The sequence below is a fragment of the Enterobacter sp. PTB genome (assembly GCF_051130085.1).
GTDB lineage: Bacteria > Pseudomonadota > Gammaproteobacteria > Enterobacterales > Enterobacteriaceae > Enterobacter > Enterobacter ludwigii.
Map to the genome: position 1 here is coordinate 113,652 of NZ_JBDKEE010000012.1, position 54,153 is coordinate 167,804.

Sequence of the window (54,153 nt, forward strand, 5' to 3'; positions counted from 1 at the left end):
CACGATGCGCTGACGCGACATCACATTCGTCTGACTGACGAGGGCGAGCTGTTCCTGCGCCTGTACTGTGCGGTGTCGGTGCGTCGCATCAGCGAGGGCTATCCGCTGCCGGAATTTCACGCAGAAGATGTGGCCGAGAATGTCCGTGAGGCGGCGAAAGACATCGCTGTGACCATTCAACAGCTGGCGGATAAAGCGCTTTCGCCTTCAGAAGAGAGCTGGCTCTGCGTTCACATCGCGGCACGTCAGATCCAGGAGATTGCCCCCAGTGCCATCAATGCCGATGACGACGAAGCGCTGGTCAATTACATCCTGCGCTACATCAATACCCACTATAACTACAACCTGCTCAGCGACGAGCAACTGCATGCGGATCTGCTCACCCACATCAAAACCATGATCACCCGCGTGCGCTATCAAATCATGATCCCGAATCCGCTTCTGGATAACATCAAGCAGCACTACCCGATGGCGTGGGATATGACCCTCGCGGCAGTGTCGAGCTGGGGGAAATACACGCCGTATGTGATCAGCGAAAACGAGATCGGTTTCCTGGTGCTGCATATCGGCGTCGGGCTGGAGCGCCACTACAACATCGGCTACCAGCGCCAGCCGAGGGTGCTGTTAGTTTGCGATGCCGGGAATGCGATGGTCCGGATGATTGAAGCGGTGCTGCAGCGCAAATATCCGCAAATTGAGGTGACCCGCACGCTCACGCTGCGCGAGTATGAGCTGGCGGAACCGATCGGCGAAGACTTTGTTATCTCGACCGCCCGCGTGAGCGAAAAGTCTAAACCGGTGGTGATGATCGCCCCGTTCCCGACGGACTACCAGCTTGAGCAGATAGGTAAGCTGGTGCTGGTGGACCGAACCCGCCCGTGGATGCTGGATAAATACTTCGATGCCGCCCATTTTCGTATTATCGACAGGCCGATTGACCAGCAAACGCTGTTCCGGGAGCTGTGCGAGCAGCTCGAAGAAGAGGGGTTTGTTGGCGCGGAGTTTCTGGATTCGGTCGTTGAGCGAGAGGCCATCGTCAGCACCATGCTGGGCGACGGCATTGCGCTGCCGCACTCCCTCGGGCTACTGGCACAAAAAACGGTGGTTTACACCGTGCTGTCACCGCAGGGTATTGCCTGGGGGGATGAAACCGCCCACGTGATTTTCCTGCTCGCCATCAGCAAGCGCGAGTACGAAGAGGCGATGGCGATTTACGATATTTTCGTGACTTTCCTGCGTGAGCGCGCCATGTCACGGCTGTGCAGTTGCAATGATTTCGCCGGGTTTAAAGCGGTGGCGATGGAGAGTGTGAGCCGGTTTTGAGAGACGTTATCCAGAATTCGATGTAATGCAAATGTAATGCTAAAATGCATTACACATTCGATTTCACTGGAGGCATAATGGCCACGCTGAACGTCCGTCTGGATGACAAACTCAAAAACGAGGCTTATGCCGTGCTTGAAAAACTCAATATCACGCCAACGGAAGCCGTTCGGTTACTGTTTCAGTACGTTGCGGAGACGGGGCGTATGCCGGTGAAAACGGTCACTGTTAGCGACAGTGAAGATGAACTCATACAGACAGTCCGGGAGCGGTTGGCTAATCCGCAAAAAGGAATTAAGGTTAGGCTGGATGACTTATGAACTCGTATTTGATCCGAGGGCGTTCAAGGAGTGGACCAGGCTGGGTGATACCGTAAAAAATCAGTTTAAGAAGAAGCTTGCGAACGTGTTGGTGAACCCCAGGGTTGAATCGGCTCGCCTGCATGGCCTGCCTGATTGCGACAAGATAAAACTCAGATCCCAGGGTTATCGTTTGGTCTATCAGGTTCAGGACAACGTTGTGACGGTATGTGTTATTGCTATCGGTTAGAGAGAGAAATCAGCCGTTTATCATGACGTAAACAAACGGCTTTAGCGATCACCGCAAATGATGCACAACCTGGTTGCTGCTGCCGCGCCAGATCAGCGCAGGGTCTTTTAAATCCTGCTCAAACTTGCCGTCAACCAGTACGTTAATCAAATCCACCACTTCCCTCTGCTCAGCATTCAGTTCTTCGAGCTTATAACCCGTCCAGACCCAGATATCCTTGCCTGCACATTCGCGGCGAATGCGTTTTATCAGCTTCAGAATGTCCGGCACGTTTTGTGGGTGAAGCGGGTCGCCACCGGAGAGTGAAATCCCCTGGCGATGAATGCGCGTGTCGTTGAGATCGTGGATGATCCGCTCTTCCATTTCCGCGGTGAACGGCAGGCCTGAATTCAGGCGCCAGGTGCTTTTGTTGTAACAGCCGGGGCATTCATGGACGCAGCCTGAGACAAACAGAGTGCAGCGGGTGCCGGGGCCGTTGACGATGTCGACGGGATAGTATTGATGATATCGCATAAGAAGATGTCCAGAGTGTGTGTGCGCGGGTGCCCTCACCCCAGCCCTCTCCCACAGGGAGAGGGGGAAAACGTAGGTGCGCGTTCGGTTCCCTCTCCCGGAGGGAGAGGGGTAAGGTGAGGGGAAACCCCCGACGCCTTAACCGATCTGCCCATTCCCCAAATGTTTCACGCGTCGCTTAACCTCTTCCTGCTTACCGGCGTTAAACGGACGCGCATCGGGACTCCCGAGATAGCCACATACGCGGCGGGTCACCGAGACGCGAGCCGCATCGTGGTTACCGCATTTCGGGCAGGTGAAGCCTTTGCTGGTGCACTCAAACTCACCGGTAAAGCCACACTCGTAGCACTCGTCAATCGGGGTGTTGGTCCCGTAATACGGTACGTGCTGATAGCTGTAATCCCAGACATCTTCCAGCGCCTTCAGGTTGTGCTGAATGTTCGGATACTCGCCGTAGCAGATGAAGCCACCGTTCGCGACGGGCGGATACGCGGCTTCAAAGTCGATCTTGTCGTAAGGGTTCACCTTCTTCTCCACGTCGAGGTGGAAGCTGTTGGTGTAGTACCCTTTGTCGGTTACCCCTTCGACAATGCCAAATTCAGCGGTATCCAGGCGGCAGAAACGGTCACACAGGTTTTCACTCGGGGTGCTGTACAGGCTGAAGCCGTAGCCGGTTTCGTCTTTCCACTGGTCAACCGCATCGCGCAGGCGCTGAACAATGGCGACACCTTTTTCACGCAGGGCGTCGCTGTCATACATGTGCTGGTTGCCGAACAGCGCGTTGATCGTTTCGTGAATACCGATGTAGCCCAGAGAAATCGACGCGCGACCATTTTTGAAGATCTCCGACACGTCATCGTCCGCCTTCAGGCGCACGCCGCAGGCCCCTTCCATATACAGGATGGGCGCAACGCGGGCTTTCACCCCTTCCAGACGCGCGATACGGGTCATGAGGGCCTTTCGTGCGAGCTGCAGACGTTCGTCCAGCAGCGCCCAGAAGGCCGCTTCGTCGCCTTTGGCTTCGAGGGCGATACGCGGCAGGTTGAGGCTGATCACACCGAGGTTATTACGGCCGTCGTGAACCTGTTCGCCGTTTTCGTCTTCATACACGCCGAGGAAGCTGCGGCAGCCCATCGGCGTTTTAAACGAGCCGGTCACTTTGACCACCTGGTCGTAGTTCAGGATGTCCGGGTACATGCGCTTGCTCGCACACTCCAGCGCCAGCTGTTTGATGTCGTAGTTAGGATCGCCAAACTTGTGGTTCAGGCCGTCGCGGATAGCGAACACCAGTTTCGGGAACACCGCTGTCTTACGGTTTTTACCAAGCCCGGAGATACGGTTGCGCAGGATAGATTGCTGAATCAGGCGTGATTCCCAACTGGTACCCAGACCAAAACCGAAGGTCACAAACGGCGTCTGACCGTTGGCGGTATGCAGGGTGTTCACCTCGTATTCCAGCGACTGGAACGCGTCGTAGCACTCTTTTTCGGTACGGGAGTGCGCGTAGCCCTCGGCGTCCGGGATTTGCCACTCTTCAGCGGTTTGACGGTGTTTATTGAAGCTTGCCGTGACGAACGGTGCCAGTACTTCATCAATGCGGTTAATGGTGGTGCCGCCGTAAATATGGCTGGCGACCTGAGCGATAATCTGCGCCGTGACCGCAGTGGCCGTGGAGATGGATTTTGGCGGCTCAATCTCGGCATTACCCATTTTAAAACCGTGGGTCAGCATGCCTTTCAGGTCGATGAGCATGCAGTTGAACATCGGGAAGAAGGGCGAGTAATCGAGATCGTGATAGTGGATCTCACCGCGCTCATGCGCCGAGACCACGTCGCGCGGCAGCAGGTGCTGACGGGCATAGTGTTTGGCAACAATACCGGCCAGCAGGTCGCGCTGGGTGGGGATCACTTTGCTGTCTTTGTTGGCATTTTCATTCAGCAGGGCGGAGTTGGTCTGCTCCACCAGGCCACGAATCTCCTGATTAAGACGACCGCGTTTCTCACGCTGAACGTCCCGATCGTGGCGGTATTCGATATAGGCGCGGGCTAACTGCTTGTAGGGGCCCGCCATCAGCTGGTTTTCAACCGCGGTCTGGATCTCATTGATATCGACCTGGCTGCGTTCGTTCATCTGGCTGCTAACGACTTCTGCGACGGTGGCGCAGTAATCTGCGTCATCGACACCCGCTGCTTTAGCTGCACGCAGAATGGCTTCCTGGATGCGCTCTGATTTAAACGGCACTTTACAGCCATCACGTTTCATCACATGCGGTGTCATGATCACTCCATTTTTAAAAACAGGTTATCCACAGAGGTGGAGAAGTGTTCACCGGGCGTATTGTCAGCCAGGCCAGAGACTTCCCACGTTCCCAACGCGTGTTATCCACAATTCCGGAGAGCTGAGTCGCCGTCTTGTTGTTGGAATAGTAGACGATAAATACAATATGTTGGGTCGGCGTGCATTTTAAGTGCTACATATAGTGATTTGCATCAAACATGTTTGCGATTTATTTGATTCAGAACAAAGTAAAAAGACGAGAGTACAAACGACGGGCACTCCAGCGTTTGTAAAGACGAGAGGGAAAATTCTGATTAATTATTCAACAAAAACAAGCGCTCAGCAGCATGTGCCGAGCGCCAGTCGGTTAACTCACCCCGCATGCCCAGTTCAGTCCGGCCTGGAGAAAGGCTGCCGCCGCAATACTCCCCAGTATCAGCGGGATAACAAGTGAGCGCCCGGGTTCGGCGTCCGCGTTTTGTGGCGTTTCTCTGCGCAACGCGGACAGCGCTTCTTCGCCGGTGCGCGCCGCCAGAAGCGCGTTACGCACGCGCTCTTCCGCCAGCGAACTGGTCAGCGTCGTCAGCAGCTGCATATGCGTACTGCCGGCCTCGGCGTGCGGGATGGCGAGCAGAAAAACCATCCTGACCGCTTCATCGCCTTCCAGCCCCGGCCAGATAACCGGCTCATCAAAAAGCGCCAGACAAAACGCCGCCTGCTGCACCGCGTCTGATTTACCGTGCGGAACGGCCAGCGCTTCGCCCAGCGCGGTGGGACCTTCACTTTCGCGGTGTAAGACGCTCTGGATAAAGGCATCTTTATCGGTGATGACGTTTCGCCCGACAAGCGGTTCGGAGAGCCAGCGGATCAGCGCTTCAGGCGTGCGGCAGGGTGGGTTAATAAACACCAGTTCGGGGTGCGTGAGTTCAAGCAAGTTCATGTTAAGCCTCAATCAAAAAATCACAGGTCGCAGAAGGGGGGATCGTCGTCACCGATGGCACGTGTTCTTCCAGATAATTGAGCTGGGGACGCTCTGCCAGGCCAGCCGGAACAGGGACAGGCTGCGTCCCGGCGTTGAACACGCGGGCGATCGTGCCAGGCGATCGTTGCGCATGGGGCAGGGCAGAAAGAACGAGCGGTTCCGGTAAGGCGAATAACGAAAATTCTGCCGGCAGCGTGCGTTCGGGCAGGCGCAGCGAAAAACGCTCAAGCCGGTTATCGAGGGTATGGAGCGTTTGCCGTTGATAGGTGAAGGGGTGACCCGTCGCCTGATTCTCCAGCTGGCGCAGCGTCAGATGGTCTGCGTTATCGGCCAGCGCCACGGTGAAGGAAAAGTGCAGCGGTTTGAGCAGCTGCGCATCGGGCGTGTCGACCACCGTATTGTTAATGCCAGACGCCCGGCCAGGTCGCCAGTCAAGATCGCTGCGCCCCAGTACGCCGGTTGATTTGAATAAGGTCAGGGCAATGACTGCCGGATCGCGTCCAATAACCTGAAACTCTTTCATGCCGCGGCTATTCACGACCAGCGCTTTGCCCGCTTGCGCGATAGCGATGATGCCCTCGCTGGTTTCAATATCCACGGGCTTCTCGCGATAGCGCTCCTGCCAGTGAGTCTCGTCGTACCCCGTTTCGCGTTCGATTATCGAGAACGGCTGCGAGGCGAGGGAGTGACGGGTGCAAATATCGCTGTTGATCAGTAAACGCAGCCGGTGATCGCAGTGGCTGTTTACCAGCGAGCTATCAACATGCAGGTTCGGATCGTCGTGACGTAACTCGCACACTATGCGCATTGTTAATGGGGTGCGGGTATTTTCCCGGCGTCCAGCGAGATCCGGCGGCAGCGACATGACCGCCTCAAGCACCATCGTTTGGCAAAGAGGGGTTTTGCTGCAGTCGATCAGCGTGAAATGCGCGCAGCGCGTCGGTTCATCGCCCGCGAGCGGCGAGAAATCATAGCTGTCTCCGGCATCCGCGCAGTCTTCAAGACTGAATAACGACGTGATGCGCCTGGCGTTGCGCTTGTCTTCAAGCACCAGCGTACCGGCCTCCAGCGTCAGTCGATAAACCGTATTCTCTATCGCCTCTCCTTTCGCGGCGCAGGTCCTGGCAAACGGAGCCGGCGTGTCTTTTACGTTGACGGTGATATAGCCCACCGGCGGCAGGAGAGGCGTCTGCAGAACAACATGCCAGCGGAAATAAGGCGGAAGGTGTGTTTCGCGTTCACCCTCACAGGTGAGGGAGATGGCCGTTCCTCCGGGTAACGTCTCGCGTTCCAGAACGTTGAAGGGCAGCGGCTGGCCCTGATACGTCAGGGTGATATTGTCGGCCCGACTGTACAGGGTGGTGTGGATCACGCAGCGGGTCGGGGTGGCCAGCGGGTTGAAAATGAGCAGGTCACCCTCCTGACAGCATGCGGCGGCCAGTGACTTCACCACCAGATTCCACAGGCTGTGACAAAGCTGCTCTGTCTGCTCGAGTCGATGAAGAATGTCGCGGTTAGTGGCATCGCTGTTGCAGCCGCCCATGGAGTCGTGGGCATGGCTTCGCAGAAGCTTCTTCCAGAGGGTGTCCACAATCGGGAGCATGACCGGAATGCCCTGATGACGCGCCATGGCGATGGTGGGCTCCAGCTGTCGCAGGATAAACTGCTCAATATCGGCATTTTTCTTTTTGATATCGTAACGCACAGACCCGATCGTTTTGTGAATGCGGGTGTAGCGCGGCGATTTCAGCTCACCTTCCCATAACGCCAGCTGTTCCCGTTTTGTGCGCAGCAGTGCGACGTACTGCTCCAGCGAGCTGAGGACGTAACGGTCCTGCGTGGGAGAGTGCGCGCTGGCAACCTGCAGGATATGCGGCAGCGCCGGGTCGATGCTGACCTGATCGCCGCCGCAGGGCAGGAGCAGGTCGTCAATCTGCGACCGTGAACGCAGCAGATCCACCATCGGGTAGATCTTGTCGTGCAGATGGCTGGCCTCCGCGCGCATGTTCTTGGCCGCACCATACCCCAGCGCCATTGCACAGGCGATGATGGTTGCACCTGACGGCGCGCGCCAGAGAAACTGGCTGTTTTTGGCCTGAGTGTCGTGGTCGATACCGCGCCAGAAAACGATGTTATCGATATTGCAGCCCTGCAAAATCGTGGGCATCTGCGCGTTATGCCCAAAGGTATCCGGCAGATAACCGACCTGCATGGCATGCCCCAGCGCCCGAGCGGCGAAGATGCCGTATTTGAGATTGCGGATAATCGATTCGCCGTGAACGTTGTAGGTATCTGTCTGGGTGAACCACGGCCCGACAAACACGCTTTTCTCCCTGACCAGTTTTTCCAGCCGGGGCCGGTAATCGGGATTGATGGCGAGAAAGTCATCCACCACCGCCATCTGCCCGTCAAGGTGATAGCACTGCCAGGCCGGATCCTGCTCCAGCGTCTCGATGACCTCCGCAAAGTTGTATGACGCCAGCACCATGCTGTCCTGGCGGGTGAAATACCACTCCTGATCCCAGTGGGTATGGGCTATGACGTGGATCTGGCTCATTGCGCTCTCCTTATCTGGCGTTCTTTGGGCTGAGATAAAGCACGCCCAGGGCGCAAATCAGTGCGCCAATAAAGACGCTTGCCAGGTACCCGACCACATTGGTCGCCAGCGGCCAGCCCCAGATAGCCGGAAGGGGCAACGTCTGCTTCACGCCGAGGGCAATCGCCACCAGCGCACCTGCGACGGCTCCTGTCATAAACACGGGGATCAGGCGTGGGTTTTTCAGGATGAACGGGATAGCGCCTTCTGAAATACCGATAAAGCCCAGCAATAACGAAGTGCTGCCAACGGTTTTCTCTTCACGGCTGAACACGTCCGGCAGGCCAAAACGCCCATTGAGGAACGCGGCGAGGCCTACCCCAATAGAAGGAATCACGATGGAGAGCTCGCGGGCGGTTAAATCAAAAGTCTCGCTCATGCCGTTCAGGCCGAGCGCGACCGATCCTGCCGCCTTGTTGACCGGGCCGCCGAGATCGAATGCGGTACCCGCGGCGATCATGGCCGAATAGAAACCGCGTCCGGTATCACCCGCCGAGGTAAAAAAGACCACCATCAGCTGGTTAAGCGAACCAAAAATCGGGTTGATCAGATATTCCATTACCATCACCAGCGTAATACCGGTGATCAGCGGAACGACCAGCATGGTTTTAAGGGTGGTAAGCTGCTGTCGGACGTGAATGGCATCATTCAGCCAGCGCACCAGATAGCCGACAAAAAAGCCGATGCCAATTGCGCCGAAAAAGCCGGAGGGCATAAAGCCTTCAATATCAAAAAAGCGTTTGTAGACCTCATCTGACATGATGCCGCCGATCAGTCCGGGGATCAGCGCCGGTTTACCGGCAATGGAAAAGGCCAGATACATCGCAAAGACCGGGTACATGAACTTGATGGTCATAAAGCCCATTTTATCCAGCACGCTGAACGGCGAATGCTCAATGTTAATAAACTGCCCGGTAATTTTGGCCGTCGCCATCATCAGGCCGCCCATCACCACGACCGGTAACATATAGCTGATGGCCGCCATGATATGGCCGATAAAAATCTGGTAAGCCGAACGCTGAATGGCGTCTTCATCCGCCACAGTGGTGACGTTTTTCTGCATGGCCAGCGCCTGACGCAGGTAGCGGTCGGTATTTTTAATCAGCTCCTGCGTGCGGGTCTGAAGGTGAGGAACGTGTTCAAAACGTTCTGCGTCCTGAATGGGAACGTCGGTTGCAAGAATAATGGCCGTGGCGGAGGCAATATCCTGTTTCGTTAATCTGTTTTTTACGCCGTCGCTGCCCTGCGTTTCGACCTTGACCTCAATATTATGCTCTTTTGCCCATGCAATAATTTTACTTGCCGCCATAAACGTGTGCGCGATCCCTGTAGGACAAGCCGTTACAGCGATAATTTTTTGATTCATCATTGTAATAATTCCCTGGGTGTGAAAATAGCGAAAGTATAAAGAGAACTTAAAACAGTGTTTAAGGTTTGCTAATACTAATTACGTATCGTCATACGCTATGTTGCAATATGTGAAGCGCCTTCCAGAGACTATTTCGCTATTCTGCTAATATCCTGTTAGGTTTTAACAGGACGTAATAAATGAATTCATTTCAGGGAAGTGAACGGTTGATATTTGAATACATCCAGCACCACGCGCGCAATATTTCTGATATATCGGCAAAAGAGATTGCGCGTGATACGTTTACGACAACCACCTCGGTTAATCGTGTCTGTAAGAAAATGGGCTATAAGAGTTATACCGAGCTTCGCTATCGGTTTTTACGCGACCATTTTACGTCTGTCCCTGCCGAGCCTGCGATGGGGCCGCAGGCAGACGATATCGTGGTGGACGTGTCCCGGTTACTGACCCATTCCAGCCATATCTATTTATATGCACGCGGGGCATCTCTCACCAGCCTCAACTACCTGTCGCGTTTTTTGTCACTGGCGAGCCTGCCGCACCTGATTCTGAATGATATGCACCAGTTGACCCGGGTATCGAAGGGCACGCTGGTGTTGATCAGTAAATCCGGGGAGACGCAGTCGCTGATAGAAATGGCGCGTAACGCGCTGCGTAAGGGGCTAAAGATTATTGCGATTACCCGTCAGGGTTCGACGCTGGCCGGGCTTTCTACGCTGTGCTGGCCGTTGTCGATTGATATAAATGCCGTCTCGTTATACCAGCGAGAGGGACAGCTGGACCTGTTAAGCGCCGTCGATCGTATCGGCTGCAGGCTTCTGCAGCACGATACGGAGTAGGCAGGCCGTCAGAGCTGTTTCACGATACCCAGACGAATGGCGTAATCATTTTCATGATTGCCATCCTGAGTGAGGTAGGTTTTATCCAGCGACACCAGTTCGACGTAAGGCGTCCAGCCGTCGTCGAGCTTGTAGTTGAACGCTACGGTGTGCTCCCAGTAGGTATCATCCCCGGTTCCCTGATCGACATTATCCTGCCAGCGGAAGCGCGGGTTATAGGACATGCCGAATTTCCCGATGTTGTACGCGAACCACAGGTCGAACTGGTGTGACTCGCGGCGGGTGTAGCCGCTGCCGTCCAGGCGTTTGTCGCTGTGCGCGTCGTTAACGGTGTTATAGCGGTAGCGGGCAGACAGGTTCAGGCCGTTATCGAATGCTTTCCAGCCCTGGATGAAGGGGCGGTAATGCGTATTGCTGGCGGTAAAGACGGTCACCATCCCTGGCGCGATGGCGAACCCATTTCCCAGATCAAAACGCCAGCGCGTTTCGATTTCCTGTGCTGCCTCCGTTAACCCTTTTTCGTCCGGATTATATCGGTCGGTATCACCAAAGAACGTATCGTTATGGTTTTGCGCCGCTTCGACGGAAAAGTAAAAACCGTTATCAGCCTGATGCATCACTTTAATACGTGAATCATTTACGTCTGAGCGCGTATTATGACCAAAGCGAAGATCGACGGAGGTATTTCCGCACCATCCCTGGGTACTTAATAATAATGCGCTAATACATGTTGCTTTAATAATTGTCTTTTTCATAATGTCCTGCCGAGGTTATTTAAATGGCAGGGCTATTCTTATTTTGGCACACCGTGAAGTAAAAGTTATCGTCGTACATTTAGCGTATCGCTAAACATAAAAAAAGAGATACAGCTGGCTGTATCTCTTGAGGGTTATTCCTGTATCCACCAGATGGCTTCAAACGGGCGCAACAGCAGGTTGTCGGGCTGAGGGGGAGCATCCGCATAGTTGCTCAGTGCGACCCGCCATGCTCCCTGTACTGACGCGGGAACCCATTGCTGGCGCTCACGGCTCAGGTTTGCCACCACCATCAGCGTCTGGCCCTGCGACCGCCGGCGATAGCACCACAGGGAAGGGTGGTCGGGCAGCAGATCTTCATAATCTCCCCATGTCAGCACCGGCAGGGTTTTGCGCAGGCGAATCAGCGTCTGGTAGGTGTAAAACACCGAATCAGTATCGTCCAGCGCCGCACGGGCATTGACCGTCTCGTAGTTGTCGCAAACGCCAATCCACGGCTCACCCTCGGTAAAGCCCGCACTGTGTGTGGCATCCCACTGCATTGGCGTGCGGCCATTATCGCGGGATTTACTCGCCAGAATAGCCAGCAATTCTTCGGGGGCGCGACCGTTGGCCCGCAGTTCAGCGAACATATTAAGGCTTTCAACGTCGCGGTAATCGGTTATACGGCTGAAGTGCGGGTTGGTCATACCCAGCTCTTCGCCCTGGTAAATATACGGGGTGCCCTGCATTCCGTGCAGCACCATGCCGAGCATTTTCGCGGCGTGGGGACGGTACTCCCCTTCATCGCCAAAGCGCGACACAATGCGCGGCTGATCGTGGTTACACCAGAACAGCGCGTTCCAGGCCTTGTTGTGCATGCCCTGCTGCCAGTGGCGGAAGAGGGTTTTCAGCGCCACGAAGTCCGGCCTGGCCAGGGTCCACTTTTCGCCGCCGGGGTAATCCACTTTCAGGTGGTGGAAGTTGAAGGTCATCGACAGCTCGCGCCCGTCGAGAGAGGCGTATTGCTGACAGTTTTCCAGCGAGGTCGACGACATCTCGCCTACCGTCATCAGGTTTCGCGGGGTAAAGACGTCGCGGCTCATCTCCTGAAGATACTCATGAATGCGTGGTCCGTCGGTATAGAAGCGACGGCCATCGCCCACGGCGTCATCCGGGAAATCCTGGTCTTTGGAAATCAGGTTAATCACATCGAGGCGTAAACCGTCCACGCCACGGTCGGCCCAGAACTCGCACACCTTTTTCAGTTCGGCGCGCACCTGCGGGTTTTCCCAGTTGAGGTCCGCCTGCTCGGGGGCGAACAGGTGCAGATAGTACTGCTCGCTCTCGGCGTGCCAGCGCCAGGCGTTGCCGCCAAATTTGGAGCGCCAGTTATTGGGCAGTTGTTCCGGTGTGCCGTCGCGCCAGATGTAGAACTGGCGATACGGACTCTCTTTATTCAGCGATTCCCGGAACCAGGCGTGCTGCGTTGAGGTGTGATTGAACACCATATCCAGCACGATACGAATGCCGCGTTGATGGGCCTGCGCGACCAGCTCGTCAAAATCATCCAGCGTGCCATAGGCCGGGTCGATGGCGGTGTAATTCGCCACGTCGTACCCGTTATCTACCTGCGGGGAAATATAAAACGGCGTCAGCCAGATGGCGTCGATGCCGAGGGTTTGCAGGTAGTCCAGCCGCTGCGTGACGCCGCGTAAATCGCCGGTACCGCTGCCCGTCGTGTCCTGAAAACTCTTTGGATAGATCTGGTAGATAACGCCGTTCTGCCACCAGTGAGGAAGGGTATTCATAATGCGTTCCTGCAAATGCGAAGGGGCGCAACTGCGCCCCGAAAGATGAAGTTAAACAATTTGCAGCGCGCCCTGACGGTACTTACGCTGGTAAACCACGGTGGTGAGAGCCATTGGGACGACAATCGCGATGACCATCGCCAGGGAAAACACCTGCCAGAAAGCGGGCTGGATGGAGAGAATACCAGGCAGACCGCCGACACCGATCCCGTTCGCCATCACACCGTACAGACCGCATACCAGGCCTGCCAGACCGGAGCCGATCATCGCGCACAGCATCGGGAAGCGGTATTTCAGGTTGATACCGTACATCGCCGGTTCGGTAACGCCGAGGTAGGCGGAGATGGCGGCCGGAACAGAAATCTCACGCTCGTTATGCTTGCGGCTGACCAGGATAATGCCCGTGACCGCCGAGGCCTGCGCAATGTTAGACAGCGCGATGATAGGCCAGACCGGTGTACCGCCCATGCTCTGAATCATCTGCATATCAATCGCCAGCGTGGTCTGGTGCACGCCGGTGATCACCAGCGGGGCGTACAGGAAGCCAAACAGCATGGCACCAATCGGCGCGAAGCTGCCGGTCATCAGGTGACGTACCGCGAAGGCAACGCCGTCGCCAATCATGCGGCCAAACGGACCGATAAACGCATGGGCGAGGAAGACGGCCAGAATAAGGGAGCAGACCGGCACCACCACCAGATAGAGGTAATCCGGTACGATGCGTTTCAGGCGCGTTTCAATAAAGCCCAGCGTCAGACCGGCCAGCAAGGCTGGGATCACCTGCGCCTGATAGCCCACTTTCGCGATGGTGAACAGACCGAAGTTCCACACCTCAGGCACCTGCTGACCAAGTAAGTAAGCGTTCATTAACTGTGGAGAGACCAGCGTGACGCCCAGCACGATACCCAGAATCGGCGTGCCGCCCATTTTGCGCACCGCTGACCAGCAAATCCCGACCGGCAGATAGAAGAAGATCGCTTCGCCAATCAGCCACAGGAAGTCGTAAACGGTTTTCAGCGCCGGGTACATCTGCGCCAGGGTTTTGCCGTCGCTCATCGGCACATCACCGATAACGTTGCGGAAGCCCAGAATCAGACCGCCGCTGATCAGTGCCGGGAGCAGCGGGAAGAAAATCTCCGCGAAGTGGGAAATTAACTGCTCGTGCCATTTCATATTCTGGCGTGCAGCTTTCTTGGCTTGCTCTTTATCGGCTGAACTGTGCCCGGTTGTCGCCAGCAGAGCCTGATAGTAATCGCCCACTTCGGTACCGATGACGACCTGGAACTGACCGGCGTTGGTAAAGCAGCCTTTGACCATGGAAAGCGCTTCAATGGCTTTCGGATCGGCTTTGGCCGGATCGTTCAGCACGAAGCGCAGGCGGGTAATGCAATGGCTGACGGTCGCGATGTTTTCACGGCCGCCTACCAGGACAATCAACTGGTCGATATCTTCTTGTTTGACTTTACTCATCATGAAACCTCATGACCGATGGTGAGGGGGGTAATGACCTGAGCGCAAGCCTACTCCTTCAGCGTGACGGCGAAAATGGGAACGTTCCCGAAATCAGGCGAAGATCACAATAAACGGATAAACGAGGGTTATGAAAGGTGGGCAGGAATTACGATCTGACGCGGCTCAGCACGTCCGTTAATTTGCTCGATCAGCTGTGCAGCGGCCTGCCTGCCTGACTCGGCGTAGCCCGGATCGACGGTGATAATCTCCGGGTGCAGAAACTTCATCAGCGGCGTACTGCCTACGCTCGCGATCTGCAGTCCCTCTATGCGTTGCTCCTGAAGATATTTACTCGCGCCCAGCGCCAGGGTATCGGTGGCGCACACCAGCGCCGTGGTCTGCGGGGTCAGCACGCTGGCGACCTGCTCGTAGCCCTGTTTCATTCCCAGACCCGGCAGAGACGCGACGGCGGAAAGGTTGTGCTGTTTACAGAAGGTCAGGTAGGCCTCGTGACGCCGTTTGCCGGTGGTAACGTCCGCATGCGGTACGCCGAGGTAGCTGATATGGCGATGGCCTTTATCGTACAGACGCTGCATCAGGGTAATAATCGCCCCCTCATCGTCGTAACAGACGGAGGCAAAACCGTGGGCATCGCGCGCCAGCATCACCATCGACGCCTGCCAGGGCTTCAGCATCTCCTCTTTGATGCCGGTAAAACCGAACAGCACCACGCCGTCAATGTTGCGCCGCTGGAGCATACCCAGATGCTCTTCAACCAGCTGCGTGGAGAACTGGCTCTCCATCATGATGGGGTCGTAGCCCTGCTCATAAAAGGCGGGCAGCATGGTCTGAACGGCGAGGTTCTCGGACAGGGAATCCAGACGCGAGACGATAATGGCAACCACTTTGTCACTTTGCCCGCGCATGGCGCGCGCAGAGCGGGAAGGGGAAAAACCGTGCTGATTCATTACCGCCTCGACGCGCTCGCGGGTGCGTTCGCTGACACCGCTCTCATTGTTGAGCACGCGCGATACGGTGGATTTCCCCACGCCGCTTAAACGCGCGATGTCTTTTATCGTAAGGCGGTTCTGCATGCTGTATTCCCTGTAACAATGACAACGTGGTCAGTAGAGCCTAATGCTATAGCGTGTTTTCGCTATGGGCAAAGTCTGGTTTACGTTCGGTTTATTTGCGGGGGAGTATAATACCGCCCGAATCGCCGCAAACGGTACGGTTAAATCCTTATACTGCGCGGCGGCACCCTACTTTTTTACTTACCGGAGGTGACATGGATCCCGATCCCACGCTTCTCCTGAACGGGAGCGTTCTTTCTTTCCGGTAAGCCAGCCTTTGTGCTGTCTCACCGGTATGTGAGGCAGCAACGTCCTGCACGTTCCTGCTTAAAACATTAAGTGCCTGTCAGGTACGGCCTTGCCACGCCTGCAGGAAATACTGTGTCCGCGTTTGCGGGCGCGGGGGAATGACTATGTTTAAAAATATCACCCGGCAGCTGCAGGCGATGCTGAGCCGCCACCTGCCACATCGTCTTGTTCAGCGCGACCCGCTGCCAAATGCCAAAAATATGGCCTCTGCAGCGATCCCTGCTTCCCTGAGCCAACGCTGCCTGAACGTGGCGGCGATGGATGAAAACGAAGTCTGGCGTGCCTTTGGCGGGCATCCGGAGGGGCTGAACGCGGCGGAAGTGGAAAAAATCCGTGCCGTGCATGGCGATAACCAAATTCCGGCGCAAAAACCGGCGCCGTGGTGGGTGCATCTGTGGACCTGCTACCGTAACCCGTTCAACCTGCTGCTGACCGTGCTTGGCATTATCTCCTATGCCACCGAAGATCTGTTTGCCGCCGGGGTTATCGCCCTGATGGTGGGGATCTCCACGCTGCTGAACTTTATTCAGGAGGCCCGTTCTACCCGCGCGGCAGACGCCCTGAAAGCGATGGTAAGCAACACCGCAACCGTCTCGCGCGTCATTAACGATCTCGGGGAGAACGCCTGGGTTGAGCTGCCCATCGACCAGCTGGTGCCGGGCGATCTGGTGAAGCTGGCGGCCGGCGACATGATCCCCGCGGATTTACGTATTCTTCAGGCGCGGGATCTGTTCGTGGCGCAGGCCTCGCTGACCGGTGAATCTCTGCCGGTAGAAAAAGTGGCGCGCACCCGCGACCCGCAGCAGATGAACCCGCTCGAGTGTGACACCCTCTGCTTTATGGGCACTACGGTGGTCAGCGGCACGGCGCAGGCAATGGTCATCGCTACCGGCGGCAACACCTGGTTTGGACAGCTGGCCGGGCGCGTGAGCGAGCAGGAGAGCGAACCGAATGCCTTCCAGAAGGGGATTGGCCGCGTCAGCATGCTGCTGATCCGCTTTATGATGGTGATGACGCCGATCGTGCTGCTGATCAACGGCTATACCAAGGGCGACTGGTGGGAAGCGGCGCTGTTTGCGCTTTCCGTCGCCGTGGGGTTAACGCCTGAAATGCTGCCGATGATTGTCACCTCCACGCTGGCGCGCGGGGCGGTCAAACTGTCAAAACAGAAAGTGATCGTCAAACACCTGGATGCCATTCAAAACTTTGGCGCGATGGACATTCTCTGCACCGATAAAACCGGCACGCTGACCCAGGACAAAATTGTGCTGGAGAACCACACCGATATCGCCGGTAAAACCAGCGATCGCGTGCTGCACAGCGCCTGGCTGAACAGCCACTACCAGACCGGGCTGAAAAACCTGCTCGACGTCGCCGTGCTCGAAGGCGTGGATGAAGAATCTGCCCGCACGCTTTCCGGGCGCTGGCAGAAAGTGGATGAGATCCCGTTCGACTTCGAGCGCCGCCGCATGTCGGTGGTGGTGAGCGAGCATCCGGACGTGCATCAGCTGATCTGCAAAGGCGCATTGCAGGAGATCCTCAATGTCTCAACCCAGGTGCGCTATAACGGCGACATTGTGCCGCTGGATGAAACCATGCTGCGCCGTATCAAGCGCGTCACCGATAACCTGAACCGTCAGGGGCTGCGCGTGGTGGCGGTGGCGAGTAAATTCCTGCCTGCACGCGAAGGGGACTATCAGCGTATCGACGAATCCGATCTGATCCTCGAGGGTTATATCGCATTCCTCGATCCGCCGAAAGAGACCACCGCGCCTGCGCTGAAAGCGTTAAAGGCCAGCGGGATCACCGTGAAAATCCTTACCGGCGACAGCGAGCTGGTGGCCGCCAAAGTGTGTCATGAAGTGGGGCTGGATGCGGGTGACGTCGTTGTGGGAAGTGATATTGAGCACCTCTCCGATAATGCGCTGGCGACGCTTGCGCAGCGCACCACGCTGTTCGCCCGGCTGACACCCATGCACAAGGAGCGCATTGTCACCCTGCTGCGTCGCGAAGGGCATGTGGTGGGCTTTATGGGCGACGGCATTAACGATGCGCCCGCCCTGCGTGCGGCGGATATTGGTATCTCTGTAGACGGTGCGGTGGACATTGCCCGTGAGGCGGCGGATATCATTCTGCTGGAAAAGAGCCTGATGGTGCTGGAGGAGGGCGTTATCGAGGGACGTCGCACCTTCGCCAACATGCTGAAGTACATCAAGATGACCGCCAGTTCCAACTTCGGTAACGTTTTCAGCGTGCTGGTGGCGAGTGCGTTTCTGCCGTTCCTGCCGATGCTGCCGCTGCACCTGCTGATCCAGAACCTGATGTACGATGTCTCTCAGGTCGCCATCCCGTTTGATAACGTGGACGACGAGCAGATCCAGAAGCCGCAGCGCTGGAACCCGTCCGATCTGGGGCGCTTTATGCTGTTCTTTGGCCCGATCAGCTCCATCTTCGACATTCTGACCTTCTGCCTGATGTGGTTTGTGTTCCATGCCAACACGCCGGAACACCAGACGCTGTTCCAGTCCGGCTGGTTCGTGGTAGGGCTGCTGTCGCAAACGCTGATTGTGCATATGATCCGTACGCGTCGCATCCCGTTCATCCAGAGCCGGGCCGCGTGGCCGCTGATTGTCATGACCGGCATCGTGATGGCGCTCGGCATTGCACTGCCGTTCTCGCCGCTGGCCAGCTACCTCCAGCTGCAGGCGCTGCCGCTGAGCTACTTCCCGTGGCTGGTGGCGATCCTCGCGGGCTACATGGTGCTGACGCAGATGGTCAAAGGCTTCTATAGCCGTCGGTATGGGTGGCAGTGATTTCCCCCCTCTCCCGGCACGGGAGAGGGGTACGTTTCCTCCCAAATTCAACAACCTGTGATCTCCGTCAGCGCATTCGCTTGACGACAAAATGAGCGCATGTTAACTGAATGTTTTGCCTTTATTTGGCCCGTCAGATAAGGAACATTCATGTTACGGTACAGTCTCTTAACCGCCGGGCTGATGCTCGGCGCGTCAGCGTTTGCCGCTCCGGCAGGCGATCTTCCCCTGATGCCCTGGCCTGCGAAGGTTGAACGTCCCGCGACGCAGGGCGCACTGGTACTCAACAACACCCTTTCCGTCAGCGTTACCGGAGATGACCTCGGCGACGCGGTCAACCGTCTGCGCCAGCGCATCGCCCTGCAAACCGGCTGGACGCTACAGCCGCAGGTCGTTAAACCGGACAAGCCCACCATCCGCATTGCCATTACCAAAAAAGTGAAGCCGCAGCCGCTGCCGGACAGCGATGAGCGCTATACGCTCACGGTCGATGCCAGTGGCGTGGATATCACCGCCAACACCCGTTTTGGCGCGCTGCGCGCCATGGAAACCCTGCTCCAGCTGATACAAAACGGGGCGGAAAACACCTCCCTGCCGTGGGTCACTATTGAGGATTCCCCCCGTTTCCCGTGGCGTGGGCTGCTGCTTGACTCGGCACGACACTTTATCCCGCTGCCGGATATCAAGCGGCAGATTGACGGTATGGCGGCGGCAAAACTCAACGTGCTGCACTGGCACTTGACCGACGATCAAGGCTGGCGCTTCAGCTCGACACGCTATCCAAAGCTCACGCAGCTCGCCAGCGACGGGCTGTTTTATACGCCGGAACAGATGCGCGACGTTGTGCGCTATGCTACCGAGCGCGGCATCCGCGTGGTGCCGGAGATCGACATGCCGGGCCACGCCTCGGCGATTGCCGTGGCCTACCCGGAACTGATGAGCGCCCCGGGACCGTATGTGATGGAACGCCACTGGGGCGTGCTGAAACCGGTCCTGGATCCGACAAAAGCGGCGACCTATCAGTTTGCGGAGGCGATGGTCAGTGAACTGGCGGCGATCTTCCCCGATCCGTATCTGCATATCGGTGGCGATGAGGTGGATGACACCCAGTGGAAAGCGAACGCCGCCATTCAGCAGTTTATGCGCGACAACACACTGGCAGACAGCCACGCCCTGCAGGCCTATTTCAACCGCAAGCTGGAAAATATCCTCGAAAAACACCACCGGCAGATGGTGGGCTGGGATGAAATTGCTCATCCTGATCTGCCAAAAAGCATCGTGATCCAGTCCTGGCAGGGCCAGGACGCGCTGGGGCAGGTGGCGCAAAATGGCTATAAAGGCATTCTCTCGACCGGCTTTTACCTCGATCAGCCCCAGTCCACCGCCTATCACTACCGCAATGAAATTGTGCCGCAGGGGTTAAACGGCGAGGATGTGATTGGCGACACCGACAGCGCTCAAAGCTGGACATTCACCATGCCGCGTCTGAAAGGCAAGCCGGTGGAGGGGAGCTTCACCCTGGTGAAAGGGGATTCCGGCTGGCGTGGATTTATTGATTTCGCCGGGAAATCCCGTCGTGCGGTACAGGATATTGCGTGGCGCGACGACAATCAGGTGACGTTTACCGTCGATACCTGGATGGGCGAAACGCGCCCGGTGGTGTCGGTGGACAACGATAAGCTGAGCGGCTATTTCCTGGTGGGCAATGCCCGCTATCCCATTAGCGGCAAGCGCCTGGACGATATCCCCAAAGGCATCCCGCCGGTGGTACCGGACGCCGCTCATCAGGTGAACCTGCTCGGCGGGGAAGCCGCGCTGTGGGCGGAAAACGTGGTCGCACCGGTGCTGGATATCCGCCTGTGGCCGCGCACCTTTGCGGTGGCGGAGCGGTTATGGTCCGCGCAGGACGTTAACGATGTCGACAATATGTACACCCGCCTGCAGGCGATGGACAGCTGGTCGACGGTCTCGGTCGGGCTGCAGCAGCATACTCAGCAGCAGGTGCAGTTCACGCGTCTGGCGAATAACGCCGATACCCTTCCGCTGCAAATCCTCGCGCAGGCAATCGAGCCGGCGCAGTATTACACCCGTCAGCACCTTAAGTTCCAGGCCGGAAATTACCATCAGTTCGAACCGCTCAACCGGTTTGCTGATGCGCTCAACGCCGAAAGTGCCACGGTGCGCCAGATGAACAAATGGGCTGACCGCCTGGCCAGCGACGCGGAAGACACGGAAAGCGCCGACGCGCTGCGCCACGTCTTCAACCGCTGGCAAAGCAACACCAGCGATGCGCTGGCATTAAGTGAAAACAGCTACGCACTGAAGGCGATTAAACCGGTTATTCAGGAGGTGGATAAGCTGGCCTCGATTGGCCTGCGGCTGACGGATCTGGTGGCGCGTCAGGGGACGCTGGATGACAACGAGATTGCCTCTATTCAGGGCGAGCTGGATAACGCGGCGAAAATACAGGATGAAGTGGTGATTGCGGCGGTGTATCCGCTGGAGACGCTGCTACGGGCGACGCGGAATCAGTAGCAAAACGCCCGGTAGCGCGTTGCCTGCCGGGCACAAAGGCAGCGTCGGCTGCCCCTGACTGAAACTTAGCGACGTACGGCGATCGCTTCGATTTCAATTTTCACGTCTTTAGGCAGACGCGCAACTTCCACACAGGAGCGTGCAGGGAAAGTGGCGTTGTGCTCAGTGAAGAACGCTTCGTACGTGGCGTTAACGGTCGCGAAATCGTTCAGATCTTTCACGAACACAGTGGTTTTCACGATGTCGCCCACTTTCAGACCCGCAGACTCCACGATAGCCTGTACGTTTTCCAGCGACTGACGCGCCTGCGCCGCCACGTCTTCTGGCACTTCACCCGTTTTTGGGTTCACCGGGATCTGGCCAGAGGTAATAATCATGCTACCCAGATCAACGCCCTGAACGTATGGGCCGATAGCCGCTGGTGCATTTTCCGTCGCGAGTACTTTGGTCATGATTTCTCCAGAATAACAGCTGATTAAATGTTCCCGGCCATTATAGGGAGGCCGGGATCCTTTACCAACCTCAATTAGTTGGCCAGCACCACATAATGAGAAAACTCTTTTTCGCAGTATTTGCATTTGAGTGCGATGTCATCGGCACGTTTTTTCACTGCAAAACTGGACGAAACCGGCTCAGCATGACTGATGCAGTTGCTGTTCGGGCAGACCAGCACATTTTCAATGCGATCCGGCAGATTGGGACGGGATTTACCGACCACTTCGTACTCGTCGATGCGGTTCACGGTGGCATCCGGCGCGTACAGAGAGAGCTGGTTAACCTGCTCGTCGGTCAGGAAGGTGTTTTCAATCTTGATCAGGTCTTTGCGGCCCATTTCACCCGACGGCAGGTTCAGGCCGATGGTGATGCGCTGGTCGGTTTCGGTCAGCTTGAACAGCGTCAGCAGCTTAAAGCCGATCTGGGCAGGGATGTGGTCAATCACGGTGCCACGTTTGATGGCTTCAACCTGGAGTTTGTTATCGTGTGTCATTGTCATTTCCCCTTACAGAGCCAATTCGCGATTCAGAACCAGTGCCAGTAACGCCTGGCGGGCGAAGATGCCGTTTCCGGCCTGCTGGAAGTACCAGGCGTGCGGCGTTTTATCCACGTCGGTGGTGATCTCATCGATACGTGGCAGCGGGTGCAGCACCTTCATATTCTCGCGTGCGCCGTCGAGGTCGCTGGCGCGCAGCACAAACTGTGCCTTCACGTTGGCGTATTCAGACGGATCCAGACGCTCTTTTTGCACGCGGGTCATATACAGAATATCAACGTTGCCCATCACCTCTTCGATGCTGGCATGCAGACTCCACGGGATCCCTTTTTCGTCCAGCATGTCGAGGATGTACTGCGGCATTGCCAGCGCGTCCGGCGCGATGAAGAAGAAGTGGTTGCCGTTAAATTTCGCCAGCGCCTGGGTCAGCGAGTGAACGGTGCGGCCATATTTCAGGTCGCCCACCATGGCGATGTTCAGGTTTTCCAGACGGCCCTGCGTTTCCTGAATGGTGAACAGATCCAGCAGGGTCTGCGTCGGATGCTGGTTGGCCCCGTCTCCGGCGTTCAGCACCGGAATACCGCCGGAAAATTCGGTCGCCAGACGCGCCGCGCCTTCCTGCGGGTGGCGCATCACAATCGCGTCAACGTAGGTACTGATAACTGAAATGGTATCCGCCAGCGTTTCGCCTTTTTTACCCAGCGAGGTGTTGCTGCTGTCTGAAAACCCCACCACGCTCGCGCCGAGGCGGTGCATGGAGGTTTCGAAGGAGAGGCGGGTGCGGGTCGACGCTTCGAAGAAGCAGCTCGCAATCACCTTGTGCTTCAGCAGTTCCGGTTGCGGATTTGCCTTCAGTTTTGCCGCGGTTTCCAGAACCAGTTCCAGCTCTTCGCGGCTGAGGTCGTTTATGGAAATGATGTGTTTTTGATAAAGCGGATTCATGTTTATCTCCTGACGCCGGGCAAAAAAAAGCCCCTCAAATGAGGGGCTCTGGGAATAGATTGTGCAACGGGAAGAAAAACGGCAGGCCAGCGTCTGATTTCAGACGCGGTAAGACGTTATGTCGTACACGCTTGACCATGCTTCCTCCCGGCAAATTGTCGGGCATTATACGCAGCTCGATTTTCGGATCAAGGGGTTTAATGCACACTTTACTCAATGCAAACGGTTCTTTATGAATATTAATTCGTTCTGAGTAAATAATTAATTTGTTTATGCACCAGCGCAGTACGCTTCACCACCCGGGGTGCGACCCAGACGATACTGCTTCCGGCAACCACACCTAAAATTTCCGGTAACTGGTGATAATCCAGAATTCGCGCCACCGCACGGCCATATCCGGCCACGGTATGAACAAGGATAAATTCGCTATTATGCTCCACGCTCACCACCATTTCGGAAACGGTACGCGCGGCATCGGGGGCAGGGCGCAACTGAGGATTCAACGAATAAATCTTTAGCCCTTTGGCATTTCGAATTTTTATGACACCGAGCAATTTCAGCAGACGCGAAACGGTCGACTGGCTGATGCTGTCAAACCCTCTCTCCTGCAAATCGCGGCGGATTTCTTCCTGGGAGAGATAACTCTTTTCGGCGATCAGCTGCTGGCACACCGTTAGCTGCAGTTGTTCTCTGGGAGAGCAGTCTTCGTAATCCATCATATTTCCCATATCAGTTCCCGACATAACCGGTGGCACCGCACCGGTCCGTAGGCCGGACAGGCGCAGTGCCAGCCGGCAAATTACAACAAGGCACCCAGGCTTAACGCCACCATAATCACCACCGTCAGGATCGCCAGCAGCGGCGCAACCCATTTCAGGTAACGCACGTAAGGCACACGGGCAATCGCCAGACCGCCCATCACAACCGCTGAGGTCGGCGTGACCAGGTTAACGATGCCGGAGGCCGACTGGTAAGCCGTAACCACCAGGTCGCGGTTGACGTTAGCGAAATCAGCAAGGGGTGCCATGATCGGCATCGTCAGAACGGCCAGGCCGGACGAAGAAGGCACAAGAAACGACAGCACGACCTCAAGCCAGTACATCACGTTGATAAACGCCACCGTGGACAACCCGCTGACCAGCCCTTCCGCGCTGTGCAAAATGGTGTGGGTAATCATGCCCTTATCCATAATGACTACGATACCGCGCGCAATGCCGATAATCAGCGCGACGCCCAGCAAATCTCGCGCGCCGTTGATAAACGTCGAGGTCAGCTCCTCTTCGCTCATACGGGCAATCAGCCCGACGATAATGGCGCTGGCCAAAAATACCGCCGAGATCTCCGCCATCCACCAGCCCAGCACCGCTACGCCGTAGATCATCACCGCGAAGGCGAGGGCGAAGATCACCAGAATGATTTTGCGCACCGGGGTAAATTCCAGCGACTGCTCGCCTTTATTGCCGAGGAAGTGGGCGAGGTTCTCTTCCTGCTTGTCTGCGACGATGGAGCATGACGGATCCAGCCGCACTTTACGGGCATAGCGCATCACCCATGCCACGCAAATGATCCAGCCGATCACCAGCAGCGCCACGCGCAGGGCGATACCGTTGGTGAACGGGATCCCGGCGGCGTTAGCGGCGATCACCGTGGCAAACGGGTTGATGGTGGAGCCGAGCGTGCCGATCCCCGCCCCGAGCAGCACGGTGGATGCAGCGACAACCGGATCGAAACGGGCGGCCAGCATTACCGGGACCAGCAGGGTATAAAAGGGCAGGGACTCTTCGGCCATGCCGTAAATGGTGCCGCCAGCCGCGAACAGCGCCATCAGGATCGGGATCATCCACTCTTCACGTCCGCGAAGGCGGGTGGTTACGCGCTCGATCCCGGCGTCGATCGCCCCGGTTTTGGTGACGATCCCGAGAAATCCCCCGATGATCAGGATAAACAGCGCGACGTCGATCGCCCCGGCCTGGCCGGAAACGGGATCGTACAACCCGGCAATGGGGGCCATCAGTACGGAAACCAGCCCCTGCGGATGCGCCGCCACGTGCGCGTACGTTCCGGCAATCGGCACTTCTTTACCGAGGGTTTCATTCATTGCCATCTGATACTGACCGGCAGGCACGACCCAGCTCAGTGCCGCCACAACGGCAATCAGAAAAAAGAGAATGGTGTAAGCGGAGGGAAACTTGAACTTGCCCATGATGTTCTCCTGTACCCGGCGCACCCCGTGGCGCGCCGGGCGGTGATTAGTCGCCGAGTGTCGCCACCATGACCGCTTTAATGGTGTGCATGCGGTTCTCTGCTTCGTCAAAGACGATTGAGTTCGGTGATTCGAAGACCTCTTCCGTCACCTCCAGCCCTTTCAGGCCGTAGGCCATCTCGATTTCACGGCCGACTTTGGTGTGTTCGTTGTGGAACGCCGGCAGGCAGTGCATGAACTTGACGTTCGGGTTGCCGGTGGCTTTCATCACCTGGGCGTTAATCTGGTAAGGCTTCATCAGGCTGACGCGCTCGGCCCAGGCCTCTTTCGGCTCGCCCATCGAGACCCACACGTCGGTGTAGAGGAAATCGGCACCGTGTACGCCTTCCTCCACGTCGTCGGTGAGCGTGATGCGTGCGCCGGTCTCTTTGGCGATGGCGCGGCACTGCTCAACCAGCCCGGCTTCCGGCCAGAACGATTTCGGTGCGACGAGGCGGATATCCATCCCCATTTTGGCGGCACCGACCATCAGGGAGTTGCCCATGTTATTCCGCGCGTCGCCAAGGTAGGCAAAGCTCAGGTCCGGCAGAGTTTTGCCCGGGGCATGCTCCAGCATGGTCATCAGGTCGGCGAGGATCTGCGTGGGGTGAAACTCGTCGGTCAGGCCGTTCCACACCGGCACGCCCGCATACTCGCCCAGCTCTTCCACGATGGCCTGGCCGTAGCCGCGATACTCGATGCCGTCGTACATCCGCCCCAGCACGCGGGCGGTGTCTTTCATCGACTCCTTGTGGCCAATCTGCGAGCCGCTTGGGCCGAGGTAGGTCACCTGTGCGCCCTGGTCAAAGGCACCGACTTCAAAAGCGCAGCGGGTGCGCGTGGACGTTTTTTCAAAAATCAGGGCGATGTTTTTCCCGACCAGGGTTTGTTTTTCACGTCCGGCTTTTTTGGCGGCTTTGAGTTCGATGGCCAGGTCGATCAGGTACTGGATTTCTGCTGGGGTGTAGTCCAGCAGTTTGAGGAAGTTACGGTTTTTCAGATTGATGGTCATTGGGTCGTCCCTTTTAAAATGGTGTTGTCTGGTGCCCTCACCCCGACCCTCGCCCACAGGGAGAGAGGGAAGGTGAGGGGAAAATACGGTTCAGTGGCGAATCAACGTGCCTTTCTCGCCCGCCAGAATGTCTGCCCCGTCGGCCAGCGCGCCGATCCCGGCGATGCCGTTGCAGGCCTCGACAAACTCGCGGCAGGCGGCCACTTTTGGCCCCATCGAACCGGCGTCAAACTGCATGCCCCTGAGCAGTTCCGGCGTGACCTGTGCCAGCGGACGCTGGGTTGGTTTGCCCCAGTCGAGGTACACCGCGTCGGCATCGGTCAGGATCAGCAGGGCATCGGCTTCAATCTGGCGCGCCAGCAGGGCGGCAGAGAGGTCTTTGTCGATCACCGCTTCAATGCCGTGATACCCATTGGCGTTTTCCACCACCGGCACGCCGCCGCCGCCGTTGCAGATCACCAGGTGATCGCGCTGTATCAGTGCCGTGATGGCGTCGCTCTCAACGATGCGTTTCGGCTGTGGAGAGGGAACCACCCGGCGGAAATAGCTGCCGTCGGCCTTGAACACCCAGCCTTTCTCCGCCTGCAGCGTTTTTGCCTGGGCTTCGCTGTAGACCGGGCCGATGTATTTGGTCGGGTTGGTAAACGCCGGATCGGCGGCGTCCACTTCCACCTGGGTGAGCAGGACGCTCACCTCACGCTGGGGCAGATTGTTTTTCAGCGCCTGCTGGAGCATGTAGCCAATCATTCCCTGACTTTCGGCGCCGAGGATGTCCAGCGGGTAGGGGGTGACTTTGTCGTACGCGCTGTTTTGCAGCGCCAGCAGCCCAACCTGCGGCCCGTTGCCGTGAACCAGTACCACGCGCCACTGTTCCGTCAGCCCGGCGATAGTGCGGGCCGCTAGCTCGATGTTCTGGCGCTGGATCTCCGCTTCCAGCGGCTCGCCGCGTTTCAGCAATGCGTTACCGCCAAGCGCCACAACCAGAGTGGGTTTTCGTTCCATGATGGCTCCTTTAAATTCCGTCGCGTTCCAGTGGGCAGCTCATGCAGCGCGCGCCGCCGCGGCCGCGTCCCAGTTCGTCACCCGGGATAGGCAGCACGGTGATACCCGCTTTGTCATATTTCTCGTTGGTCCAGACGTTACGCTCGTAGCCAATCACCACGCCCGGGCGGATGGTCAGCACGTTATTCGCGTCATTCCACTGTTCGCGTTCGGCTTCAAAGGCGTCGCCGCCGGTGGTGATCAGGCGTACCTGATTAATGCCGAGCGCTTTTTCAATGGCGTGCAGCAGATCCGTTTCCTGGGTGCGCAGCAGGCCACCGCGGCCGTCCGGGGTGAGCGTCCAGCACTGAGCGTCTTTGCGCACCACTTCCGGGTAGACGGAGAAGGTGTCCACGTCGATGTGGGTCATGACGGTATCGAGGTGCATGCAGGAGCGGTGTTTTGGCAGTTCCACAGCGATGACGCGCTCGGCCTGGCGGTGTTTGAACAGGCTATTGGCGAGGAACTCAACGCCCTGCGGCGTGGTGCGTTCAGACATGCCGATTAACACTGCGCCGCGGCCAATAACTAATACGTCGCCGCCCTCTAACGTGGCGTGGTCGTAATTAATGTTTTCATCGCCGAAATACTTAATAAAATCGCCATCGGCAAATGCAGGGTGCCAGCGATATATGGCCCGGAGATTATTGGTTTCACGCTGGCGGGCCGCTTTGGCCATCGGGTTAATTGACACGCCGTTATAAATCCAGCACGAGGTATCGCGGGTAAATAAATGGTTAGGCAGTGGCTTCATAATAAAATCATTTGCCGTGTGGGTATCCACCACCATATTTTTAAAGGCCGCCGGAATTTCACCGTAGGTTAATCCGCCGCTTAATCTGCGTGCCAGTTCGCGGTGTGGCATATCTGCCAGCCAGCCGCGCACGTCGCCGGCAAAGGTTGGCCCGAGGCGATAGTCTGATATTTGCGTCTCCAGCAGCCAGGTTTTGGCCTCCGCAATATCAAGCGTTTGCGTGAGAAGGTCGGTCAACAGCAGGACTTCCACACCCTGTTCGCGCAGGGTGTTAGCGAAGATGTCATGCTCTTCACCCGCCCGCTCAACCGAGAGCACATCATCGAATAGCAGCTCCTGGCAGTTCGATGGCGTTAAACGTTTCAGACTTAAATTTGGGCGGTGCAGCATAACGCTACGCAATTGACCAATTTCAGAACCGACGTAATGCTTTTCCATAATTATTCCTTTAACTGTTTTTCAGAATAAAAAGGGCATGCGCCATGTGATGTCTTTATTTACATGGCGGCTAAGCTCAATTGATTTCGAGATTTATAGTAGGCGCTTAAATAATGAATATTGTGACGTCGCTCACGTGAGAATGGCTATTAAGCAGTTTGTTTTCATTTGCATGATTCGTATCAGATAATGATTAATTTGATTATATTTGCGGGTGAATAGCTAAGCAGGATCCGTTGGCATTATTTGGAGTTGTTATTATTTTGTAGAATTTAATGTTTTGACATATTTAGTTATGCCATTGATTTTAATGATAATTAAACGGCGCGCAGAATGACTATGCACTATTATCCATTAACTATTTTTGACTTAAGAAAAATCAATAAATAATTATGGGATTTAATAGCAAATTACCAAAATGATAAAGTGTGAAGTCACAGAGAGTTTTGCTATGAAGCGTATACGATCAGTAAGTTAGCATCACGGCCTGAAAGCGGAGGGCTGAGGTTATGCATAAAGACTGCATAAATGCCTGTGAGCGATTAACAGTGGAGTAACACATTTCCCGATAAACATGCGCTCGCGCAAAACTCATCGAAAAAGCAGTGGTAGGACAGTCTGAATTCTCGTATAAAAGATTAAAATGAAACGCTGTTTTATATTGAGGGTTTATTTATGATCGCTGGCAACATCCATCATCTGCAGTCCTGGCTACCTGAAGAACTGCGTCAGGCTATCGAGTACGTCAAGGCGCACGTTACCGATGCTACCCCCTGTGGCAAACACGACATCGACGGCAACAGCCTGTTTTATCTGGTGTCTGAAGATATGACCCAGCCGTTTGCCGAGCGCCGCGCTGAGTATCACGCCCGCTATCTGGATATTCAGATAATCATGAAAGGCCAGGAGGGGATGACCTTCAGTACCCTGCCGCACGGTACGCCGGATACCGACTGGCTGGCGGATAAAGACATCGCGTTTTTGCCCGATGGCGGGCAGGAGAAAACGGTGGTGTTAAGTGAAGGTGATTTTGTGGTGTTCTATCCGGGCGAAGTGCACAAGCCGCTGTGCGCGGTGGGCGCGCCTGCGAAGGTGCGTAAAGTGGTGGTGAAAATGCTGGTGGGGTAAGCCCTGTTAGCGTAAGAGAAGGGTGAAACGTTCCCTCTTCCGGTGGGAGAGGGTGAAAGCATCAGGCCGCAGCCCGTCATTATGTGATCCAGCTTAGATTTTCCGCACTCCCTCATCGCCTCCCATTTACCTGCGCTTTTTCTGCGTCATAGTATGATCGTTAAATTAATGAACGATGTTCTATAATGTAGAACAAAATAATTCAGCAAGGAGATCTCATGCCGCAGACCGCGTTGTTCACGGGAATCATCCCCCCTGTCTCCACCATCTTTACCGCCGATGGACAGCTTGATAAACACGGCACCGCCGCGTTGATCGACGACCTGATCGCCGCAGGCGTCGATGGCCTGTTCTTTTTGGGCAGCGGCGGCGAGTTCTCCCAGCTAAACGCCGAAGAGCGTAAAACCATTGCCCGGTTTGCTATCGATCATGTCGATCGCCGGGTGCCGGTGCTGATTGGCACCGGTGGCACCAACGCCCGGGAAACCCTTGAACTGAGCCAGCATGCGCAGCAGGCCGGCGCCGACGGGATCGTGGTGATCAACCCGTACTACTGGAAAGTGTCCGAAGCGAATCTGATCCGCTATTTCGAACAGGTGGCAGACAGCGTCACGCTGCCGGTAATGCTGTATAACTTCCCGGCGCTGACCGGGCAGGATCTGACTCCGGCGCTGGTCAAAACCCTGGCCGACTCGCGGAGCAATATTGTCGGCATCAAAGACACGATCGATTCCGTCGCCCATCTGCGCAGCATGATTCACACCGTCAAATCTGCTCATCCGCACTTCACGGTGCTGTGCGGCTATGACGATCATCTGTTTAATACCCTGCTGCTGGGGGGCGATGGCGCGATCTCGGCCAGCGGTAACTTTGCTCCGCAGGTGTCAGTGAATCTGCTGAAGGCCTGGCGTGACCAGGAGGTGGCGAAGGCGGCCGAATACCACCAGATCCTGCTGCAAATACCGCAGATGTATCAGCTTGATACGCCGTTTGTGAACGTCATTAAAGAGGCGATTGTGCTGTGCGGCCGCCCGATCTCCACGTACGTGCTGCCGCCCGCGTCGCCACTGGATGAACCGCGTAAGGCGCAGCTGAAAACCCTGTTGCAACAGCTCAAGCTCTGCTGAGCCGGAAGACGACGATGACCATTGAGAAAATTTTTACCCCACAGGACGATGCGTTTTATGCCGTCATCACCCATGCGGCCGGGCCGCAGGGGGCGCTGCCGCTGACCCCGCAAATGCTGATGGAATCCCCCAGCGGTAACCTGTTTGGCATGACGCAAAACGCCGGTATGGGCTGGGACGCCAACAAGCTGACCGGCAAAGAGGTGCTAATTATCGGTACGCAGGGGGGCATTCGCGCCGGGGACGGGCGACCTGTTGCGCTGGGCTACCACACCGGGCACTGGGAGATTGGCATGCAGATGCAGGCGGCGGCGAAGGAGATCACCCGTAATGGTGGGATCCCGTTTGCGGCCTTCGTCAGCGATCCGTGCGACGGACGCTCTCAGGGCACCCACGGCATGTTCGACTCCCTGCCGTACCGTAATGACGCGGCGATCGTGTTTCGTCGTCTGATCCGCTCCCTGCCGACGCGGCGCGCGGTGATCGGTGTGGCAACCTGCGATAAAGGGCTGCCCGCGACCATGATTGCGCTGGCCTCCATGCATGATCTGCCGACCATTCTGGTGCCGGGTGGGGCGACGCTGCCGCCGACCGTGGGGGAAGATGCCGGAAAAGTGCAGACCATTGGTGCGCGTTTCGCTAACCATGAGCTGTCGCTGCAGGAGGCTGCCGAGCTGGGGTGCCGCGCCTGTGCATCACCCGGTGGCGGCTGTCAGTTTCTCGGCACCGCGGGAACGTCACAGGTGGTGGCCGAAGCGCTGGGTCTGGCGCTGCCGCACTCCGCGCTCGCCCCGTCCGGGCAGGCCGTGTGGCTGGAGATTGCCCGTCAGTCTGCGCGGGCGGTGAGCGAGCTGGATAACCGTGGGATCACGACCCGCGATATCCTGACCGACAAAGCCATTGAAAACGCCATGGTGCTTCACGCGGCGTTTGGCGGCTCCACCAACCTGCTGCTGCACATCCCGGCGATTGCCCATGCGGCGGGCTGCACCATTCCGGATGTGGCGCACTGGACGCGCATCAACCGTAAGGTTCCGCGTCTGGTGAGCGTGCTGCCAAACGGCCCGGACTACCACCCGACGGTGCGTGCTTTCCTGGCGGGCGGCGTGCCGGAGGTTATGCTCCATTTGCGCAAGCTGGGGCTGCTGCATGAAGATGCCATGACCGTTACCGGCCAGACGGTCGGGGAGAACCTCGACTGGTGGGAAAACTCAGCGCGTCGGGCGCGTTTTCGTCAGTGCCTGCGCGAGCAGGACGGCGTCGATCCGGATGACGTGATCCTGCCGCCTGAACGCGCCCACGCGAAAGGCCTGACCTCGACGGTCTGCTTCCCGACCGGCAATATCGCGCCCGAAGGGTCGGTGATCAAAGCCACGGCCATCGACCCGTCTGTTGTGGATGACGATGGCGTTTACCGCCATACCGGACGGGTGCGGGTGTTTGTCTCTGAAGCGCAGGCTATTAAGGCCATCAAGCAGGAGGCGATCCAGCAGGGCGATATTATGGTGGTGATTGGCGGAGGCCCGTCCGGCACCGGCATGGAAGAGACCTACCAGCTGACTTCCGCGCTAAAACATATCTCGTGGGGCAAGACGGTATCGTTGATCACCGATGCGCGCTTCTCGGGGGTATCAACCGGGGCGTGCTTCGGCCATGTGTCGCCGGAAGCGCTGGCAGGTGGCCCCATCGGCAAGCTGCGCGACAACGATATCATTGAGATCAGCGTCGACCGCCTGTCCTTAACGGGCAGCGTTAACTTTATCGGCACGGCGGAACAGCCGCTGAGGCCGGAAGAGGGGGCGCGCGTGCTGGCGTCGCGTCCGGTGCATCCTGACCTGCACGCCCACGCATTTTTGCCGGACGATACCCGCCTGTGGGCGGCTCTGCAGTCGGTGAGCGGCGGCACCTGGAAAGGGTGTATTTATGACACCGATAAAATCATCGAGGTAATTAACGCCGGTAAAAAAGCGCTCGGTCTTTAATTATATTTCTGGCTCTTGTCGTCTACGGAAAATATTCCGTGGACGGCTTTTGCATGTCTGTTTTTTATTATTGCGTAAATAATCTAATTACATGAAAAGAAAGGTCTTTAAATGATATCAGGATGTCGAGTGGCGTCACAAAAGCAAAATATCATAATTCAGAAATAAGATATGACCATTGTCGGTTAATTGAACACTTAATTACACTCTATTAACACGATGTTGTGAATTCAGCACACGAAATAAGGGTGTATTCCTGATGATGCACCGGGCATTTATTTGCCTGAATCAGGACCCTGGCGTTTGCACTGTTCCACGTACTGCCGTTGGGGGTAATGATGCAATTAACCATGAAAGATAAAATTGGCTACGGGCTGGGTGACACCGCCTGCGGCTTTGTCTGGCAGGCCACCATGTTCCTGCTGGCCTATTTCTATACCGACGTGTTTGGCCTGTCGGCGGGCATTATGGGGACGCTGTTTTTAGTTTCCCGCGTGCTGGATGCCGTCACCGATCCGCTGATGGGGCTGCTGGTTGACCGCACACGCACGCGTCACGGCCAGTTCCGTCCGTTCCTGCTGTGGGGCGCGATCCCGTTTGGGATTGTCTGCGTGTTGACCTTCTACACGCCGGACTTCTCCGCGCAGGGTAAAATCATCTACGCCTGCATAACCTACATTCTGCTGACCCTGGTTTACACCTTCGTTAACGTCCCTTACTGCGCCATGCCGGGCGTCATCACCGCTGACCCGAAAGAGCGCCACGCGCTGCAGTCCTGGCGCTTTTTCCTCGCGGCGGCGGGATCGCTGGCCATCAGTGGCATTGCGCTGCCGCTGGTGAGCATCATTGGTAAAGGCGATGAGCAGGTCGGCTATTTCGGCGCCATGTGCGTGCTGGGGCTGAGCGGCGTGGTGCTGCTCTACGTCTGCTTCTTCACCACCAAAGAGCGCTACACCTTTGAGGTGCAGCCGGGGTCGTCGGTGTCGAAAGACCTCAAGCTTCTGTTCGGCAATACCCAGTGGCGCATTATGTGTGCGTTCAAGATGATGGCGACCTGCTCCAACGTGGTCCGCGGCGGGGCGACGCTCTACTTCGTGAAATACGTCATGGATCACCCGGAGATGGCGACGCAGTTTCTGCTTTACGGCAGCCTCGCCACCATGTTTGGTTCGCTCTGCTCATCCCGCCTGCTGGGGCGCTTTGACCGGGTGACCGCCTTCAAGTGGATAATCGTGGCCTACTCCCTGATCAGCCTGCTGATTTTCTTCATCCCGGCCGAACATATCGCCCTGATTTTCGCCCTTAACATTCTGTTCCTGTTCGTCTTTAACACCACCACGCCTCTGCAGTGGCTGATGGCCTCTGACGTGGTGGATTACGAGGAGAGCCGCAGTGGACGCCGCCTCGACGGGCTGGTGTTCTCCACCTACCTGTTCAGCCTGAAGATCGGTCTGGCGATTGGCGGCGCGGTGGTGGGCTGGATCCTGGCGTATGTGAACTACTCCGCCAGCAGCAGCGTGCAGCCGGTCGAAGTGCTGACCACCATTAAAATTCTGTTCTGCGTGGTGCCGGTGGTGCTCTACGTGGGCATGTTCATCATGCTGTCGTTCTACAAACTCACCGACGCCCGCGTGGCGGCCATCAGCCAGCAGCTGATTAAGCACCGTGCAACGCAGGGTGACGCCGTGCCCGACGCTGCGACAGCCGCATCCCATTAACAGGAGGCAACATGACAACGATAACAAACCCGATCCTCACCGGCTTCAACCCGGACCCGTCCCTGTGCCGTCAGGGGGAGGATTACTACATCGCCACCTCGACGTTTGAATGGTTTCCGGGCGTGCGCATCTACCACTCCCGCGACATGAAGAACTGGTCGCTGGTCAGCACGCCGCTGGACAGGGTGTCGATGCTGGACATGAAGGGCAACCCGGACTCCGGCGGCATCTGGGCGCCGTGCCTGAGCTACGCCGATGGCCAATTCTGGCTACTGTACACCGACGTGAAAATTGTCGATTCGCCGTGGAAAAATGGCCGTAACTTCCTCGTCACTGCGCCCTCCATCGAGGGGCCGTGGAGCGAACCAATCCCGATGGGCAACGGAGGGTTTGACCCGTCGCTGTTCCACGACGACGATGGCCGCAAATACTATCTCTACCGGCCGTGGGGGCCGCGCCATCACAGCAACCCGCATAACACCATCGTGATGCAGGAGTTTGACCCGCAGACCGGCACCCTTTCGCCCGAGCGCAAAACCCTGTTTACCGGCACGCCGCTCTGCTACACCGAAGGGGCGCACCTTTATCGTAAAGAGGGCTGGTACTACCTGATGGTCGCCGAAGGTGGCACCAGCTATGAACACGCGGTGGTGGTGCTGCGCTCAAAAACGCTCGACGGGCCGTACGAGCTGCATCCGGACGTGACGATGATGACCAGCTGGCATCTGCCGGAGAACCCGCTGCAGAAGAGCGGCCACGGCTCGCTGCTGCAGACCCACACCGGGGAGTGGTATATGGCCTACCTCACCAGCCGACCGCTGCGCCTGCCGGGCATACCGCTGCTGGCCTCGGGCGGGCGCGGCTACTGCCCGCTGGGACGCGAGACCGGCATTGCGCGCATCGAATGGCGCGACGGCTGGCCGTACGTTGACGGCGGCAAACACGCGCAGCTGACCGTCCCCGGCCCGCAGATAGCGGAGCAGCCCGCCGCCTCCCGGGACCGCTGGCGGGAGGATTTCGACGGCAGCACGCTTGACCCGGAGCTGCAGACCCTGCGCATTCCGTTCGACGACACCCTCGGCTCGCTCAGCGTGCGCCCGGGGTATTTGCGGCTTTACGGCAACGACTCGCTTAACTCGACCTTTACCCAGTCGACCGTGGCACGCCGCTGGCAGCACTTCGCCTTCCGGGCAGAGACGCGCATGCAGTTCTCGCCGGTTCACTTCCAGCAGAGCGCCGGGCTGACCTGCTACTACAACAGTAAAAACTGGAGCTACTGCTTTGTGGACTACGAGGAGGGGCAGGGCAGAACGATCAAAGTGATCCAGCTTGACCACAACGTGCCGTCGTGGCCGCTGCATGAACAGCCGATCCCGGTACCGGACAGCGCAGAGAGCATCTGGTTACGGGTTGACGTCGACACCCTGGTTTACCGTTACAGCTACTCGTTTGACGGTGAGACGTGGCACACCGTGCCGGTGACGTATGAAGCGTGGAAACTGTCGGATGACTACATCGGTGGGCGCGGCTTCTTTACCGGCGCGTTTGTCGGCCTGCACTGCGAAGACATCAGCGGTGACGGCTGCCACGCTGACTTTGATTACTTCACCTACGAACCGCTCACGAAATAGCGGCTCAGGCCGGGTAACCCAGCGCGCGTGAGAGCTGGAGCCCGGCCTGCTGAAGCTGCTCGCGGAAGCTGGCCAGTTCGGCGTCATCCACCCGCGACGTCAGCGTCGACAGACTCAGGGCGGCAATCACGCGGGATTCATGGTTCCACACCGGTACCGCCACGCAGCGCACGCCCTGCTCGTTCTCTTCGCGGTCGAAGGCGTAACCCTGCTCGCGGGTCTTTGCGAGGGCCTCCAGCAACGCGTCGCGGGAGGCAAGGGTGGAAGGGGTATAGGTAGTGTACTGATAGCCCTCAAGCAGGGCGTTCAGCTCGGCCTCGCCAAGCCAGGCAATCAACACCTTGCCGATGGCGGTGGCGTGAACCGGCAGCCGACGACCAATGCGCGAATAGGCGATAGCCGCCAGCTTGCCTTCAATCTTCTCGATATAAACGCCTTCACGGCCGTCCAGGATCCCCAGATGGGTGGTCTGCCCGGTACGCTGCGACAGCTCCGTCAGCCAGCCTTTCGCCTTCTGACGAATATCGATTGAGCCCACCACAAAATGACCGCGCTCAACCAGCTTCATGCCGAGGCGATATTTACCGTTTTCCGGATTCTGATCGATATAGCCGTGAAGCTGCAGGGTTTTCAGCAGCGAGTGGAGGGTACTTTTGCTCAGCCCCATCAGTTTGCTGATGTCGGTGATCTTAAGCTCGGTGGCCTGCTCGTTAAACAGGTCGAGGATCTGCAACGCACGTTCAACAGACTGAATAATCGGCATAATGCTGGTATGTCCACGCAGGAATTAAGGCGAAAACGTACCTTTTTCAGGCGGAAAAATCAATGAAGCGGCGCCGGTTTACGCCCTCTCCCTGTGGAAGAGGGCCGGGGTGAGGGCACAAGACTACAGAGGATCACTCCCCAAGCGTCGCCACCATCACCGCCTTAATGGTATGCATCCGGTTTTCCGCCTGGTCAAACACAATGCTCGCCGCCGATTCAAACACCTCGTCTGTCACTTCCATTCCGCCATGCAGATCGAACTCTTTCGCCATCTGCTTACCCAGTGTGGTCTGGTCGTCATGGAATGCCGGCAGACAGTGCAGGAACTTCACGTCCGGGTTACCGGTCAGCGCCATCATCTGCGCGTTCACCTGATACCCGCGCAGCAGGGCAATCCGCTCGGCCCACTTCTCTTTGGCCTCGCCCATCGACACCCACACATCGGTATAGATGAAGTCCGCCCCTTTCACGCCGGCCGCGACCTCTTCCGTCAGGGTGATCTTCCCGCCATTCTTCTCCGCCAGCGCGCTGCACTCCGCCACCAGGCGCTCTTCCGGCCAGCAGGCTTTCGGTGCCACCAGACGCAGATCCAGCCCGGTTAACGCTGCCGCTTCCAGCATCGAGTTACCCATGTTGTTACGCGCATCGCCCGCATAAACCAGCGTCATCTCGTTAAACGCTTTGCCCGGCAGGTGCTCCTGCATGGTCAGCAGGTCCGCCAGCAGCTGCGTCGGATGGAACTCGTTGGTCAGCCCGTTCCACACCGGCACGCCTGCATACTGCGCCAGCGTTTCGACCACGTCCTGGCCGTGACCGCGATACTGAATGCCATCGTACATCCGCCCGAGTACCCGCGCGGTGTCCTTAATTGATTCTTTATGCCCAATCTGGCTGCCGCTCGGCCCTAAATACGTGACGCGCGCGCCCTGGTCAAATGCGGCAACTTCGAAAGAGCATCGTGTACGGGTTGAGTCTTTTTCGAAGATGAGCGCGATGTTTTTGCCAGTAAGCTTTTGTACTTCCTTACCCTTTTTTTTATCGGCTTTAAGCTGAGCGGCAAGGGTCAGCAGGGAATTGAGCTGTGCAGGGGTAAAATCGAGCAATTTCAGAAAGTGTTTCTTGTACAGAACAGACATTTTATCCTCACATGGCAAACGCCACTTATTGAATTAAAATTCACTTTATATGTCTAATTATTCATTTGCAACCCCGTTTCACAAATCTTTCCAACAAAGGTGGAGGCAAACCCGTCCGTGTGTGAAAATAGAAGTATCTGCCGCACTTTAAAGAGGAATGAGCCATGGCAAACCCGGAACACCTGGAAGAGCAACGCGAAGAGACGCGCCTGATTATCGAAGAACTGCTGGAAGACGGTAGCGATCCGGACGCGCTGTACACCATCGAGCACCATTTCTCTGCTGACGATTTCGACGCGCTGGAAAAACTGGCGGTAGAGGCTTTCAAACTGGGTTACGAAGTGACCGAGCCGGAAGAGCTGGAAGTGGAAGAGGGCGACACCGTCATCTGCTGCGATATTCTGAGCGAAGGCGCGCTGAAAGCAGAACTGATCGACGCTCAGGTCGAACAGCTGATGAACCTGGCCGAGAAGTTTGAAGTGGAATACGACGGCTGGGGAACCTACTTCGAAGATCCGAACGGTGAAGACGGCGAAGAAGGCGACGACGAAGATTTCATCGACGAAGACGACGACGGCGTGCGTCACTAAGCGTTTCAGGCGGTGGCGCGCGCCACCGCTTTTTCAAGGCAGAACCATGGATTACCCGCAGATACTCGCCCCTGTTCTTACCTTCCTCCAGTGCCCGACCCCGCAAGCATGGATTGATAAAGCCCGCGACCCGGCGAACCTGCCGCTGCTGCTCACCGACCACATGGTGTGCGAGCTCAAGGCCGCCCAGACCGCGCTGCTGCTGGTGCGCAAATACGTCGCCGATGAAAGCGGTGCCGACGTGCTGCTCGACTGGCTCAGACCCTACGAAGCGTTCACCTTCCGCGAAGGCCCGGAACCGGATTTTGTGGCCCTGCATAAGCAGATTAGCAAAAGCGTCATGCCCAAAACCGACGACCCGTGGGGCCAGGCGCTTATCGACAGCATGGTGCTGCTGATCAAAGAAGAGTTGCACCACTTCTGGCAGGTGCGCGAGGCGATGCTGGCGCGCGACATTCCGTACGTCAAAATCACCGCCAGCCGCTACGCCAAAGGGATGCTGAAAGCGGTGCGCACGCACGAACCGCTGACGCTTATCGACAAGCTCATCTGCGGTGCCTACATCGAAGCCCGCTCCTGCGAGCGTTTCGCCGCGCTGGCCCCGTTCCTCGACGACGATCTGCAGAAGTTTTATCTCTCGCTGCTGCGCTCGGAAGCGCGCCACTATCAGGACTACCTGACGCTTGCCCAACAGGTGAGCGACGACGATATCTCACCGCGCATACAGCTTTTTGGCGAAATTGAAGCCACACTTATCTCGACACCGGACAATGAGTTTCGCTTTCACAGCGGCGTGCCGGTGTAAACCGGCATAGCGAAAAGAAAAGGATGCGAGATGAATAAAACGTGGATCCGTATAGTCGTGGTGACTCTCCTGGCCGCCGTCGTGGCGTTCTGGGTCTACTTCGACAAACAACGCCAGCACACCCCCGAACAGCAGCTTGATACCACCCTCAACGCAATGCCCGCCTGGCAGGTGATTAAAGAGCAGGAGCCTGTGCTTCATCAGCGCATTCTTGACCAGATGGCGGCCCTGCAAAAAGCCGGCGAGCCGGAGCAGAAGATTATCGACACCATCCAGCCGCAGATCCTGCATCTGCAGATGTCGCGCCTGCAAAACGCGCCGGACGCTAACGTGGTGAACTATATGACGATCAACATGGAGCAGACCGCCGCCATCCAGAAGGTGAGCGACGACGCCTGTTTCCGCTTCCTCTACCCCGCGGTGAAAGGGGGCGTCAACCCGATGCGCATGCTGGATAAAGACCTGATGACGCGGCGCATGCAGGCCGACGCCGACATGATGCGCGCGGCCTATGGCAAAAACCGCCACACCGTGACCCCGGAAGAACGCGAAGCCGCGGTGACGGATGTCCGCCCGATTATGAAAACGCTGGCCGACAAGTACGGCGAGGACATCCAGCTGCTGCAGATGCCGGAGAAGGCGGTGGGCAAAGAGAAGCTCTCCTGCGACATGGTGCAGGAGATGTGGGCGAAGGTGCTGGCGCTGCCAGAGCAGAAGGCGGCAGGCGTGATTCGGCTGGCGGTTTCCGAGGTAGAATGACAGGGCGCTGGTTTTTTGGGCACTTAGCGTAGGTTTAGCGCGTCGCCGCTTGCATGGCGGCGCGCGACAGGTATAATCCACAACGTTTCCGCATCCCCTTCAGTGCCGAAGTGGCGAAATCGGTAGACGCAGTTGATTCAAAATCAACCGTAGAAATACGTGCCGGTTCGAGTCCGGCCTTCGGCACCATCGGAACATCAATAGACGTCAACGGACGTCTTTTTTTGTGCCCGAAATCCAGTATCCGCAAGGCGTTCCTCGCTTTTTCACTCAACCTAAGTCAACCTGATTCAATCTACATCAACTTACTGATGCGGGTACAACTGCGGGTATATCCCGGTTCGATAATGTTTGTACCCACACAGAACCCTTGAAAGGATACTCATCATGGCTCTGAGTGATGTGAAGGTTCGTTCGGCAAAGCCTGAAGCAAAAGCCTACAAACTGGCTGACGGTGAAGGCATGGTTTTGCTGGTTCACCCTAACGGCTCCAAATACTGGCGACTGCGTTATCGCTTCGGTGGTAAAGAGAAGATGCTGGCGCTGGGGAAATACCCTGAAGTGTCGTTGGCGGATGCCAGAGCGCGCCGGGACGAAGCCCGTAAGCTGTTAGCTAATGGTGTTGATCCCAGTGAGAACAAGAAAGCTGTTAAGGTGGAGCAGGAGCAAGAGGCGATAACGTTTGAAGTGGTTGCAAGAGACTGGCACGCCAGCAATCAGAAGTGGTCTGCATCACATAGCGCTCGTGTATTGAAAAGTCTCGAAGATAATCTCTTTGCTGCCATCGGTAAGCGAAACATTGCTGAACTGAAGACTCGGGAGCTACTTGTACCCATCAAAGCCGTCGAGTCATCCGGGCGTCTTGAAGTTGCCGCCCGTTTACAACAGCGCACTACCGCGATTATGCGCTTTGCCGTTCAGAGCGGCTTAATCGACTACAATCCCGCCCAAGAGATTGCTGGTGCGGTTGCTACGGCGAAAAGACAGCATCGTGCTGCATTAGAACTTAACCGCATTCCTGAATTACTACATCGCATTGATCATTACTCTGGCAGACCGTTAACCCGACTGGCTGTTGAACTCACGTTGTTGGTTTTCATCCGTTCAAGCGAGCTGCGTTTTGCACGTTGGACAGAAGTGGATTTTGAAACGGCCATGTGGACGATCCCCGGTGAGCGTGAAGCGCTGGACGGTGTTAAATATTCACAGCGTGGTTCAAAGATGCGGACGCCCCATCTTGTTCCTTTGTCGCGGCAGGCTCTAGACATTTTGGAAAAGATCAAAAGCATGAGTGGGAATCGAGAGCTGATTTTTGTAGGTGATCATGATCCGCGTAAACCCATGAGCGAGAATACGGTGAACAAGGCTTTGCGAGTGATGGGGTATGACACGAAAACGGAAGTGTGTGGGCATGGTTTCAGGACGATGGCTTGCAGTTCGTTAATTGAGTCTGGATTATGGTCCAGGGATGCTGTGGAGCGGCAGATGAGTCATCAGGAACGTAGCTCAGTGCGGGCAGCTTATATTCATAAGGCGGAGCATCTGGGGGAGAGGAGGTTGATGTTGCAGTGGTGGGCGGATTATCTGGATGCGAACCGGGAGAAGGGAGTTAATCCGTTTGATTTTGCTAAAATTAGTAACCCATTGCAATGATTTATAACCTTATTTAGTTGAGTAGTCATACTCTGTCTTTTGATTCAAAACGGGTAATATTGCTAATGGCTTGGTCACCTTCTTTTAGTTAGTCATAATTTAGACAAATACCCGCCTATGGCGAACTAGAGGGGCTATATGGCGGGTGAAAAGTTATATGTGGCTGAAATTAATATGAATTATTTTGAGAGCAATGGTTTTATTCAGTCAATCAGTACCCATTGTGTTTAGTAGCGTTGCAATGCAAAATGCATTACATTTACAAGCCCTAGTTCTGCGGGTTCCGCTTATGACACGCCTTAAAGATGAAACACTTTCTATACGCACATCTGCCGACATTAAACAACTTCTTCGCCAAGCTGCTGAACGTGAACGTCGCTCTGTTGCTTCTATGATCGAGATTTTGGTTGTGAATTATGCGAAGACACACGGGCTAACGCCGGATCAATCTAAAACTAACACTGCTGAGTAGTTCACTTTTAATGCCTCATTCCACGAAACAGCAGCTTGGTCAAAGCACAAAAGTAAAGTGATACTGAGGCGAGGGATTCACAGATGGGTACGACCGAAAACCAAATTGAGCTGGATCTTATTGCCCGGCTGGCTGAACTAAAATATACACTCCGACCGGACATTCGTGATCGAGCTTCCCTCGAAAAAAATTTCCGGGAGAAGTTCGAAGCTCTCAATAAGGTGCATTTGACCGATAGTGAGTTCCAGCGCCTTCTCGATACCATTATTACACCTGATGTGTACAACGCAGCTCAGACACTACGCAATATCAACAGCTTCGAGCGCGATGATGGAACACCACTGAACTACAGTCTGGTTAACATTCGTGACTGGTGTAAGAACGATTTCGAGGTTGTGAATCAGTTACGCATTAACACCGAGAACAGCCATCACCGCTATGATGTAATGCTGCTCATAAATGGTGTTCCAGTGGTGCAGATTGAGCTTAAAACGCTGTCTGTTAGCCCACGCCGTGCTATGCAGCAAATCGTGGATTACAAAACCGATCCTGGCAATGGTTACGGAAAGACACTGCTGTGTTTCATTCAGCTCTTCATCGTCAGCAACCGTACTGATACTTGGTACTTCGCTAACAATAATGCGCGACATTTTAGCTTTAATGCCGATGAACGCTTTCTGCCGGTTTACCAGTTCGCAAGTGAAGATAACAAAAAAATTACCCTGCTAGAGAGCTTCGCCAATAAGTTCTTAGCCAAATGTACACTGGGACAAATGATCAGCCGTTATATGGTTTTGGTTGCCAGTGAACAGAAACTTTTGATGATGCGCCCGTACCAAATCTATGCGGTCAAAGCTATCGTCGAATGCATTCATCAGAATTGCGGAAACGGCTACATCTGGCATACCACAGGTTCAGGCAAGACGCTGACTTCTTTCAAAGCATCCACTTTGCTCAAAGACAATCCAGACATTGAAAAATGCCTTTTTGTAGTGGATCGTAAAGACTTGGATCGCCAGACCCGGGAAGAATTTAACCGTTTTCAGGAAGGCTGCGTAGAAGAAAACACCAATACTGAAACACTGGTGCGTCGACTTTTGTCCGACGACTATGCTGATAAGGTTATTGTTACGACTATTCAGAAGTTGGGTCTGGCGCTGGACGGAACAAATAAACGTAACTACAAAGAGCGTCTGGAGCCATTACGAGACGCCCGTATAGTGTTTATTTTCGATGAATGCCACCGTTCGCAATTTGGCGAAAATCACAAGGCTATAAAAGAATTTTTCCCGAACGCCCAGCTTTTTGGCTTCACAGGGACGCCCATCTTTGAGTCGAATGCCAGCTACCAACAAATCGAAGGCCAGCAAGCTAGCCTACGTACCACTCAAGACTTATTTGATCGGTGTTTGCACCAGTACACCATTACTCATGCTATCGAAGATCGCAACGTCTTACGCTTTCACATAGACTATTTCAAACCCGAAGGAAAGAATCCACCTAAGCCCGGCGAAGGGATAGCTAAATCTAAGGTTATCGAAACCATTCTTTCCAAGCACGATTCTGCTACCAACGGACGCAAATTTAACGCTGTTCTGGCTACAGCTAGCATCAACGACGCCATCGAATATTTTGAGTTATTTTCCAGCATTCAGATACAAAATGCGGAAAAAGAGGCTGAATTCCGAACATTGAACATAGCATGCGTGTTTTCCCCACCTTCTGAAGGTAACAAAGACGTTCAGCAGATACAGGAAGATCTGCCTCAGGAGAAAGAAGATAACCAGCAAGATCCTGAAGGTAAGAAAGCTGCACTTACTCGTATCATTGCCGATTACAATGCCCGTTTCGGGACCAATCATCGGATAAGCGAATTTGATTCTTACTATCAGGACGTACAAAAGCGCATCAAGGATCAGCAGTATCCCAACACAGACTTATCTGCCGCGCAAAAAATTGACATCACCATCGTAGTGGACATGCTGCTTACAGGATTTGACTCCAAATACCTTAATACATTGTACGTGGACAAAAATCTCAAACACCATGGTTTAATTCAGGCATTCTCACGAACTAACCGTGTTCTCAATGATACCAAGCCATACGGCAACATTCTCGATTTTCGTCAACAACAGAAATCGGTAGAAGGGGCCATTGCGCTCTTTTCTGGTGAGCAAATTGATAACCCGCGTGAGATCTGGTTGGTAGATGCCGCGCCAAAAGTGATTGATAATCTGCAAAATGCCACGCAAAAGCTGGCCGATTTTATGCGATCACAGGGACTGACTAATGCACCGGAAGAAGTAGCCAACCTTAAAGGTGATGTCGCTAGAGCGCAATTTGTAAATCTGTTCAAGGATGTTCAGAGACTCAAAACTCAGCTTGACCAATATACTGATCTTTCTGAAGAGCAGAAGCAACAGATTGAGAGCATAGTACCGTCAGATCAATTGCAAGGATTCAAGGGCGTATATCTGGAAACAGCCAAACGATTGAAGGAACAACAAGATAAAGACCAGACACCACCAGAAGTGCAACAACTCGATTTTGAGTTTGTACTCTTTGCTTCTGCAGTTATTGATTATGACTACATCATGGGGCTAATTGCTAACCTGACTCAGCAGAAACCAGGTAAGCTCACTCTTAACCGCGAAGAACTCATTGGCCTGATCCAGTCTGATGCCAAGTTTATCGACGAGCGTGAAGATATTGCTGAGTACATCCGTGGCCTGCCGGTAAATGAAGCATTAAACGAAAAACAGATTCGAACGGGTTTTGAACACTTCAAGGCAGAGAAGAAGGTGAAAGAACTCAGTGACATTGCCGCCCGACACGAACTTGCACCTGATGCTTTACAGGTTTTTGTTGATGAAATTCTGCGTCGCCGTATCTTCGACGGCGAACGCCTTTCCGAATTAATGGCCTCGTTGAATCTGGGCTGGAAAGCGCGCACGCAGAAGGAGCTGGCTCTGATGGAGGAGTTGGCACCGTTGCTGCACAAATTGGCACAGGGACGAGAGATCACGGGACTATCAGCCTATGAGGAAGGGAAATAATGTCATTACCTCGGGAGAAAGCAGAATGAGAGGAAACGATAAACAAAAGCTGCTACCAAGAATGCGGTTTCCTGAGTTTCATAACGACGGGGAATGGAACAAAGAAAAACTCGAAAAGTTTCTTGTTGAAAGTCGAATTGAAGGTAGTACAGGAGATACGGCTAAAAAAATCACAGTAAAACTCTGGGGGAAAGGTGTATTCGCGAAAAAAGAATCTATTAAAGGTAGTGAGAACACTAAATATTACAAACGTCGTGCTGGGCAATTTATATACAGCAAGCTTGATTTTCTTAATCAAGCTTTTGGCATCGTGCCAAAAGAACTTGACGGTTTTGAATCTACTGTTGATTTACCCTGTTTTGATATTAACGATGAATTGAATGCCATATTTCTTCTTGAATATGTGAAACGTAATGATTTTTATAAGAAAAATGGAGAGGTTGCGGATGGTGGTAGGAAAGCAAAGCGTATCCAGACTGACGTTTTCCTGTCTTTTCCAATTATTCTACCTGTTCATAAAGCAGAGCAACAAAAAATCGCCGACTGCCTGTCTTCGATGGATAACCTGCTCACAGCAGAAATCCAGAAACTGGCTGCCTTGAAGAAATATAAAAAAGGTTTGTTGCAACAACTTTTTCCACGGGAGGGTGAAACTGTGCCACGGGTGCGTTTCCCAGAATTTCGGGATTCAGGAGAATGGAAGGAGTATAAACTAGGGTCACTGACAACCAAAGTCGGTAGTGGAATCACTCCGACCGGGGGCAATAAAAATTATAAAACCAAAGGGCACCCGTTCGTACGCAGCCAGAATATTGGCTGGGGTGAGCTGATCTTGGATGACGTAGTATTTATTGACGAAGAGACACATAAATCCTTTGACTCTACCGAAATTAAATTATCTGACGTTTTGCTCAACATTACAGGCGCATCGATTGGTCGAAGCGCAGTCGCCGATTCACGCATCGCTGGCGGGAATGTGAATCAACATGTCTGTATAATTCGTGTCAAGCAAGATGAGTTGCACCCCGTCTTTCTTAATCAATTCCTGATTTCAGAAATTGGTCAGAAAAAGATTGACAGCTTTCAAGCTGGAGGAAATAGGCAAGGTCTGAATTTCGCCCAAATTCGCTCATTTAGTGTTCCTCTGCCACCAACAGAGAATGAGCAGAGCAAGATTGCTAACTGTCTCTCTCCCTTCGACGAACTGATCACCGCCCAAAGCCAGAGAATAGACGCCCTGAAAATCCACAAGAGGGGCTTGATGCAGCAATTGTTCCCGGTGCTGGATGAGGTACTTGCATGACTTGGCATATAACTTACCAGTCTGAGCAATACGGCGTTACCACGGCAGAACTGGATGATGAGGAGCGTAGCCGGTTATATAATCTTCCATCGCAGGATTACTACGGTGTTGCCAGGGATGAGGCGGTTTCACTACGTCTTTTGGGAGTTCCTCGCCGTGCTGCGCCACGTTTGGCTGAAGCTTTACGATTAACGCAGGAGGATTCGCTGCCAGCTATTCGTCAACGTTTAGAAAAGTTACCGGAGCAAGTTTGGAGTGAGGCCTTAGGTAGAGAAGGTGCGATCTACCACAAAGCCTGGATGATTATGGATGGGGAATAGTGATGAAGAAGAATGATCCACTTGTTTTTCCTGAACTTTCCATTCTGGCGGTTCATCTGCGCAGCGAACTGGACAACAAAAAGGCCATCCTGCTCTATGCTTACAACGGCACGGGAAAGACCCGGTTGTCTATGTCTTTTAAAGACATGAGAAAGCAGGACAAAGTCCGCGATACGTTGTATTTCAACGCGTTCACTGAAGATCTGTTCCACTGGAACAACGATCTGGAAGGCGATGAAGATCGACGTTTGCTACTTAACCGGGATTCGCGATTCTTTCAGGGTCTGTTCGATCTGGAAATGGACAACCGTATTCGTCCTCTGCTGCGGCGTTATGCTGATTTCGATTTTCGTATTGATACACAAGGAGCGGAGTGGGCTGTACGTTTCTCACGCACAGTCGTTGTCAAGGGAGAGAATGGTGAAGATGAGAAAACGAAAATAGTTGACAATATCAAGGTATCGCGCGGCGAGGAAAACATCTTTATCTGGTGCTTTTTTCTGGCAGTGATAGAACTGGCGATGGATCCAGAAATTGAGGCTTATCAGTGGGTAAAGTACCTCTATATCGACGACCCGATTTCGTCGCTGGATGAACACAACGCGATCGCTGTTGCCAATCACTTGGCGCAACTGCTGAAACGAAAGGACAACAAGCTCAAGACGGTGGTTTCCACGCACCACACTTTGTTCTTCAATGTGCTGTGCAATGAGCTAGGAAACGCCCGTCGGTACGTCGTCAACAAACATCAGACCAGCGGCGGCTATTTACTGCGGCCCGAAGAGTACGATACGCCTTTCTTCCACCACGTTGCCGCCCTAGCCGAACTGTACCAGGCCGCGCATGAAGATCGGCTGTTCACTCACCACTTTAACATGCTGCGCACGATCCTGGAGAAGACAGCGAGCTTCCATGGTCACAGGAGTTTTTCGGCCTGCATCAAACAGGATAATGACGATCCAGACGGAATTCTGTACGCACGCCTGATCAATATCCTCAGCCATGGTAATTACTCGCTTTATGAACCGCAGCAGATGCTCGATGAGAACAAGGCCTACTTCAAAAAAATTCTGAACGATTTCCTGAAGCGCTATCCATTTAATCCTGATTTATTTCCTCAACAGATTGAGGAAGGTGAAGAAAAAACATGACTGAGTTTGAAAAACAAAAACTGGGCAAAACGCTCTGGAATATAGCCGATCAATTGCGCGGTGCCATGAATGCGGATGATTTTCGTGATTATATGCTGGCATTTTTATTCCTTCGGTATCTGTCGGACAATTACGAAGCTGCTGCTCAAAAAGAACTGGGACCAGACTACCCTAAACAGAAAGAGGGTGGGCGTCATCCGCCGCTGACTCTGTGGTATGAACAAAATGATCAGGATGTTCCTGAGTTTGAAAAACTGATGCGCCGTAAAGTGCATTACGTAATCGAGCCTCAGTATCTTTGGGCGAGTATTGCTGAAATGGCACGAACCCAAAACGTGAAGCTGCTTAATACATTACAGGCTGGCTTTAAGTACATTGAAGAAGAATCTTTCGCCAGTGCTTTCCGGGGATTGTTTTCGGAAATCAACCTTGCCTCAGAAAAACTTGGCAAAACATACGGTGAAAGAAATGACCGTCTTTGTAAGATAATCAAAGAGATTGCTGAGGGGTTAAAACAGTTCTCGACCGATAGCGACACGTTAGGTGATGCTTACGAATATCTGATCGGCCAATTTGCAGCAGGCTCAGGTAAGAAAGCCGGTGAGTTCTACACGCCGCAACGTATTTCAGACATTCTGTCAGCCATTGTCACTCTGGACAGCCAGGAACCAGCTACGGGCAAACGCTCGCACCTGGATAGTGTTTTCGACTTTGCCTGCGGTTCCGGCTCGTTGCTGCTCAACGTGCGTCACCTGATGGGGCCACACGGCATTGGCAAGATTTACGGACAAGAGAAGAACGTCACCACCTACAACCTTGCGCGCATGAACATGCTGCTGCACGGGGTGAAAGATTCCGAGTTTGATATTTTCCACGGTGATACCCTGCTCAACGATTGGGACATGCTACGCGAAACCAATCCGGCTAAAATACCCCGTTTTGATGCCGTGGTCGCTAACCCCCCATTCAGCTATCGTTGGGAACCTACATCAGCATTAGCTGATGATGTACGTTTTAAAAATCATGGCCTGGCACCTAAATCTGCTGCCGATTTCGCCTTCCTTCTGCACGGCTTCCATTTTTTAAAAGAAGATGGCGTTATGGCAATTATTCTTCCTCATGGTGTACTTTTCCGAGGCGGTGCTGAAGCACGCATCCGCACAAAGCTGCTGAAGGATGGCCATATCGATACAGTAATTGGTCTGCCTGCGAACCTGTTCTTTTCTACAGGTATTCCAGTATGCATTCTGGTACTAAAAAAATGCAAAAAGCCAGATGATGTATTGTTCATCAATGCCGCCGAACATTTCGAACCGGGTAAACGGCAAAATCAACTGCTTAGAACGGACGAAATGCCTGATGGTGAAATTGGGCATATCGAAAAAATTATTAATACGTATCAGTTCCGAAAGGAAGAGCCGCGCTACGCACGTCGCGTCAGCATGGAAGAGATTGAGAAGAATGAATTTAATCTGAATATTGCACGCTATGTGAGTACGACTGAGGCTGAGGAAGAAATTAAACTAGCTTCAGTACATTCTGAGCTGATTGCTCTGGATGGCCAGATTAAGTCAGCAACTCAAAAACATAACGAATTTCTAAAAGAATTAGGATTACCTCTTTTACCGTAATTAGATTCATTTGATTTTTGCTGTAATACAATGCCTTTATCGTATAGATAAAGGCAGTTCTTCACTAGAACGGGGACGACCACGTGTTTCTTCTTTTCGTAAAACAAACTCCCCACGTCCAAATGTGCGAGCTCCCTGAGGTAAAATCAAACGAACAGCCGTATCAACCTTGGTTATATAGGTAATTACCTTCTGTAACGTACCTCGTTTCGCCTGATTGGTGTAATGAATGTCACCGATCCCTGACTGGACGTAGCTATTCGCAATCGCATTACAATTAAAGTACAGCCCTTTACCCTCGGTGATCTCATTCCTCCATAACTCACCAATACTACGTGCCAGAGTGATATCACGCCGAACTTTACTGCCATTGAAGAAAAAGCATGTGTGATAGTGAAATCCTTTGTACTGTCCGTATTCAAGTTTCCAGATATACCCTAGGCAATGCTTAAATAATGGGTGCGACTGAACCCGTTTAAATAAACGCTTACGGTGTAATCGTGTTATATCGGATGGAATCGCTCTGTTTTTAACGATTGCTTTCTGATAGGACAGATCAATACGGACCACCAGTAAACGGGAATGATGCTCAAAAAGATGATTCACATAGTCCAGGGCTCCCTTCAGATTTTTACTGGCTGCTCGCTGGAAATTACGCAACAGTCGTTTATGCGAGATTGAATTAGCCTCTTCCCGAAATAGCCTCAACCAGTTATTTACTTCTACAACCCTTGATGCTGACAATTCATCCAGATTATGGGTATTGAGCGTTATGCTGAATAGTTGTATTGTTGGATGTAATTTTTGATATTCATTGATGTTCTTTTCTATTTTAAATAATCCACTGATTGCTTCTTCAAGCTGATAACCAGTTATAGACTTTTTATAATCACCTGTTATGCTAAGTTCGAATGCAACAGCTTCGGAATTGATAATTTTATTTAATATGGAGAGTAACCTCTGCTGTATTTGTACAGTATCAAGATCATGAGTGATGACGAGTGTAGTATCATCGGTAGACACATGCATACTGGTAGATTCTATATCAAAAAAGCTGTCAGAAGACATTATATTCTACCCTCTTTTTTATGTTATTAAAATAAATAATAATCTAGGCTAGATAGAAGAAATTCTCTCAGGTTATCTCTATCATAAGTACTGATTATACTGGTTTTGTTTTATGTGCAACAAGTAAAGTCGCCTGCTTTTAAGACAGGTGTGATCGTATTTATTAATGCCTTATTAGTATTATTCAACTTGGTTTAATTACAATCGGTTAAGTTAACACCTAATATATAATAAGAACCATAATAACCTTTCATTCCGCAGCCTGTCCGTAGTTACACATTATGAATATAATACCGAACTTCTACCTAACATATTCATCGTCACATTAAGGAAAGTTAGTGCCCCAGCCGTAACATGCTGCCTTTTGCTACCGGACAAATCAGCAGTTCATAGCCGGGTCCTTACTTCCTACGACGGCTATTCAGCCACTCAAGGAACTCGCTAAGAAACCAACGACTGGAACGGCCAAGTTTTAGTGGCGGCGGGAACAGGTCATTACCGATCAGCTTGTAGATAAATGCCTTTGATAATCCGGTATTTTCACAAATAAACTTCAAATCAATCAGTTTGAACTGCTGTTCATCTTGCTGCTCTTTATCTTTCATCATTTTGCCCTTAATCGTACCCTTGGAGAAGCAACAGGTTAGAATTGACAGGGCCAAGTGAGCGCTATGAATAGATAATTTCAAAAACATATTGAAAAAAATGTAAATCCATGAATCTAAAATCCCTCACTGGCCTCTCTAAGTGACTTTTCATAACTCACTATTTTTAAACGAAAAGTATTAAGAAGGGGGGTGAGTTTACCTTCATTGAGGATTTGTTCGAAGGGTTCGAGTACGCGTGTAATGAAATTGCCTAGGTGATAATCAGTATCTACAGCGCGTGCATCCAAGGAGTTACTTTCCAGCAAATTATAGATTTGCCGTAAATCCAGTGCTTTCTTATTCTTGACCTGCCAGATGACAAGGTCCATCAGTGGTATGATTTTGGCATGTTCAATGGAAAGTAATTTATGTTTACTAAGGACATGCTCTTTCTCTTCACTTTCAGTTAAAAGATGATTTTTATTACGGACGTCGTTTAGTACTTTTTTGAATGAGTCAATGAGTTGCAGATCACTATAAGAAGGGTCAACAGAAAGATAAATAAATTCTACGCCGCGTGTCTGAAGTTCGGTAAGTAGTGTCTTGGTTTTATCCTCAGAGACTATCTTGTTAAGGCAGCAACAAGGATGTTTAGAATGTAGCTGGGCGAGTGAATATGTATCACCATCCCCAGCAAGCAATGCTTCGTAGCAATCATATATGTCCTGTACGTTAAGCTCTCTGACAGGGGTTCTTTCATGTTTTAAATCATTGTTAAGATCTTCCGACAGTTTAATAATTTCAGGTCTGCTCATATCAGATAAAAATCGGGTGCTTATATTCGGTCGTCCGGATGTAATGTCAGTATATATTTCATCAAATAATTTTTTGGTTATTATGCCATGTCCGCTTTTTGTGTTAGCCACAATTCCCAGATCGGTCCGGATTGCCAGTTCACAGATTAGGTTCCTCACACTCAGGGTGCGTATAAATTGATAATTTCCCATGCAAAACCAGTCAAATTCCTGGGGGGTGGCGTTATGAGGTTCGCATCGTGCTCTGGCGAGCACCTCAGAATAATATGTTCTGTTTTTGCTATTTCCCTTTTCTTTGTTGCCTTCAGATTTACCTGTCATATTGTTCCCTATATACAGTAATTGTTGTGAAGTACTGCCTTCAAAAAATGTTAGGTCTAATGACTTATACATCTTAGTGAATCACTTTAGCAGCTAAACCTGCTTAACTTTGCAGATTTAGCTGCTTTTTTGTATCAGTATCGTTCAATTCGCTATCAGTAAAGCCACCAGTTTCTTGTTTACCACCTGAAATCATAAGGAGCAATCAGCAGCGTTCTGCCATTATGCATCATCGATATCCGGTAAGTATTCCGCAGGTTTTCCAGTGCTGGCTGTAACCGACCCGGCCTGCGAAGCAGATTTGGCACCCTGGGGCTTATCCAGCTTCTCGTCAGGGGCTGACCGTTATTATCCATAAAGCGATCATGCAGCCATCGCCATAACAGCTCGGCATCCTGAACATGCTGAGGTTGTTCCGGTTTAGCACCAAACAAATAAAGCGCTTCGTTCAGATACCATTCACTGACCTTCTGAGCATTCATCAACGTCTCTTCGGGAATATCACCCTCATCGCCATTAAAGTAATGGAACAGTGCCGCGAGACGTGCCACCTTATTCCCTTCTTTGGAGGCAAAATCGCGCAGGGAACCATAACGACCATTCTCAGTCATCTCTTGTTCCAGGTACTCACTCATCGCTCCCCATTGCAGCTGTGCTTCCGGCGTAAAAGTCATTTTTTCCTGACGTACTGGAACTCCGGCTTCTATCTTCTGGACATAGTTCTCCAGAAGTTCCTGAAGACGTTTATGGTACGGGATCAGGAATTGCCGGTAATTTTCAAGAATATATCCAGTTCGTGTACCAATCGTACTTTCAGGGCGGGAAAAAAAGAACCGGGCCAGAAAGCCATTTCCCCGGGCCTGCTGCTGTGCCCGTCTGAAATACTTACGTAAAGGCGCATCCTGTACCATCAGGCATGCACTCAGCCGGGCATTGTGAACGGTGAAACTTTCCGAGCACCGCCGGGATACCGTAAATGGTGCTCCGTCCCACAAGTCATTAAGCATCCCCAGATTCCGTATTGCCTGCCCTCCCAGAATGATATCCCCCTCAGCGGAATGTAATGCCATCGATCCTCCCCCCTTATGCAACTGAAACTGCAAAGCTGCAGGGGTAATGTCACTGCCCAGTAGTTGTACCCGTGTCGGCTCCTGCGGAATAATTTCCCGGTGTGCCCTGATACTCTCTTTAATCTCCTCTGTTGGCTGGTTTTTTTTGACCTGTTTATTCAATTTACTTTTCAGTGCTTTAAGTTCCTCCTCCCATATCTCCTGTTCAGTCTCATACTGCTGAATCGCATTGTCATACCGAATCGCGGCTTCCCGCTCGAACTCATGTATTGGGGCCATAAAAAGCTTATCCACCGTAGACTTACGTTCTCCAGATTCTGCTACAGTGCAAAAATTACATGACACAGGAAATGTCAGACCTTCTGCCGGGCTGATATCCGTTAATCCCTGGCAAAGCAGGGAAACAGGCGCCATAGCGGAAGCAAAAATCAGCGGCAGAGGGGCTTTTGTTTTGCTGGCAGCACCAATAA

At 53.9% G+C, this 54,153-nt stretch carries 45 protein-coding genes, 1 tRNA gene and 1 pseudogene (1 of these 47 cut by a window edge); 22 read left to right on the plus strand and 25 right to left on the minus strand.

The genetic code is table 11. From position 1 onward, the window contains the following. From AAIR21_RS16070 to AAIR21_RS16080, 3 genes are all read left to right on the plus strand, one after another. Nucleotides 1–1,323, plus strand: partial view of a BglG family transcription antiterminator gene (locus AAIR21_RS16070; protein WP_020885405.1) — the 3' portion only. 588 nt of this gene lie to the left of the window's left edge; only the last 1,323 of its 1,911 coding nucleotides appear in the window; the start codon falls outside the window, past its left edge; its stop codon occupies nucleotides 1,321–1,323. 77 nt (nucleotides 1,324–1,400) lie between these two features. Then, entirely contained in the window at nucleotides 1,401–1,643 is a 243-nt protein-coding gene (locus AAIR21_RS16075; RefSeq protein WP_020885404.1) for a type II toxin-antitoxin system RelB/DinJ family antitoxin, read from the plus strand. Then, nucleotides 1,633–1,872 carry a type II toxin-antitoxin system RelE family toxin gene (locus AAIR21_RS16080; protein ID WP_020885403.1) on the plus strand — a complete coding sequence of 80 codons (240 nt, stop codon included), beginning with the start codon at nucleotides 1,633–1,635 and terminating at the stop codon, nucleotides 1,870–1,872. The genes AAIR21_RS16075 and AAIR21_RS16080 overlap by 11 nt, the downstream gene beginning before the upstream one ends. Nucleotides 1,873–1,920: 48 nt before the next feature. Here the strand turns inward: AAIR21_RS16080 and nrdG are convergent, their stop codons facing one another. The 5 genes from nrdG to AAIR21_RS16105 all read right to left on the minus strand — a co-directional run bounded on the left by nrdG (nucleotide 1,921) and on the right by AAIR21_RS16105 (nucleotide 9,609). Then, nucleotides 1,921–2,385, minus strand: coding sequence for an anaerobic ribonucleoside-triphosphate reductase-activating protein (nrdG, locus tag AAIR21_RS16085; protein WP_020885402.1), 465 nt, complete (start codon nucleotides 2,383–2,385; stop codon nucleotides 1,921–1,923). Nucleotides 2,386–2,523: 138 nt separating this feature from the next. Next, nucleotides 2,524–4,662 (minus strand): anaerobic ribonucleoside-triphosphate reductase, encoded by a 2,139-nt coding sequence (gene nrdD, locus AAIR21_RS16090; RefSeq protein ID WP_020885401.1) that lies wholly within the window; start codon nucleotides 4,660–4,662, stop codon nucleotides 2,524–2,526. Nucleotides 4,663–5,029: 367 nt separating this feature from the next. After that, the gene (locus AAIR21_RS16095) at nucleotides 5,030–5,602 is read right to left on the minus strand and encodes a PTS sugar transporter subunit IIA (RefSeq protein ID WP_032679517.1); all 573 of its coding nucleotides are present in this window, start codon (nucleotides 5,600–5,602) and stop codon (nucleotides 5,030–5,032) included. 1 nt (nucleotide 5,603) lies between these two features. Further along, nucleotides 5,604–8,201: a glycoside hydrolase family 38 C-terminal domain-containing protein gene (locus AAIR21_RS16100; RefSeq protein WP_138613171.1), complete on the minus strand. Its 2,598-nt coding sequence runs from the start codon at nucleotides 8,199–8,201 to the stop codon at nucleotides 5,604–5,606. Between the two features lie 10 nt (nucleotides 8,202–8,211). After that, complete coding sequence (locus tag AAIR21_RS16105; RefSeq protein ID WP_071993116.1) at nucleotides 8,212–9,609, minus strand: PTS fructose transporter subunit IIC; 1,398 nt, start codon at nucleotides 9,607–9,609, stop codon at nucleotides 8,212–8,214. A gap of 179 nt (nucleotides 9,610–9,788) precedes the next feature. On the opposite strand from AAIR21_RS16105, the gene AAIR21_RS16110 reads away from it, so the two are divergent. Next, nucleotides 9,789–10,448: a MurR/RpiR family transcriptional regulator gene (locus tag AAIR21_RS16110; protein ID WP_047366509.1), complete on the plus strand. Its 660-nt coding sequence runs from the start codon at nucleotides 9,789–9,791 to the stop codon at nucleotides 10,446–10,448. A gap of 8 nt (nucleotides 10,449–10,456) precedes the next feature. Here the strand turns inward: AAIR21_RS16110 and AAIR21_RS16115 are convergent, their stop codons facing one another. The 4 genes from AAIR21_RS16115 to treR form a co-directional block, all read right to left on the minus strand. Continuing rightward, complete coding sequence (locus tag AAIR21_RS16115; RefSeq protein WP_025205757.1) at nucleotides 10,457–11,203, minus strand: oligogalacturonate-specific porin KdgM family protein; 747 nt, start codon at nucleotides 11,201–11,203, stop codon at nucleotides 10,457–10,459. A gap of 134 nt (nucleotides 11,204–11,337) precedes the next feature. Continuing rightward, nucleotides 11,338–12,993 carry an alpha,alpha-phosphotrehalase gene (gene treC / locus AAIR21_RS16120; RefSeq protein WP_032679523.1) on the minus strand — a complete coding sequence of 552 codons (1,656 nt, stop codon included), beginning with the start codon at nucleotides 12,991–12,993 and terminating at the stop codon, nucleotides 11,338–11,340. Nucleotides 12,994–13,044: 51 nt separating this feature from the next. Then, nucleotides 13,045–14,463 (minus strand): PTS trehalose transporter subunit IIBC, encoded by a 1,419-nt coding sequence (treB, locus tag AAIR21_RS16125; RefSeq protein WP_138614774.1) that lies wholly within the window; start codon nucleotides 14,461–14,463, stop codon nucleotides 13,045–13,047. A gap of 128 nt (nucleotides 14,464–14,591) precedes the next feature. Beyond that, on the minus strand, nucleotides 14,592–15,539 hold the full coding sequence (gene treR / locus AAIR21_RS16130; protein ID WP_014168396.1) for a trehalose operon repressor TreR: 948 nt from the start codon (nucleotides 15,537–15,539) through the stop codon (nucleotides 14,592–14,594). A 392-nt stretch (nucleotides 15,540–15,931) separates the two neighbouring features. On the opposite strand from treR, the gene mgtA reads away from it, so the two are divergent. After that, nucleotides 15,932–18,640, plus strand: a complete 2,709-nt coding sequence (mgtA, locus tag AAIR21_RS16135; RefSeq protein WP_138613173.1) for a magnesium-translocating P-type ATPase — start codon at nucleotides 15,932–15,934, stop codon at nucleotides 18,638–18,640. Between the two features lie 150 nt (nucleotides 18,641–18,790). Next, the gene (locus AAIR21_RS16140; protein ID WP_183516812.1) at nucleotides 18,791–21,175 is read left to right on the plus strand and encodes a beta-N-acetylhexosaminidase; all 2,385 of its coding nucleotides are present in this window, start codon (nucleotides 18,791–18,793) and stop codon (nucleotides 21,173–21,175) included. Nucleotides 21,176–21,240: 65 nt separating this feature from the next. Here AAIR21_RS16140 and ridA read toward each other — a convergent pair whose 3' ends face one another. From ridA to AAIR21_RS16160, 4 genes are all read right to left on the minus strand, one after another. Continuing rightward, nucleotides 21,241–21,627, minus strand: coding sequence for a 2-iminobutanoate/2-iminopropanoate deaminase (gene ridA / locus AAIR21_RS16145; protein ID WP_014168399.1), 387 nt, complete (start codon nucleotides 21,625–21,627; stop codon nucleotides 21,241–21,243). Nucleotides 21,628–21,701: 74 nt separating this feature from the next. Next, nucleotides 21,702–22,163, minus strand: coding sequence for an aspartate carbamoyltransferase regulatory subunit (pyrI, locus tag AAIR21_RS16150; RefSeq protein WP_025205744.1), 462 nt, complete (start codon nucleotides 22,161–22,163; stop codon nucleotides 21,702–21,704). Between the two features lie 12 nt (nucleotides 22,164–22,175). Then, nucleotides 22,176–23,108, minus strand: coding sequence for an aspartate carbamoyltransferase (gene pyrB, locus AAIR21_RS16155; protein WP_014168402.1), 933 nt, complete (start codon nucleotides 23,106–23,108; stop codon nucleotides 22,176–22,178). Between the two features lie 34 nt (nucleotides 23,109–23,142). Then, complete coding sequence (locus AAIR21_RS16160) at nucleotides 23,143–23,247, minus strand: pyrBI operon leader peptide (RefSeq protein ID WP_168769597.1); 105 nt, start codon at nucleotides 23,245–23,247, stop codon at nucleotides 23,143–23,145. Here AAIR21_RS16160 and AAIR21_RS16165 point away from each other — a divergent pair. After that, nucleotides 23,227–23,344: pseudogene (locus tag AAIR21_RS16165) on the plus strand (hypothetical protein). The gene AAIR21_RS16160 and the pseudogene AAIR21_RS16165 overlap by 21 nt on opposite strands. Nucleotides 23,345–23,347: 3 nt before the next feature. On the opposite strand, the gene AAIR21_RS16170 reads toward AAIR21_RS16165, so the two are convergent. From AAIR21_RS16170 to arcA, 5 genes are all read right to left on the minus strand, one after another. Then, a complete protein-coding gene (locus tag AAIR21_RS16170; protein WP_025205741.1) occupies nucleotides 23,348–23,827 on the minus strand; it encodes an arginine repressor in 480 nt (159 codons plus the stop codon). Nucleotides 23,828–23,907: 80 nt separating this feature from the next. Beyond that, nucleotides 23,908–25,311 (minus strand): YfcC family protein, encoded by a 1,404-nt coding sequence (locus tag AAIR21_RS16175; RefSeq protein ID WP_183516811.1) that lies wholly within the window; start codon nucleotides 25,309–25,311, stop codon nucleotides 23,908–23,910. Between the two features lie 46 nt (nucleotides 25,312–25,357). Next, nucleotides 25,358–26,362, minus strand: coding sequence for an ornithine carbamoyltransferase (gene argF / locus AAIR21_RS16180; RefSeq protein WP_020885389.1), 1,005 nt, complete (start codon nucleotides 26,360–26,362; stop codon nucleotides 25,358–25,360). 90 nt (nucleotides 26,363–26,452) lie between these two features. Next, nucleotides 26,453–27,364, minus strand: coding sequence for a carbamate kinase (gene arcC / locus AAIR21_RS16185; RefSeq protein WP_014168407.1), 912 nt, complete (start codon nucleotides 27,362–27,364; stop codon nucleotides 26,453–26,455). 10 nt (nucleotides 27,365–27,374) lie between these two features. Then, on the minus strand, nucleotides 27,375–28,595 hold the full coding sequence (arcA, locus tag AAIR21_RS16190) for an arginine deiminase (RefSeq protein WP_020885388.1): 1,221 nt from the start codon (nucleotides 28,593–28,595) through the stop codon (nucleotides 27,375–27,377). Nucleotides 28,596–29,270: 675 nt separating this feature from the next. On the opposite strand from arcA, the gene AAIR21_RS16195 reads away from it, so the two are divergent. The 5 genes from AAIR21_RS16195 to AAIR21_RS16215 all read left to right on the plus strand — a co-directional run bounded on the left by AAIR21_RS16195 (nucleotide 29,271) and on the right by AAIR21_RS16215 (nucleotide 36,181). Then, the gene (locus tag AAIR21_RS16195; RefSeq protein WP_151887288.1) at nucleotides 29,271–29,723 is read left to right on the plus strand and encodes a YhcH/YjgK/YiaL family protein; all 453 of its coding nucleotides are present in this window, start codon (nucleotides 29,271–29,273) and stop codon (nucleotides 29,721–29,723) included. A gap of 218 nt (nucleotides 29,724–29,941) precedes the next feature. Continuing rightward, complete coding sequence (gene yagE, locus AAIR21_RS16200) at nucleotides 29,942–30,850, plus strand: 2-keto-3-deoxygluconate aldolase (protein ID WP_032681837.1); 909 nt, start codon at nucleotides 29,942–29,944, stop codon at nucleotides 30,848–30,850. A 14-nt stretch (nucleotides 30,851–30,864) separates the two neighbouring features. Beyond that, nucleotides 30,865–32,832, plus strand: coding sequence for a xylonate dehydratase YagF (yagF, locus tag AAIR21_RS16205; protein ID WP_063925713.1), 1,968 nt, complete (start codon nucleotides 30,865–30,867; stop codon nucleotides 32,830–32,832). Between the two features lie 335 nt (nucleotides 32,833–33,167). Continuing rightward, nucleotides 33,168–34,550, plus strand: a complete 1,383-nt coding sequence (locus AAIR21_RS16210; RefSeq protein ID WP_072126504.1) for an MFS transporter — start codon at nucleotides 33,168–33,170, stop codon at nucleotides 34,548–34,550. A gap of 11 nt (nucleotides 34,551–34,561) precedes the next feature. After that, nucleotides 34,562–36,181: a glycoside hydrolase family 43 protein gene (locus AAIR21_RS16215; RefSeq protein WP_183516810.1), complete on the plus strand. Its 1,620-nt coding sequence runs from the start codon at nucleotides 34,562–34,564 to the stop codon at nucleotides 36,179–36,181. Between the two features lie 4 nt (nucleotides 36,182–36,185). Here AAIR21_RS16215 and xynR read toward each other — a convergent pair whose 3' ends face one another. The 3 genes from xynR to argL all read right to left on the minus strand — a co-directional run bounded on the left by xynR (nucleotide 36,186) and on the right by argL (nucleotide 38,126). Next, the gene (gene xynR / locus AAIR21_RS16220) at nucleotides 36,186–36,944 is read right to left on the minus strand and encodes a DNA-binding transcriptional repressor XynR (RefSeq protein ID WP_025205733.1); all 759 of its coding nucleotides are present in this window, start codon (nucleotides 36,942–36,944) and stop codon (nucleotides 36,186–36,188) included. Nucleotides 36,945–37,077: 133 nt separating this feature from the next. After that, nucleotides 37,078–38,082: an ornithine carbamoyltransferase gene (argF, locus tag AAIR21_RS16225; RefSeq protein WP_020885382.1), complete on the minus strand. Its 1,005-nt coding sequence runs from the start codon at nucleotides 38,080–38,082 to the stop codon at nucleotides 37,078–37,080. Continuing rightward, complete coding sequence (argL, locus tag AAIR21_RS16230) at nucleotides 38,052–38,126, minus strand: putative translational regulatory protein ArgL (protein ID WP_230075062.1); 75 nt, start codon at nucleotides 38,124–38,126, stop codon at nucleotides 38,052–38,054. The genes argF (AAIR21_RS16225) and argL overlap by 31 nt, the downstream gene beginning before the upstream one ends. 120 nt (nucleotides 38,127–38,246) lie before the next feature. Here argL and rraB point away from each other — a divergent pair, with 120 nt between their 5' ends. From rraB to AAIR21_RS16280, 10 genes are all read left to right on the plus strand, one after another. Beyond that, on the plus strand, nucleotides 38,247–38,672 hold the full coding sequence (gene rraB / locus AAIR21_RS16235; protein WP_014168417.1) for a ribonuclease E inhibitor RraB: 426 nt from the start codon (nucleotides 38,247–38,249) through the stop codon (nucleotides 38,670–38,672). Nucleotides 38,673–38,718: 46 nt separating this feature from the next. Further along, complete coding sequence (miaE, locus tag AAIR21_RS16240) at nucleotides 38,719–39,477, plus strand: tRNA isopentenyl-2-thiomethyl-A-37 hydroxylase MiaE (RefSeq protein ID WP_020885381.1); 759 nt, start codon at nucleotides 38,719–38,721, stop codon at nucleotides 39,475–39,477. 30 nt (nucleotides 39,478–39,507) lie between these two features. Continuing rightward, entirely contained in the window at nucleotides 39,508–40,236 is a 729-nt protein-coding gene (locus AAIR21_RS16245) for a hypothetical protein (protein WP_020885380.1), read from the plus strand. Between the two features lie 104 nt (nucleotides 40,237–40,340). After that, a tRNA-Leu gene (locus tag AAIR21_RS16250) sits at nucleotides 40,341–40,425 on the plus strand. A 198-nt stretch (nucleotides 40,426–40,623) separates the two neighbouring features. Further along, complete coding sequence (locus AAIR21_RS16255; RefSeq protein ID WP_434681525.1) at nucleotides 40,624–41,889, plus strand: tyrosine-type recombinase/integrase; 1,266 nt, start codon at nucleotides 40,624–40,626, stop codon at nucleotides 41,887–41,889. Between the two features lie 555 nt (nucleotides 41,890–42,444). Further along, complete coding sequence (locus tag AAIR21_RS16260) at nucleotides 42,445–45,417, plus strand: type I restriction endonuclease subunit R (protein ID WP_434681528.1); 2,973 nt, start codon at nucleotides 42,445–42,447, stop codon at nucleotides 45,415–45,417. 25 nt (nucleotides 45,418–45,442) lie between these two features. After that, nucleotides 45,443–46,720, plus strand: coding sequence for a restriction endonuclease subunit S (locus AAIR21_RS16265; protein WP_434681530.1), 1,278 nt, complete (start codon nucleotides 45,443–45,445; stop codon nucleotides 46,718–46,720). Next, entirely contained in the window at nucleotides 46,717–47,040 is a 324-nt protein-coding gene (locus tag AAIR21_RS16270; RefSeq protein ID WP_434681532.1) for a hypothetical protein, read from the plus strand. Before AAIR21_RS16265 ends, AAIR21_RS16270 begins: the two co-directional genes overlap by 4 nt. A gap of 2 nt (nucleotides 47,041–47,042) precedes the next feature. Continuing rightward, the gene (locus AAIR21_RS16275; protein ID WP_434681534.1) at nucleotides 47,043–48,191 is read left to right on the plus strand and encodes an AAA family ATPase; all 1,149 of its coding nucleotides are present in this window, start codon (nucleotides 47,043–47,045) and stop codon (nucleotides 48,189–48,191) included. Next, complete coding sequence (locus AAIR21_RS16280; protein ID WP_434681537.1) at nucleotides 48,188–49,822, plus strand: type I restriction-modification system subunit M; 1,635 nt, start codon at nucleotides 48,188–48,190, stop codon at nucleotides 49,820–49,822. The genes AAIR21_RS16275 and AAIR21_RS16280 overlap by 4 nt, the downstream gene beginning before the upstream one ends. A gap of 36 nt (nucleotides 49,823–49,858) precedes the next feature. Here the strand turns inward: AAIR21_RS16280 and AAIR21_RS16285 are convergent, their stop codons facing one another. The 4 genes from AAIR21_RS16285 to AAIR21_RS16300 all read right to left on the minus strand — a co-directional run. Continuing rightward, nucleotides 49,859–50,890 (minus strand): YagK/YfjJ domain-containing protein, encoded by a 1,032-nt coding sequence (locus AAIR21_RS16285; protein ID WP_434681539.1) that lies wholly within the window; start codon nucleotides 50,888–50,890, stop codon nucleotides 49,859–49,861. A 401-nt stretch (nucleotides 50,891–51,291) separates the two neighbouring features. Beyond that, nucleotides 51,292–51,498 carry a helix-turn-helix transcriptional regulator gene (locus AAIR21_RS16290; protein ID WP_434681541.1) on the minus strand — a complete coding sequence of 69 codons (207 nt, stop codon included), beginning with the start codon at nucleotides 51,496–51,498 and terminating at the stop codon, nucleotides 51,292–51,294. A 113-nt stretch (nucleotides 51,499–51,611) separates the two neighbouring features. Next, nucleotides 51,612–52,613, minus strand: coding sequence for a DUF6387 family protein (locus tag AAIR21_RS16295; protein WP_434681543.1), 1,002 nt, complete (start codon nucleotides 52,611–52,613; stop codon nucleotides 51,612–51,614). 179 nt (nucleotides 52,614–52,792) lie between these two features. After that, nucleotides 52,793–54,153: YfjI family protein (locus AAIR21_RS16300; RefSeq protein ID WP_434681546.1), on the minus strand; the 1,361-nt coding region annotated here is incomplete at its 5' end.

Coding starts and splice junctions, on each gene's coding strand:
- nrdD (WP_020885401.1), bottom strand. CDS start 4,662: ATGACACCGCATGTGATGAAACGTGATGGCTGTAAAGTGCCGTTTAAA.
- mgtA (WP_138613173.1), top strand. CDS start 15,932: ATGTTTAAAAATATCACCCGGCAGCTGCAGGCGATGCTGAGCCGCCAC.
- nrdG (WP_020885402.1), bottom strand. CDS start 2,385: ATGCGATATCATCAATACTATCCCGTCGACATCGTCAACGGCCCCGGC.
- AAIR21_RS16110 (WP_047366509.1), top strand. CDS start 9,789: ATGAATTCATTTCAGGGAAGTGAACGGTTGATATTTGAATACATCCAG.
- AAIR21_RS16160 (WP_168769597.1), bottom strand. CDS start 23,247: ATGGTCAAGCGTGTACGACATAACGTCTTACCGCGTCTGAAATCAGAC.
- AAIR21_RS16255 (WP_434681525.1), top strand. CDS start 40,624: ATGGCTCTGAGTGATGTGAAGGTTCGTTCGGCAAAGCCTGAAGCAAAA.
- AAIR21_RS16285 (WP_434681539.1), bottom strand. CDS start 50,890: ATGTCTTCTGACAGCTTTTTTGATATAGAATCTACCAGTATGCATGTG.
- treR (WP_014168396.1), bottom strand. CDS start 15,539: ATGCAGAACCGCCTTACGATAAAAGACATCGCGCGTTTAAGCGGCGTG.
- pyrI (WP_025205744.1), bottom strand. CDS start 22,163: ATGACACACGATAACAAACTCCAGGTTGAAGCCATCAAACGTGGCACC.
- AAIR21_RS16290 (WP_434681541.1), bottom strand. CDS start 51,498: ATGATGAAAGATAAAGAGCAGCAAGATGAACAGCAGTTCAAACTGATT.
- AAIR21_RS16195 (WP_151887288.1), top strand. CDS start 29,271: ATGATCGCTGGCAACATCCATCATCTGCAGTCCTGGCTACCTGAAGAA.
- arcC (WP_014168407.1), bottom strand. CDS start 27,364: ATGGAACGAAAACCCACTCTGGTTGTGGCGCTTGGCGGTAACGCATTG.
- AAIR21_RS16100 (WP_138613171.1), bottom strand. CDS start 8,201: ATGAGCCAGATCCACGTCATAGCCCATACCCACTGGGATCAGGAGTGG.
- treC (WP_032679523.1), bottom strand. CDS start 12,993: ATGAATACCCTTCCTCACTGGTGGCAGAACGGCGTTATCTACCAGATC.
- rraB (WP_014168417.1), top strand. CDS start 38,247: ATGGCAAACCCGGAACACCTGGAAGAGCAACGCGAAGAGACGCGCCTG.
- AAIR21_RS16095 (WP_032679517.1), bottom strand. CDS start 5,602: ATGAACTTGCTTGAACTCACGCACCCCGAACTGGTGTTTATTAACCCA.
- AAIR21_RS16115 (WP_025205757.1), bottom strand. CDS start 11,203: ATGAAAAAGACAATTATTAAAGCAACATGTATTAGCGCATTATTATTA.
- AAIR21_RS16245 (WP_020885380.1), top strand. CDS start 39,508: ATGAATAAAACGTGGATCCGTATAGTCGTGGTGACTCTCCTGGCCGCC.
- AAIR21_RS16210 (WP_072126504.1), top strand. CDS start 33,168: ATGATGCAATTAACCATGAAAGATAAAATTGGCTACGGGCTGGGTGAC.
- AAIR21_RS16280 (WP_434681537.1), top strand. CDS start 48,188: ATGACTGAGTTTGAAAAACAAAAACTGGGCAAAACGCTCTGGAATATA.
- argF (WP_020885382.1), bottom strand. CDS start 38,082: ATGTCTGTTCTGTACAAGAAACACTTTCTGAAATTGCTCGATTTTACC.
- AAIR21_RS16215 (WP_183516810.1), top strand. CDS start 34,562: ATGACAACGATAACAAACCCGATCCTCACCGGCTTCAACCCGGACCCG.
- AAIR21_RS16140 (WP_183516812.1), top strand. CDS start 18,791: ATGTTACGGTACAGTCTCTTAACCGCCGGGCTGATGCTCGGCGCGTCA.
- arcA (WP_020885388.1), bottom strand. CDS start 28,595: ATGGAAAAGCATTACGTCGGTTCTGAAATTGGTCAATTGCGTAGCGTT.
- AAIR21_RS16170 (WP_025205741.1), bottom strand. CDS start 23,827: ATGATGGATTACGAAGACTGCTCTCCCAGAGAACAACTGCAGCTAACG.
- AAIR21_RS16075 (WP_020885404.1), top strand. CDS start 1,401: ATGGCCACGCTGAACGTCCGTCTGGATGACAAACTCAAAAACGAGGCT.
- AAIR21_RS16270 (WP_434681532.1), top strand. CDS start 46,717: ATGACTTGGCATATAACTTACCAGTCTGAGCAATACGGCGTTACCACG.
- treB (WP_138614774.1), bottom strand. CDS start 14,463: ATGAGTAAAGTCAAACAAGAAGATATCGACCAGTTGATTGTCCTGGTA.
- miaE (WP_020885381.1), top strand. CDS start 38,719: ATGGATTACCCGCAGATACTCGCCCCTGTTCTTACCTTCCTCCAGTGC.
- xynR (WP_025205733.1), bottom strand. CDS start 36,944: ATGCCGATTATTCAGTCTGTTGAACGTGCGTTGCAGATCCTCGACCTG.
- ridA (WP_014168399.1), bottom strand. CDS start 21,627: ATGACCAAAGTACTCGCGACGGAAAATGCACCAGCGGCTATCGGCCCA.
- AAIR21_RS16265 (WP_434681530.1), top strand. CDS start 45,443: ATGAGAGGAAACGATAAACAAAAGCTGCTACCAAGAATGCGGTTTCCT.
- yagF (WP_063925713.1), top strand. CDS start 30,865: ATGACCATTGAGAAAATTTTTACCCCACAGGACGATGCGTTTTATGCC.
- AAIR21_RS16295 (WP_434681543.1), bottom strand. CDS start 52,613: ATGACAGGTAAATCTGAAGGCAACAAAGAAAAGGGAAATAGCAAAAAC.
- argF (WP_020885389.1), bottom strand. CDS start 26,362: ATGACCATCAATCTGAAAAACCGTAACTTCCTCAAACTGCTGGACTAC.
- AAIR21_RS16105 (WP_071993116.1), bottom strand. CDS start 9,609: ATGATGAATCAAAAAATTATCGCTGTAACGGCTTGTCCTACAGGGATC.
- AAIR21_RS16080 (WP_020885403.1), top strand. CDS start 1,633: ATGACTTATGAACTCGTATTTGATCCGAGGGCGTTCAAGGAGTGGACC.
- AAIR21_RS16175 (WP_183516811.1), bottom strand. CDS start 25,311: ATGGGCAAGTTCAAGTTTCCCTCCGCTTACACCATTCTCTTTTTTCTG.
- AAIR21_RS16260 (WP_434681528.1), top strand. CDS start 42,445: ATGGGTACGACCGAAAACCAAATTGAGCTGGATCTTATTGCCCGGCTG.
- yagE (WP_032681837.1), top strand. CDS start 29,942: ATGCCGCAGACCGCGTTGTTCACGGGAATCATCCCCCCTGTCTCCACC.
- AAIR21_RS16275 (WP_434681534.1), top strand. CDS start 47,043: ATGAAGAAGAATGATCCACTTGTTTTTCCTGAACTTTCCATTCTGGCG.
- pyrB (WP_014168402.1), bottom strand. CDS start 23,108: ATGAATCCGCTTTATCAAAAACACATCATTTCCATAAACGACCTCAGC.